Below are 57,671 nucleotides of genomic sequence, written 5' to 3'. Positions count from 1 at the left end.
GCCAGTTGGCATTGTAGAGGTTAATCTGGTGCTCCTCCTCCTGGGACAGCACGTCCGCCTCATCCAGCAGGAAGCCCTCGCTGCGGCTGGTGGACAGGCTGGTATCCAGTCCCACAGACGCAGGGGTGTTGGGTACGGTATCCGTCCGATTCAGGCCAATGAACACCGCCCCGGCCACCATCGCCAGGGTGATGACCACCGCCACCCAGGTTTTCTGAAAAAATTTCATTGCCGGTTCCTTTCTCCGCTGCACATATTCCGGTTTGCATGGGAGGCTATGCTCCGCGTTTCACATTGGCGCGCTGCGGCGCCTCCGCGCTTCTCTTTGTCACGCTGCGGATTGGCCGCGCAGCCGGATCAATAACTCCGCCGTCTCCGCCGCCAAACAGAAGCCCCAGAGGCCTTCTTGGTTTGCCGGCATCCGCTCTGTCGTTATCTCCCCTGCGCGGCTATCCTCCGCGCTTCTTTTAGCCCCGCAGCTCCAGCAGCTTCTGCTTCAGCTCGCCCTCGATGCGGCCCAGCTCAGCCTCGGCCTCTTTCCGCTTCTGGGCGCCCTCGGTCTGAATCTTCATGACCTCGTCCAGGGTGGAAATGAGCTGCTCGTTGGTGTGCTGGAGGGTCTGGATATCCACCACGCTGCGCTCGGCCTCCCGGGCGGTCTCGATGGTGCCCATCTTCAGCATATCCGCGTTCTTCTTCAGCAGGTCGTTGGTCATGTTGGTCACGGCAGTCTGGGCCGCGGTGGCCTGCCGGCCGTGCTCCAGGCCCAGAGCCAGCACCATCTGGCTCTTCCACAGGGGGATGGTGTTCACCAGAGAGGACTGGATCTTCTCCAGCATCTGGGTGTCGTTGTTCTGCAGGAGCCGGGTCTGGGGACCCATCTGGATGGAGATCATCCGGGTCAGCTCCAGGTCATGGAGCTTCTTTTCAAAGCGGGTGCACAGGTTGGCAAAGTCGTTGTAGGCCTGGGCATCCTCCTGGGCTCCGGTCTGGGCGGCCTTCTTTTTCAGCTCCTCCAGGTCGTGGGTGCGCAGGTACTCCAAACGCTTCTTGCCGGCGATGATATACATGGTGAGCTCTTTATAGTACTTGGTGTTGAGCTCATACATCTGGTCGAACATGGCGATGTCCTTCATCAGGACAATCTGGTGGTTCTCCAGCACCTTCACAATCTTGTTGACGTTGGTCTCCGCCTTGGAGTAGCTGGCCTTCAGCGCCTCCAGCTCGTCCTTTTTCTTCTGGAAGAAGCCGAAAATGCCGCCCTTCTTCTCCTCGCCCTGGCCGAAGTTCTTCAGCTCCACCACCAGGGAGGACAGGGCCTCGCCCACTTCGCCCAGATCCTTGGTCTTTACGTTGTTCAGGGCGCTCTCCGAGAAGGCGGCGATGTTCTTCTGGGCCGCCGCGCCGTACTGGAGCACCATGTTGGAATCGGTGACGTCGATCTTCTGGGCAAAGTCGTCCACCATCTTTCGCTCCGCCTCACTGAGCATGGACTCGTCCAGCTTCACGGCGTTGGCGTCCCGCTGGGCCTGGGCAGCCTGGGCCTGAGCCTCGGCGGCATCGGCAGCGGGCTCCAGGGTAAGAGAGGGCGCCTCAGGGGCAGCAGGGGCCTGGGCCGCCGCGGCGGTATCCGGGGTAAGAGTCAGCTCCGGGGTCAGGTTCAGTTCATCGCTCATGTGGATTTCCTCCTAAATTGTTGTTATCGTTCGATTTTTTCCGATTATATGCCAGATAGCGGTACCATTGAAGGGCGCAGCACAGGACTTGAAGCAGAACCAGGATAATCGCATAGCCCAGGCTCCCGCTGTCCAGGCTGCGGCCGGCAGCGAGGAAAAAGCCCAGCTGGATGACCAGCACCAGCGTCCAGAGCAGGGCAGCCGCCAGGCACTCGCCACGGCTGATCCGGTTCCGGTATCCCATCACGGCAGGCCCTCCTTACAGCTCCAGGTTCACGTCTGTGTCCTTCTTCTGCTCCTGTCCCATCTGCATCCCGCCCAGGCCCTCCCGGGCCAGCAGGTTTTCCATGACGGTAATGTCGGTGGAGATATCCAGTGCCTCCTCCCCAAAGAGGGCGTCCAGCTGCTTGTCAAAGGCCTGGACAATGGTATCCATCATGGTCTCCACCTTGCCCTTGGTGGCGTCGATGTTGCTGCCGGAGATGCCCACGGCATCCATCCGGTCATAGGCGTTGAGAATTTTCAGGGTGGTGGGCAGGTAATAGTCCAGGAAGCGGCGGATCTGGGGCAGCTTCTTGGGCTGGGCCACCACCTGGTCGATAATCTTCCCGGTCACTTCCTCCAGATGGTCAATCTGAGCGGAGATCTTTTCGTCCTCAATGCTGTCGTTCAGCCGGCGCATCTCACTCAGGGCCCGCTCCCGCTCCTTCAGAAGGGCATCAATCTCCGGGTTGCCGGTGGACTTGGGTTCCTCCTTTTTGGCGGGCTCCTCCTTCTTGGGAGTCTCCTTCTTCTCCTCTGCCCTTTCCTCCCCGGGAATGGCGTAGACCTTGTCGGGGAAAATGGCCTTTCCAATCACAAAGGCCACCAGCGAAGCCCCGGCACACACCAGGTACTGCACCGGAGTGCGCAGCGGAAACAGCAGGGAATAGCCCAACCAGACCACGCCGATCAGGTAAATGGGCAGAACGGAACGCTTTACGTGCTTTGCCATGACATACCTCCGCACCGGTGGAAGGGGCCCTCCGGCCCTTTTGCCGGCGCAGACCGCTCCTTCTCTTGTGATGAATTATAGCTTGTGTAAACAGGGGTGTCAAGGAGCCTGTCCCCGTCCTGAAAAGTCCCCTTTTCCCGGCTCTGCCGCGCCTGGATTTTCCCTCCGTTCCCCGGCAAACACGGAAAAACTCTCTCCGCTTGCACATTGACTTATGGAAAAAGATTGAGTATGATTAAGAATAGCTTACTTTTTATATGTATAAAGGAGACAAGTTTTATGCTGACCCTCGAACAGTTTAAAAACGCCCGGAATGTCCTCCAAGGCGTTTTGCGGCCCACGCACCTTATCGACTCTCCTTACCTGTCCCGGCTGTGCGGCAACAACGTCTACCTCAAGCCGGAGAACATGCAGGTCACTGGGGCCTACAAAATTCGAGGGGCCTACTTTAAAATCAGCACCCTGACGCCCGAGGAAAAGGAGCGCGGCCTGGTCACCGCCTCCGCCGGAAACCACGCCCAGGGCGTGGCCTACGCCGCCCAGGCGGCCGGGGTAGCTGCCACCATCGTCATGCCCACCACCACTCCCCTGGTGAAGGTGAACAACACCAAGGACTATGGGGCCAAGGTGGTACTCCACGGCGAAGTCTTTGACGACGCGGCCGAGCTGGCTGCCAAGCTCTCTGAGGAGCAGGGGCTGACCTATGTCCACCCCTTCAACGACCTGACTCTGGCCACCGGCCAGGGCACCATTGCCTATGAGATTTTCCAGGACCTGCCCGACGTGGACGTCATCCTGGTGCCTATCGGCGGCGGCGGTCTGGCTGCCGGCGTGTCCACCCTGGCCAAGCTTCTCAACCCCAACGTGGAGGTCATCGGCGTGGAGCCCGTGGGCGCCGCCTCCATGAAGGCCAGTCTGGAGGCCGGCCACGTGGTCACCCTGCCCACCGCCACCACCATCGCTGACGGCGTGGCGGTCAAGACCCCCGGCGATCTGGTCTTCCCCTACGTACAGAAAAATGTGGACCGGGTGCTGGCTCTGGAGGATGCCGAGCTGGTGGAGGCCTTTTTGGATGTGATGGAGCGGCATAAGATGGTGGTGGAAAACGCCGGCCTTCTGACCGTGGCCGCTCTGCGCCACCTGGATTGCCGGGGCAAGAACGTAGTCTCCGTCCTCTCCGGCGGCAATATGGACGTCATCACCATGGCCTCCCTGGTTCAGCACGGCCTCATCTGCCGGGGCCGGATCTTCACCTTCGCGGTGCAGCTGCCTGACCGGCCCGGTGAGCTGCTCCGGGTGGCGGAAGTGCTGGCCAAGAACAACGGCAACATCATCAAGCTGGAGCACAACCAGTTTGTCAACATCAACCGCCAATCCGGCGTGGAGCTGCGGGTCACGCTGGAGGCCTTCGGCCACGACCACAAGGAGCAGATCCTCCAGGCCCTGGGTGAGGCGGGCTATCACGCCGTGGAAACCGATACCGCTGATTTTTATAACTAAGGCGGACGCCCGCAATCGTTCTTCCTCTGCCGCCCGCCGGGGAGATACGCTCCTCCGGCGGGCGGCTATCTGAAAAGCGGCGGACCGGCCGGGATGGGACGGACGGGGTTGGGCCGTGGGCTCGGCCTGGAGCAATCCGTCCTCCCGGAGGCGCCCGGGAAGCGGCCGCTCCCCTTCTCCGCCCTGTATTCTATGCGCCCGGCGTCCGGGCTGCCCCTGCCGCAAGGATTCTGTTATTTTGTTGTATGGAAAGTGAGGCTGTCAGTTATGGTAAAAATTGCCCCCTCGATCCTGTCCGCTGATTTTGCGAATCTGGAGCGCGACATCAAGCGGGTCTCCTCCGCCGAATACCTCCACGTGGATGTAATGGACGGTGCCTTTGTGCCCAACATCACGCTGGGCGTCCCGGTGGTACAGTCCATCCGCAAGTGTACGGACATGTTTCTGGACGTCCATCTGATGGTGGACAAGCCCGTGCGGTACATCGAGGCTTTTGCCAAGGCGGGCGCCGACCTGCTCTCCGTCCACCTGGAGGCCGACCACCCCAAGCACATCGCCCAGGCTCTGGACATCATGGGCCAGTGCGGCGTGAAGAAGGCGGTGGCACTGCGCCCCATCACCTCCCCCAAGGCCATTCTCCCCTACATTGAGCAGCTGGATATGGTGCTGGTCATGACGGTGGAGCCCGGCTTCGGCGGCCAGGCCTTTATGGAGTCCCAGCTGGACACCATCCGTCAGGTGCGTGCCATTATCGACCAGTACAACCCCGCCTGCGAGCTGGAAGTGGACGGCGGCATCGCCCCCAAGACCGCTCCTCTGGTGGTAGAGGCGGGTGCCAATGTGCTGGTGGCCGGCTCTGCCGTGTACGGCGCTCCCGACCCCGCCGCCGCTATCGCCGCCCTGCGGGTATAAGCAGAGCGCACTGACTGCCGGGAAGCGCCGTCTCTCCGGTTTCCAAGCAAATTCGTCATTTCCTGGAGGTTATCACCCATGGAGTATTTCCCCCCCGCCCTTGAAAATCTGGTAGAGCAGTTTGCCAAGCTGCCCGGCATCGGCCTGAAAACTGCCCAGCGTCTGGCCTTTTACGTCCTCTCCCTGCCCCAGGAGGAGACCGACGCCTTTGCCCAGGCCATTGTGGAGGCCAAGCGGTCCATCCACTGCTGTCCGGTGTGCCAGAACCTCACGGAGGGGGACGGCCCCTGCTCCATCTGCGCCAGCCCCCGCCGGGACACCTCCACCATCTGCGTGGTGGCCGACCCCAAGGACGTGGTGGCCATGGAGCGCTCCCGGGAGTACCAGGGGCTCTACCATGTGCTCCACGGGGTCATCTCCCCCATGAACCACGTGGGCCCCGACGATCTCCACATCAAGTCTCTGGTGGAACGGGTGGCTGCCGGTGGCGTTTCCGAAGTCATCATGGCCACCAACCCGGACACGGAGGGGGAGGCCACCGCCATGTACCTCTCCCGGCTTTTGAAGCCCTTCCAGGTGAAGGTCACCCGTCTGGCCTACGGCATCCCCGTGGGCAGCCACCTGGAATACACCGATGACGCCACCCTCATGCGGGCGCTGGAGGGACGGCGGGAGATCTAGCGCCACATCCATCTGAGAGGAGCATCACGGCAATGCCTGCCCTTCCCAAGCTGTCCAAGGTGACCCGCCATTATCTGCGGGATTTTTCCTTCCGCCTGGCGGTCTTTCTCTTTGTGGCGATTCTCTTTCTCCTCTCGCCGGAGTGGCTGGACTTCACCGCCGAAGATCCCAAATTTGTTCCCCTTCTGCTGCTCTGGGTGGCGGTGGCCGGCTCCATGGTGGCTCAGCTCAACCCCAACAGCCTGCTGACCACCGGCTGCCTCAAGCAGTATCCCACCCGGTATGACCCGGTGGAGCACTATAATCCCGAGGATTTGCGGCAGGCGGTCAAGGTACAAAACCGCGGGGCGCTGAAGGTGGCCGTGGTGTGGCTGGCCGTCAACCTGTGCTTCGGTATCCTGTATCACCGGGGCGTACTGTCCGTTCCGGTCCTGGTTCTGCTGTGCGCCCTGTGCTATCTCTGCGACCTCATCTGCGTGCTGTTTTTCTGTCCCTTTCAGACCTTTCTGATGAAAAACCGCTGCTGCGTCAACTGCCGCATCTTCGCCTGGGGCTCCTGGATGATGGCCGCCCCCCTCATGTGCGTCCCCCACTGGTACGCCCAGAGCCTGTTCTGGATTGGCGTGGTGGTGCTGATTTTCTGGGAGGTGCGCTACCGTCGCCACCCGGAACGTTTCTGGTTCGGCTCCAACAAGCTGCTCCAGTGCGCCCACTGTCCGGAACAGCTGTGCCGCTACAAATATCCCCGCTCTCCCCGGTTCCGGAAACCCATGTAACCTTTTCCCCGCCCTGTTCCAGGGCGGGGGTTTTTTGTGCAAAATCCGTATATTTTTCCATTTTTATGTGTGCGGAGGAACCTTTTTCTCTCGTCGCCGTCTAATGAAGTAAAGCACCGGAACTTGCCTTGTTTGGAAAGGAGCGCACCGCCATGAAACGACGCATTCTTGCCGCCGCACTGGCCGCCCTGATGGTTCTGCCCCTGGCCGGCTGCGGCTCTTCCTCCCCCTCCGGCAGCAGTTCTCAGTCCCCCACGCTCACCCGGACCGCCCTGAATCAGCCCGTCTATCCTGACTTTCCCCAGCAGCCCGACTACGAAGAATTTCAGGATGACTGGGAGGCCTATGACAAAGCCTCCACCGAATACTACGAGCAGCTCTCCGCCCTGCGGGGAGACGGCATCTCCCCGGACACGGTGCAGGCTCTGACGGACTTTGCCGGGCGCAGCACCGCTCTGGCCATAGAGGGTATGGAGGGGGAAAACACCGTCTACTCCCCCCTGTCCCTGTGGTCCGCTCTGGCTATGCTGGCCCAGTGCGCCGGGGGCGAGAGCCGCCAGCAGGTGCTCTCCGCCCTGGGCAGCGGCGGGCTGGAATCCCTTCAGGAGCAGGTGGCCCAGGTGTGGCAGGGCCTCTACACCAACGACGGAGTCAGCTCCCTGCTGCTGGCCAACTCCATCTGGCTCAACAGCAGCATGGAGGGCTCCTATGTGGAGGAGACTCTGGAGACGCTGGCCCGGGACTACTACGCCGGGGCCTTTTCCGTCCCCATGGGCACCGCCGAGGCCGACCAGGCGGTCACCGACTGGGTGAGCGAACAGACCCACGGCCTCATCGGTGGGGAGGAACCCGTGGTGGAAACCAAGGAGTATACCGTCGCTCTGCTGGCCTCCTCTCTCTACTACAAGGCCCCCTGGGCGGAGGAGTTCTCGGAATCCCAGACCTGGACCGACACCTTCACCGACGCCGCAGGAAACGCCTCTCAGGTGGACTTCATGCACCAGCAGCACCACGGCACCATGCTCACTGGTCAAGGGTACAAGGCGGCCAGCCTCAGCACCCGGCTGGGCGAGGTGGTCTTTGTCCTGCCCGACGAGGGCGTCACTCCCGAGTCCCTTCTGGAGGACGGAAGCCTTCTGTCCAGTCTGGACTTCAACACCCCCTCGGCCCAGAGCGGCGCCATCGAGTGGTCGGTGCCCAAATTTGACGTGAGCTCGGAGCTGGATCTGCTCCCCGCCCTGGCACAGCTGGGCATCACTGATCTGCTGGATTCGGAGGCCGCCGACCTATCCCCTCTCACCTCCATTGGTGCCTACCTCTCCGGTGCCACCCAGATGGCCCGGGTGAAGGCGGACAAGGAGGGCGTGGAGGCCGCCGCCGTCACCATTCTCACTATGGACGCCACCGCCGCCCTGGAGGATCCCGAGCCCATGGTGATGGATCTGGACCGTCCCTTCCTCTTTGTTATCCGCGCGGAGGGCGTCCCCCTCTTTGTGGGCATTGTAAATCAGGTTGGATAACGGGCTCAAACACAGAAAGGCCTCCGGGAACCGATGTTCCCGGAGGCCTTTTGTCCTTATTCTGCCTCAGCGTCGGCGGATCTCCAACACAATCTGCCGGGTGCAGCCCAGCATCACCAGAATCAGCACCACCACCGCCAGCTCCAGAGGCTCCCAGCGGTCAAACAGCACCTTCAGCGCCAGATAAGCGGCTGCAGCGCCCATAAGCGCCCCAAACACCATTCCGCCCGGATTTGGGCCCCAGAAACGCTGCCGGTGTTCCCGGTCCGGATAGATGAGCTCATCAATGCCCACCTGGAAAAACTCCGCCAGCTTCATCAGATCGTCAATGGAGGGGTTCGTCTGTCCTCGCTCCCAGTTGGAGATGGTCTGCCGGGTGGTGTGCAGCTGGGCGGCCACCGTCTCCTGGCTGATCCCCCGCCGCTCCCGGATGCACTTCAAATTGCGGGCAACATCGTTCATCGTTTGTCCTCCTCGCTCCCTTTTCTGTCTCCAACATGGGGATTTCCGGAGAAAAAGTCAAGCAAAGATTCCTTGCTCCGCCTTAAAGCCGCACAGGGAGCGGGCGGACCACCCGAAGCTCCTCCGGGGTGACGGCACACTCCATGGACAGCACCTCCACCCCCGCCTTGGCCACCCGGCGCAGGGCGTCTCCGAATTGGGGATGGGTGGCGTCGTTGGGCTCCAGGTACCGCATTCCCTCCATCTGGACGATGAAGCACACCGCCGCCTCATAGCCGGCCGCTTTGGCCGCCGCCAGCTCCTCCAGGTGCTTCACGCCCCGTAAGGTGGGGGCATCTGGAAACCGGACTGCGCCCTCCTCCTCCAGGGTGACCCCCTTTACCTCCACAAACCCCCGTGCGGAGGGGGACTCCCAGTAGAAATCAAAGCGGGAGGCGCCATAGGTGGTCTCCGGGCGCAGCAGGGTGAGATCCGGCCGGAAGCCCCCAGAGGAGGCCCACTCTCCAAACACCTTGTTGGGGGCCTGGGAGTCCATGTTGATGAGCAGCGGTCCCCGCTCCGTCTCCTTTTCCACGGCCACCAGGTCAAAGCGGGTCTTTCGGGCGGGGTTGGTGCTCTCCTCCAGATACACCAGGGCTCCGGGCACCAGCAGTTCCCGGCAGCGGCCCGTGTTCTTCACATGGCACACCTCGGTCCGGCCCTCCACTTCCACATGGGCGATAAACCGGTTGGGCCGGGCCAGAAAGCGCCCGGGACAAATTCTCTCATACCGCACTTGCTTTTTGCCTCCCCGCTCTGCTATGATAGGAATCGCGCCTTTATTCGACAATCTGCACCGTTCATTCCAACGGCCCGCCGAATACAGTGCTTTTGAGTATAACCCACCACGAGGAGCGAATCAAGCATCATGGAGAAAAAAGCCTATCTGAGTATCATTGCCGCCGCCTGCCTGTGGGGCGGGATCGGTGTGTTTGTCAAAGTGCTCACCGCCGTGGGCCTGACCTCCCTGCAGGGGGTGGCCGCCCGGAACCTGGTGGCCTCGGTAGCCTTTTTTCTCTACCTGCTCGTCACTGACCCCAAGGCCCTGCGCATCCATCCCCGACACTGGTACTACTTCTTCGGCTCCGGTGTTTGCGGACTGCTGTTCTTCAACTGGTGCTATTTTACCGTCATCGCTCAGAGCTCCATGTCGGTGGCCGCGGTTCTGCTGTATACCTCCCCGGTGTTCGTCATGATTTTATCTACCTTTCTCTTCCGGGAGCGGATTACTCCGGTGAAGCTCATTGCCCTGCTCATCACCTTTGTGGGCTGTACCCTGGCCACCGGCCTGCTCCCGCTGGGCGAGACTAGGCTGTCTGGTCTCACCATCCTCGCCGGACTGGGGGCCGGGTTCGGCTACGCCCTCTACTCCGTGCTGAGCAAGGTTGCCCTGCGGCAATACTCCGCCTCCACGGTCTCCTTCTACACCATCCTCTTCTGCGCCGTATTGGCCATCCCCCTGTCCGGACTGTACCTGAGGGTGGATTTGCTGCCCAATCCCACCTTCTGGGCTGGCTCCCTGGGCATCGGCTTTCTGTGCTGCGCCATTCCCTCCTACCTTTTTACCATGGGACTGGTCCACGCCGAGGCCGGAAAGGCCTCCATCTTGTCCACCGCCGAGCTGCTGGTGGCCACTCTACTGGGCATTTTGCTCTTCCATGAGGAGGTCACCATCTATAAGCTGCTGGGCATGGCCGCCATCTTTGCCGCCATTCTCCTGCTCAACCGCCCGGTAAAAAAAGAGACAAACTGAAAATTGGGGCTTGACAGCCAAACTTCACCTCGCTATAATAACACCAAATTAAATCAGGAAACCGATGAGAAAGAGGAGTAGCAGCGAGTCGGAACCTTACAGAGAGCCGCAGGCGGTGGAATTGCGGCAGGGGACGCCGGTGTGAATGGACTTTTGAGGGCTATGCGAACGGGAAACCTAGTAGCGCGACGGGGACTCCGCCCGTTATCAGGGGAGCATGGGCTGTTTGGCCTGTGAAAGTGAGCGGGCGTATCTTCATACGTCAATCCGGGTGGCACCGCAGAGGCTGATTGCAGTCCTTTGTCCCAGAAAAAAATTTCGGGGACGAAGGGCTTTTTTGTTGCCTTCTCCCCAGACGAAAAGGAGAAATGAACCATGAGCACCATGAACAAAATCCCTCACCGCCTGTATTTGACCGAAGACCAGATGCCCCGCCAGTGGTTCAACCTGCGCTCGGCCATGCCCCAGCAGCCCGACCCCCTCATCCACCCCGGCACCCTGCAGCCCCTGGAGATGCCCGATCTGGCCCCCATCTTCTGCGAGGAGCTGGCCAAGCAGGAGCTGGACGGAACCACCCCCTATGTGGACATTCCCGAGGAGGTACTGGAGGTCTACAAAATGTACCGCCCCTCCCCCCTCATCCGGGCCTATGAGCTGGAGAAGGCCCTGGACACCCCCGCCCGCATCTACTACAAGTTTGAGGGCAACAACACCTCCGGCTCCCACAAGCTCAATTCCGCCGTGGCCCAGGCCTACTACGCCAAGATGCAGGGCCTCACCGGCGTCACCACCGAGACCGGAGCTGGCCAGTGGGGCACTGCCCTCAGCGAGGCCTGCTCTTACTTCGGCCTCACCTGCGACGTCTACATGGTCAAGTGCTCCTATGAGCAGAAGCCCTTCCGCAAGGCGGTGATGGGGGTCTTTGACGCCAGCGTCACCCCCTCCCCCTCCATGACCACGGAGGCCGGGCGGAAGATTCTGGCCGAAAATCCGGGCACCACCGGCAGCCTGGGCTGCGCCATTTCCGAGGCGGTGGAGGCCGCCGTGCAGAGCCGCGGAAAGAAGCGCTATGTGCTGGGCAGCGTTCTCAATCAGGTGCTGCTCCACCAGTCCATCATCGGCCTGGAGAGCAAGCTGGCCATGGAGCAGCTGGGCGAGTACCCCGATGTGGTGGTAGGCTGCGCCGGCGGCGGCTCCAACCTGGGCGGCCTCATTGCCCCCTTCATGGCTGACAAGCTCCGGGGTGTGAAAAATCCCCGCATTGTAGCGGTGGAGCCCGCCTCCTGCCCCTCCTTCACCCGGGGCAAGTACGCCTATGACTTCTGCGACACCGGCAAGGTTACCCCCCTGGCCCGGATGTATACCCTGGGCTCTGGCTTCATCCCTTCCGCCAACCACGCCGGCGGCCTGCGCTACCACGGTATGAGCCCCATTCTCTCCAAGCTGTACCACGACGGGTACATGGAGGCGGTGAGCTACAAACAGTCCCAGGTCTTTGAGGCAGCCGTCCTCTTTGCCAAGCGGGAGACCATCCTCCCTGCCCCCGAGTCCGCCCACGCCATCAAGGGTGCCATCGATGAGGCCCTGAAGTGCAAGGAGACCGGCGAGGCCAAGACCATTCTCTTCGGTCTCACCGGCACCGGCTACTTCGACATGACCGCCTATGAGTCCTACCTCTCCGGTACCATGACCGACTATGTCCCCACCGACGAGGACCTTCAGAAGGGCTTTGACTCTCTCCCCAAGATTCCTCAGAATGAGGGCATTTAAATTTTAATCTTTTGAATTTCTTAATCTTTTCTTTTCCTCTTTTTAATTCCCGGGGTATATCATTCAAGATGCGGCAGGGGCGCTGCTCCTGCCGCATCAAGGCTTTTGTAAGATGGTGATGGTATGTATTCCTCTCAGGATCCAAATGACCTCTATGATACACCCCGGCGCTCCCGCTCCTCTCAACGGAGGAGGAAACGCCGAAGCCCCCTGCCCAAGCTGTTTGCTGCCGGTATTTTGCTGGGACTGGCCATTTTCTTTCTGCCCCGGATCTACGAGGGATTCCATTCCGCGCCTCAGCTTCCCCAGACCCTGACCGATGAATTGAAGGCCCTGGCGGACAGCCAGCCCGAGGCCCAGCCTCTGCTGGACCACCCGGGCCGCTATCCCGAAGCACTGTTGGAGCTGGCTGCCCGCAACCCGGAGGCCCTTGACTTTGTGCTGGACTACCCCCAGAAAAAGGACGAGCCCGCCGCAAAGACGGTGGGTGAGGTACAGCAAGGAACATTTCCTCAGCTCCTGCAGTGGGATGAGCGCTGGGGCTACCAGACCTACGGGGATGGGCTGATGGGCCTCACCGGCTGCGGTCCCACCGTGCTGTCCATGGCGGTGTGCGGCCTGACGGGAGACAACACCATCACCCCCTGGGTGGTGGCCCAATACGCCCAGGAGGCGGGCTGGTACGTGGATGGCTCCGGCTCCAGCTGGGACCTCATGCGGGAGGGCTGCCGCCACTATGGATTGGAGGCGGAGGAGCTCCCGCTGGACGAGGGGATTGTCACCCGGGAACTGAAAAACGGCCATCCTGTCATTTGCAGCATGGGTCCCGGCGACTTCACCACCAGCGGCCACTTCATCCTCCTCACCGGGATGGAGGACGGACAAATTTGCCTCAATGACCCCAACCGCCCCTCCAACAGTGAAAAGCGGTGGGACTTTGATACCCTGGCCCCCCAGATTCGCAATCTGTGGGCCTGTTCCCCGGTGGAGTAAATCCCTCACTCCACCCATAAAAAATCCCCCGTGCTCTCTGCTTTGGCAGAGAGCACGGGGGATTGATTTTTACGGCAGCGCAGTCGGCTTACAGGTCGATAACCTCGCCGGTGAGCACCTCGTGGCTGTCCACCACCAGCTGGCCGTCCCGACAATCCACCGTGAGGGTTTGGCCGCCCTCCACCTGGTCGGCGATGATCTTCTTGCTGATCAGCGTCTCCACGGTGTGCTGCAGGTAACGGCGCAGGGGCCGGGCACCGTAGATGGGGTCGTAGGCCGCGTTGATGATTTCCGCCTTGGCCGCGGGGGTGAGGGTGACGGTGAGCTGCTTATCCTCCAGACGCTTGTTGAGCTCGGCCACCATCAGGTCGATGATGTGGGTCACGTTCTCCTTCGTGAGAGGCTTATAGAAGACAATCTCATCCAGCCGGTTCAGGAACTCCGGGCGGAAGGAGCGCTTGAGCAGCTCGTTCACCTGGTCCCGGGCCTCCTGGCTGATCTCGCCGTTTTCATCGATGCCGTCCAGCAGGAACTGGGAGCCCAGGTTAGAGGTGAGGATGATGATGGTGTTCTTGAAGTCCACCGTGCGGCCCTGGCTGTCGGTAATCCGGCCGTCGTCCAGCACCTGCAGGAGGATGTTGAACACGTCAGGGTGGGCCTTCTCCACCTCATCAAAGAGGATGACGGAGTAGGGGTGACGGCGCACCGCCTCGGTGAGCTGGCCGCCCTCCTCATAGCCCACATATCCCGGAGGGGCACCGATGAGCCGGGAGACGGAGAATTTCTCCATGTACTCGGTCATGTCGATGCGCACCAGGTTCTTCTCGCTGTCAAAGAGGGCCTCGGCCAGGGTCTTGGCCAGCTCCGTCTTACCGACACCGGTGGGACCCAGGAACAGGAAGGATCCAATGGGTTTATTGGGGTCGGCGATGCCGGCGCGGCTTCTCAGAATGGCCTCGGACACCAGGCGCACCGCCTCGTCCTGGCCCACCACACGCTTGTGGAGGATGTCCTCCAGATGCAGCAGCTTCTCCCGCTCGCCCTCCATGAGCCGGGCCACGGGGATACCGGTCCAGCGCTCGATAATGCGGGCGATCTCCTCCTCGGTGACCTTGTCCCGCAGCAGGGAGCGCTGACGGCTCTCATTGGCAATCTGCTCCTCCGCCTCCAGGGCCTTTTTCAGCTCAGGAATCTTGCCGTACTGGAGCTCGGCGGCCTTATTGAGGTCGTACTCCCGCTGGGCCTTCTCCAGCGCGGCGTTGGCGGCTTCCAGGTCCTCACGGAGCTTCTGCACCTTGCCGATGGCGCCCTTCTCGTTGTCCCACTGGGCCTTCTTGGCCTTGAACTCCTCCCGCATGTCAGAGAGCTCCTTCTGGATTTCCGCCAGGTGCTCCTGAGAGAGCTTGTCGGTCTCCTTCTTCAGGGCGGCCTCCTCAATCTCATGCTGGATGATCTTCCGCTGGATGACGTCCAGCTCGGTGGGCATGGAGTCCATCTCCGTGCGGATCATGGCACAGGCCTCATCCACCAGGTCGATAGCCTTGTCGGGCAGGAACCGGTCGGTGATATAGCGGTTACTGAGGGTGGCGGCGGCGATGATGGCGCCGTCGGTGATTTTCACACCGTGGTACACCTCGTAGCGCTCCTTCAGGCCACGGAGGATGGCGATGGCGTCCTCCACCGTGGGCTCGTTCACCATGACGGGCTGGAACCGGCGCTCCAGAGCGGCGTCCTTTTCAATATACTGCCGGTACTCATTGAGGGTGGTGGCACCGATGCAGTGGAGCTCGCCCCGGGCCAGCATGGGTTTGAGCAGGTTGCCTGCGTCCATGGCGCCCTCGGTCTTGCCCGCGCCCACAATGGTATGAAGCTCATCGATGAACAGGATGATCTTGCCCTCGGACTTCTTCACCTCATTCAGGACGGCTTTCAGACGCTCCTCAAACTCGCCGCGGTACTTGGCGCCGGCAATGAGGGAGCCCATATCCAGGGCAAAGATGGTCTTGTCCTTCAGGGAGCTGGGCACGTCCCCCTTTACAATCCGCTGGGCCAGGCCCTCGGCGATGGCGGTCTTGCCCACGCCGGGCTCGCCGATGAGGACGGGGTTATTCTTGCTCTTCCGGGAGAGGATACGGATGACGTTCCGGATTTCATCATCCCGGCCGATGACGGGGTCCAGCTTGTTCTGACGGGCCCGCTCCACCAGATCGGAGCCGTACTTCTTCAAAGCATCATAGGTCTCCTCCGGGTTGTCGCTGGTAACCCGCTGATTGCCCCGGACGGAGGCCAAAGCCTGCATGACCCGCTCCCGGGTGACGTTATAGGTGCGGTAGAGCTGGCTCAGCTCCCGGTTGGCGCTGTCCAGCAGGCCCAGGAAGATGTGCTCCACCGAGATATACTCGTCCTTCATGGACTCTGCCGCCTGCTCGGCGCTCTTCAGTGCCTTGTCCACGTCCTGAGCCACATAGATTTTGTCTGCCTCCCGGCTGCCGCCGGATACCTTGGGCAGCTTTTCCACCTCGGCCTTGATGGCCGCCTCAAAGCTGGGCACCGTCATTCCCATGGCGGTGAGCAGCTGGGGAATAAAGCCCTCCTGGTCGGACACCAGCGCCAGCAGCAGGTGCTGCTGCTCAATCTGCTGCTGCCCGTACTCCTGGGCCAGATCCCTGGCCCCCTGGATGGCAGAAAGGGATTTTTGCGTAAACTGATTCATATTCATATGGAAGAAACCTCCTTTTCGGGTTTCCATTTTTTGTATTAAGTTTTAGCACTCGTATTATCTAAGTGCTAAAATTATGATAGCCTATTTCCTCCCATTTGGCAAGGGGGTTGGGCAAATTTTTTCAAAGAAAAGGCAGGCCCGCAGGCCTGCCTTTTCCGCATATCCATCCTTACTGGATGGCGATCTTCCGGCTCTGGGGCTCGGGCTCACCCTGCTTGGGCAGAGTCAGCTTCAGCACGCCGTTTTCATAGCTGGCGCTGATGGCGTCTTCCTGAATGCCGGAGACATTGAAGGAACGGGTGAAGCTACCCACACGGCGCTCCCGGCAGACATACTTGCCGTTCTCATCCTTGTTCTCCGAGGTCTCATCGTGCTTGGCGGTGATGGTCAGCAGGCCATCCTGCAGGTGCAGGTCAATGTCCTCCTTCCGGAAGCCGGGCAGGTCGGCCTCCAGCAGGAAGTGGTCGCCCTCATCCTTGATGTCGGTACGGAAGGCGGGCATCTGGCTGCGGTCCACGGGGAAGAAGCTGCGCTCAAAATCATCAAACAGGCTGTTCAAACTATTATTGGTGTAACGTCCAAAGGGAAGCAAACTATACATAACTCAAAACTCCTTTCGGGCCGGGTTTCTGCGGCACCTCGCCGTTCCCTGGGCCCTTCTTAACTTTGGCTTTAGTATAGCTCCGGATTATGAACAATTCTCGCAAACTTTATGTCTAAATTGTAAATTCTAGCACTCTCAAATATAGAGTGCTAATTTCATTTTCTCCATTCTCCTCGCTTCTTGCCGGAAGAATGAAAGAATGTTATACTTAATTTTGTCGATTCTATTCCGGGAGGGATTTGTTTGAAGGTACTTATTTTTGGTTCTCAGGCCCGTTACCAGGCCTATCAGCCGGATTTTGTGGCCCAACTGCCCGTGGAGCCAGTGTTTTGCCCCATTGACCAGCCTCTGCACGAGGCCGCTGCCCGGCACCCCGACGCCCAGGCTCTGTTTGTGGACGCCATCACTCCGGTGGAACGGGCCATGATGGAGCTGCTGCCCCAGCTGAAGCTCATCCACTCCGAGGGCGTAGCCTTTAACCGCATTGATCTGGAGGCCGCCCGGGAACGTGGTATTTTTGTGTGCAACAACAAGGGCTGCAACGCCGCCTCTGTGGCCGAGCACACGGTCATGCTCATGCTCATGGCTCTGCGCCACGGCATCACCGGCCACAACGCCGTCAGAGCCGGACAGCAAATCACCATGAAGGAGGCTGTGATGGTCTCCGATTCCCCGGAGCTCGGTCTGTGCACGGTGGGCCTTGTGGGCTTTGGCGACATCGCCCAGGCCACCGCCCGCCGCCTCCAGCCCTTCGGCTGCCCCCTCTACTACTATACTCCCCACCGCCGTCCGGAGGCGGTGGAGCAGGACTTTGGCGTTACCTACCTGCCTCTGGAGGAGTTGGCCGCCCGGTGCGACATTCTCTCCCTCCACTGCGCGGTGACCGATGAGACCCGGGAGATGGTCAATGCAGATCTCCTCTCCAAAATGAAGCCCAACGCCATCCTGGTAAACACCGCCCGGGGTGACCTGCTGGACAACCAGGCAGTACGTCAGGCCCTCATGGAGGGACGTCTGGGCGGCATCGCCGTGGATACTCTGGCACCCGAGCCCACCCCCGCCGACCACCCTCTGGTGGACCTGCCTCCGGAGGTGCAGGACCGGGCCATCTACTCCCCCCACCTGGGCGGCATCACCGGCGGCTCCTTCCGCCGGGCCCACGCCAACATGTGGAACAGCCTGCGCCTGGTATTGGAGGGCAAGCGCCCCAACTTCATCGTCAACGGACTGTAAAGGAGTTTCTATGCCCGCGTTTCTCTTAAAAGTCGTTCTTGTCTGGCTGGCAGTCATCAACCTCATTACCTTCACCCTCATGGGGCTGGACAAGTGGAAGGCCCGGCGGGACGCCTGGCGTATCCCGGAAAAGACGCTGTTTCTCGCCGCCCTGCTGGGAGGCGCCCTGGGCGGTACGGTTGGGATGCATCTCTTCCACCACAAGACCAGGCACTGGTATTTCCGCTTTGGCTTCCCTGTTCTGCTGATTTTACAGCTTCTGCTGGCCGGATTTCTGGCCTACCGATTTTAGTAAAAAATCCCTGCTGCCCATTGGACAGCAGGGATTTTTTCATATTCAGAACCGATGCACCCATCCGGAAGAAAACCAGACGGGAATCAGCCAGGCAATGGAATAAACCAGCAGGTTCAGGGGGGACAGGGAGCTGTAAGCCACAGCGGACACCAAGTAGGCCGCCAGGGCCATACCCAGTACCGCGCCCATACAGCACAACACTGCGCCCACCCGGGCGGCACGGCGCAGACGGCGGGCTGCGGTCACCGCCTCAGCAAAGGGGAAGATGCCCTCCCGGCACAGCAGAGCGGTAAGGGTATCCCCGTGGGGCTGCTCCGGATCGGACAGCTCCCGGCGGCGCTCCACCGGCGGAAAGTCCATCTTGTCTGCCGCCAGCTTAAACCGCTGCTGAAGCATGGCGGGGATGAGGTTAAAGTCCCGGGTGGCCAGCACCAGCCCGATTTTCTCCCGCATCAGCTCCTCCACCGAGGGGAAGACTGTATCGGGCAGGGTGTAATTCAGGGCGAAAATACCTGCCAGTTCTCCGTTGATGGCGCAGAACACGGCGCTTTTTACGTTCAGGCCCGGGGGCAGGGAAATTTCCATCAGGTTCATAAAGGCTGCCGAGCCCACCAAGACCTGGTCGCCCCGGATGTTGGCGGACAGACCGCCGCCCTCATAGCAGCACAGGCGCTCGGCGTTGCGCAGCAGTCCGCCCATGGCCCGCAGCTGCTCATGGAACAGCCGGGCCAGGCCGCTGCCCGCGTCCCGCAGCAGGGTGGCGGTATAGGCCATCACCCGCTCCACGGGGAAATTTCCCATTACCTTATAGCCATTAAACTCCACATAGCCCGGCGGAAACAGGTCGGTGTCGGTAATCAGCACCCGACCGCCCCGGCGGGACCCAACCACTCCCGGCCATCCGGCCAGGGCCGCGCCGCTCTGGCTCAGGCGGCGGGCCAGCTTATGAAAGGACCGGCCGTAGGCCAGACCGCTGCCGAAAGCGGCGGAGGCGCTGAACAGCGCCGACAGGCCCCAGGCCAAATTTTCGGTATGTCCGGCACCCACGGTGGCCAGCATAGCCAGCACCACATCGCCCAGCAGCAGCAGCGGACAGACGCGGTGAAAAATCCGCTGAGCTCCGTCATCCATCTGAATCTGGCTGCCGAAGCCCTCCGCCGTGCCCGACCACTTGGTGTAGGCGTCCCGGCCGTTCCATTTGCCCTCGTCCTGGGTCACCCGGTAGGGGCTGGAGGAGGCCGCCGCCACCCGGCAGGACAACCGCTGGGCGCAGCGCTTATGATATCGGCCGTGGAGCAGCAGAAAGAGGTCGGCCAGCACCACCGCCGTATAGGGAAGGCGCAGTTTCTCTCCTGGCTCCAGAGCCAGCAGGATTCCATCTGCCAGAGTAAAGAGACAGGCCAGGGCGGCTAGAGTATCCATCTCCACCTTGCCCCGGAAGGCCCGGCCAATGCCGGTTCCCAGCACGTCCAGTGACAACAGGGCGCCCGCTCCCAGCAGGCCTACGGCAATCCAGCTTTGCACCTGAGCTCCGTCCAGCGGAGGAAGCCAGACAAGCCCCACAGAGGGCACAATCAGCTGCGCCAGCGCAAGAGCGGCCAGCAAAAACAGCAGCAGCGCTCTTGTCCGCAGGCCCTTCAAGCCCTTCCCATAGGTCCGGGCCAGCTCCTGAGGCGGCGTATCCGGCGGAGGCGGCTCCACCTTGGGCGGGCGGCGGAACCGCCGCACATCCTCCTCCGGCTCCTCCTCCTGGTCAGTGCCGGGAATCAGCCGCTCCAGGCGGCGCACCTCTTCCGGGTCGGTGCGCTCGTCCTCCTCAAACATCCGGTCGGCGTAATTGTCCGCCTTCCGGGTAACATCCTTTAAAAAGGATCCCAGAACACTCTCCTCTTCCGGGAACTGGATGACGGCGTCTTCCCCGTCCTCCTCCTGCTCCTCCTCTGAGGGTTCCTCCGTCTCTTCTTCACACGCGTCCTCAAGCTCCTCCGGCTCATCCTCTTCCTCGGGGGGAACCTGAGGATAGGTACGCTCCTCCTCCGGCTCCTGCTCCGGTTCGTCCTCCTCCGGTTCCTGGGGCCGAATCCTTTTTCCCGGGAAAGACACTACCTTCCCTTGGCGGGAGGCGTGGGACCGGCGGGGCGCCGCAGGCCAGGGCAGGTCTTGCTCCTCCTGGCGGGGCTTCACCGGCACGGCCCCCTGTCCCTCAGAGCGCCCCGACCCAAACTCCGCCAGAATGTCATCCAGAGAGAATCCATCCCCGTCGGCGTCCCCGATGAGCGACTTGACCTGCTGCAGGTCATCGTTATTGTTCAGTTGTTTCTTCTCGCGATCGCCCATGGATCCGTTCCTCGGTCTCTGAATGAAAATTTATGCGGGTCCTCAGCCCTCGCCCATGCGCTGGCGCACTGCCTCATAGAGCAGCACAGCCGCCGCAGCCGAGGCGTTCAGGGAGTTGATCTTGCCAAACATGGGGATGGACACGGTGAAATCGCAGTTCTCCGTCACCAGACGGCCCATGCCCTCTCCCTCGCTGCCGATGACGATGGCGGCAGGGCCCTTCAAATCGGCCTTATAGAGGGAGGTGGTGCCCTCGGCCGCGGTGCCGAAGACCCAGATCCCCTCCTCCTTCAGCTCCTTCAGCAGGGCGGGCAGATTGGGCACCCGGGCTACCGGCACATGGGCCACCGCCCCGGCGGAGGTCTTGGCCACCACGGCGGTGAGGCCGGCGGAGCGGCGCTTGGGGATGATCACCCCGTGGGCTCCGGCGGCGTCGGCGGTACGGATGACCGCACCCAGGTTATGGGGGTCACTGAGCTCGTCGCACACCACGATGAGGGGCGGCTCCCCCTTCTCCCGGGCGATATTCAGAATGTCGTCCACACTGGCGTACTCCCGCACGGCCGCCTGGGCAATGACTCCCTGATGGGAGTGGGTGCGGCTCATATTGTCCAGCTTGCGCCGGTCAGCGTCCACCACCACAATGCCCTTTTCCCGGGCCGTGGAGGCAATATGCCCCAGGGCGGCGTCCCGCTCGCCCTTCAGCAGAAAAATTTTATCAATGGCCACGCCGGCCCGCAGCGCCTCAATGACAGCGTTGCGGCCCTCGATGATTCCGTCGTTCTCCGTCTCCACCGGCGCGGAGCGGCGCAGGGGCGGTCTGTTGTTCATGCCTGCATCCTCCCATTTCAATTCCATTCGACAGGTATTGTTCAGTATAACATATTTGACTGCCGGGTGGAAGTAGCAAATTGCCCAGCAGGCTTTTTTCTTCTTTCACAGAAAGTTTACACCCCGCTTCCTTGTTTTTAAAAAAGGAATGTGCTATGATAAACTCCAATGCAACCTGTTTCAACGGGAAAATTATTGAAATATGCGGAGGTATTCTCCTTTGAAACCAGACAAGGGAAACAACAAAAAAAATACCTTTGGCCTCATCACCCTTATTTTGTGGGCTCTGGTGCTGACGCTGCTGTTCCGCAGCTGCTCGGCCTCCTATGCCAGTGCCAACGAGGTACAGGTGGATTACTCCACCTTTAAACAGTGGGTGCAGGAGGATAAGGTAGAACGCGTCCTCATGCAGTCGGGCAAATACACCATCACCCTTCGCGAGGGTGTTACGGTGGAGCTGCCTGAGGAGGACAAAACAACCAACAGCGCCTTCTCCTGGCTGCCCCAGGGCAATCAGGAGGTGGTCTACGTCACCACGCCCACCTCGGTACCGGACGTGGAGATCTACCAGTTGATGGACGAGCATAACACCGCCTACTATGACGAGCCGGTGGACAGCTCCTCCTACATTCTGTCTCTGGTACTCTCCTACCTGCTGCCTGTGGTCATCATGGTGGGCGCCATGCTCTTCCTCTACCGCGGCATTGGCGGCAAGGGCGGCATCGGCGGCATCGGCAATGTGGGCAAGTCCAACGCTAAGGTCTATGTGGAGAAATCCACCGGCGTCACCTTCCGGGACGTGGCCGGACAGGACGAGGCCAAGGAATCGCTGCAGGAGGTTATAGACATCCTGCATAACCCGCAAAAGTACACGGAAATCGGCGCAAAGCTGCCCAAGGGCGCTCTGCTGGTGGGCCCGCCGGGCACCGGTAAGACCCTGCTGGCCAAGGCCGTGGCCGGAGAGGCGGGCGTTCCCTTCTTCTCCATCAGCGGCTCGGACTTCGTGGAGATGTTCGTGGGCGTGGGCGCCAGCCGTGTCCGTGACCTCTTCAAGGAAGCCAGCAAGATGGCCCCCTGTATCATCTTCATCGACGAGATCGACACCATCGGCAAATCCCGCGACAACCGCATGGGCGGCAACGACGAGCGGGAGCAGACTCTGAACCAGCTGCTGGCTGAGCTGGACGGCTTTGATCCAGGCAAGGGCGTCATTGTGCTGGGCGCTACCAACCGCCCCGAGGTGCTGGACAAGGCCCTGCTCCGTCCCGGCCGCTTCGACCGGCGCATTACCATTGACCGTCCCAACCTGGCCGGCCGTCTGGCCACCCTCCAGGTACACACCCGGAAGATTAAGCTGGCCGAAGACGTGGACCTGAAGAAGATCGCCCTGGCCACCGCCGGCACCGTGGGCGCCGACCTGGCCAACCTGGTGAACGAGGCCGCTCTGCGCGCCGTCCGCCATGGCCGCCATCTGGTCACCCAGGAGGACCTGCTGGCCTCCTTTGAGTTCGTCATCGCCGGCAGTGAGAAGAAGAATTCCGTCCTTACCGAGTTCGAGAAGAAGCTGGTGGCCTACCATGAGGTGGGTCACGCTATGGTGGCCTACAAGCAGAAGAACGCTGAGCCGGTGCAGAAGATTACCATTGTTCCCCATACCGAGGGCTCTCTGGGCTACACTCTGCTGATGCCCGAGGAGGACAAGACCAACCTGCGCACCAAGGAAGAGCTGATGGCCAAGATTGCTGTCTCCATGGGCGGCCGTGCCGCCGAGCAGGTGGTTCTGAACACCATGACCAACGGCGCTTCCCAGGACATTCAGGACGCCACCAACGTGGCCCGGAACATGGTGGCCATGTTCGGCATGAGCGAGGAGTTCGGCATGATGGCTCTGGGCTCTGTCCGCAACCAGTACCTGGACGGCGGCTACGGCTTGGACTGCGCCCAGGATACCGCTGCCGTCATGGACAAGGCCGTGAAGGCCATTCTGGACGTGTGCTACGAAGACGCGGTGAAGGTCATCCAGGAGAACCTGGAGGACATGCACAAGGTGGTTGCCTACCTGCTGGAGAAGGAAACCATCACCGGCGGCGAGATGGTGGCCATCATCGAAGGCCGGGACCCCGCTCTGGTAGAGGACGCCTATGCCTCCACCCGCAAGCAAGAGCAGCCCTCCTTCCGCCCCTCCCAGCCCGATCATATTGAGCCCCCCGCCCGTCATATCCACATGATCAGCGAGGAGATCAAGGCGCCTTCCCTGGAGGAGGACGGCCAGTCCCAGGAAGATGAGACGGCCGAGAAGGACAGCCAGGAGCCTGAGACTTCTGCGCAGCCCTCCGATTCCGCTCCTTCTCAGGACACTTCTTCCGAGGCAGACTCCGCCTCTCCCACGCAGGAGGAAAAGGACGATTCGTCCACTCTGTAAGAGTAAGACCGAACTGCACAAGCGCCGCCCGGAGGCCACAAAGGTCCCGGGCGGCGCTTTTCTTTATAGCTCAGCGTTCCGGCAACTCCTCTCTTGATTTCTCGTCCGTGTGGACTGGTACCTGGGTCTCCTCGTTTTGGGCAAAGGTCAAATTATTGTTGTCATAAAGCAGATTTTCTCGTCTGTCTGAAACAGCACTGTGTATCTCCCACCTTTTATGTTCAAAATTAGCCGCGGCCTCTTTTCCGGAAGTACACCCGGTCCAAACGAACCACAAACAAAAAAGCCCTGTCCCGGGTGTGCGTTCTGCACGCCCGGGACAGGGCCTTTCCATTGCAGTTTCCGAACAGGAGACGTTTCCCGTCACTCCTCTGCGTGACAGCTGCAGGCCGTCTCATGGCCGCTGCAGCCCCCGCAGGAACAGGGAGACGGCTCTCCCTGCTTGTGAGAACAGCATCCGCCCGCCGGACAGCCAATGCATTTGGCTCCGCTGCGCTTGGCTCTGATGATGTACCAGGCCGCAACCAGCACAATGGCTCCGATGACCGCTGCAAGGATGATATCCGTCATGATAACAATCTCCTTTCCAAGGCGTGTCTTACTTGACTGCGCCGCTCAATGCGTATTCCGCCGCCAGATTCCGATCCGTCCGCATCACCAGGTACACCAGCACGGCGGCAAAGACACACACGGCAATCAGGCCAGGGACAAAGGCCGCACCCAGGCTGCCTGTGGTGATAAGGGTACCAATCTGGTAAACCAGGAAAGCCACGGTATAGCCGGTGCCCAGCTGCAGGCCGATACCGGCCCAGAGCCACTTGGCGCTCTTCATCTCGGAGTTCATGGCGCCGATGGCGGCAAAGCAGGGAGGCGTGTAGAGGTTGAACATCAGATAGGCCAGAGCAGCCACCTTGGTGATGGCAATGATCCCAGCCACCTCGGCTCCGCTGCCCTCAATCATGGCCAGCTCATCCACATCAATGAAGTTCTCCAGCCCCACAAAACAGACGGCCAGAGTACCCACCACGTTCTCCTTGGCAATAAAGCCGGTGACGGCGGCGGCAGCCAGCTGCCAGCTGAGGACGCCCACAATGGGCACCAGCAGGTAGGCAAAGGGGCCGGCGATAGAGGCCAGGATGGAGGTATCCGCGCTCTCAGCCACCTGGAAGCTCCAGTCGAAGGTCTGCATCACCTGCACGGCGGTGTTGCACAGCAGGATGATGGTAGCGGCCTTCACAATGTAGGCCCAGCCCCGGCTGCACATGGCCTTGATGGCAAACCACAGAGAGGGCACCTTGTATTCGGGCAGTTCGATAATAAAGAAGGACTTGCGGTTCTTATAGCCCGCAATCTTGTTCACCAGCAGGGCGCCCAGGAAGATAAGCACGATTCCGGTGAAGTACATAGTAAAACTGACCCAGCCGGCATCGTCAAAGAAGGCGCCGGCAAAGAGGGCAATCACAGGGATTTTAGCGCCGCAGGGCATGAAGGGGGTGAGCATAGCGGTGGCCCGGCGCTCCCGCTCGTTGCGGATGGTGCGGCTGGCCATAACGCCGGGAATGGCACAGCCGGTGCCGATGACAAAGGGAATGACCGACTTGCCGGACAGGCCCACCTTCTTGAAAATGGGATCCAGCACCACGGCCACACGGGCCATGTAGCCGCAGTCCTCCAGCAGGGCGATGAGGAAGTACATCACCATCACCAGGGGCAGGAAGCCCACTACGGCGCCCACGCCGCCGATGATGCCGTCAGCCAGCAGCGCAGAGAGCAGGGGATTGGCTCCGGCCAGGGCGTCGGACACCGAACTCTGGAGTCCTTCAATCAGCGTCACCAGTCCGGGAATGGTCGTGCCATTGGCAAATTCATACCCCTCTGCGATCCAGGGACCCACCCACACTTGGGAGATTTGGAACACCAGGAACATCACCACCGCAAAGATGGGAATCCCCAGGAATTTGTTGGTCAGGATAGCGTCAATGGCATCGTCGGAGTTCTTTTCCCGGGTGAGCACCTTGCGCTTTTCCACCTGGGAGACCAGCTGATTGACGAAGGCAAACCGCTGGCGGTCGGCCTCCTCCACCTGCTTTTTGTCGGTGAGATCAATGTCGCCCTCGGTATAGGGAGCCTGCTGTCCTCTCCCCTTCAGGGCAGCCGCCGCCCGGACGGTCTCCGCCAGTCCCTTCCCGTCCCCGGAGGTGGAGACGGTGGCAATCACCGGACACCCCAGCTTCTTGGACAGGTTGTCCACATCAATGGTGGTCCCCTTTTTCTCATTCAGGTCGCTCTTGTTCAGGGCCACCACCACGGGAATGCCCAGCTCCAGCAGCTGCGTGGTGAAAAACAGGCTGCGGCTCAGGTTAGTGGCGTCCACAATGTTGATGATGGCGTCCGGGTTCTCATGCTTGACGTAGCCGCTGGTGATGCTTTCCTCCGAGGTAAAGGGCGACATGGAGTAGGCGCCGGGCAGGTCCACCGCGATGAGCTCCTCGCTGCCCGTCCAGTAGGTCTTCTTAATGGGGCTCTCCTTCTTTTCCACGGTGACGCCAGCCCAGTTACCCACCCGCTCATTCCGCCCGGTCAGGGCGTTAAACATGGTGGTTTTTCCGCTGTTGGGATTGCCTGTGAGAGCAATTCTCATAATTTGATTCCTCCTCTTACTTTTTTGCATTCAGGATGGTAATGGAAACAAGACACACACCAGAAGTTAGCATTAGCTAATCATTGGTCAAAAAAAGCAGCGGCTATCTGCCCTCCCGACCGCTCAGATCAGGATGGCAGATGCCAGCTGGAGATCGATGTTATAGCGTCCGTCCTTGATGGAAACCACGCAGCTGTCCTTCCGGCGGGCAATCACCGTGACAGGCTCCCCACTGTAGCAGCCCAGAGAGAACAAAAAGGCGTTCAGCTCTTCATCATCCGTCTTGATCTGCCGGATCATGTACTCTTTTCCCTCCTGCGCCTGGGTCAGATTCATAAACAACACCTGCCTTTCTTTGGTTAGCAATATCTAACTCTGCATCAATATATCACTCGCCGCCTTCCTTGTCAACCGTTTTTTCTACTGGGTTCCAAACTTTTTCTTTTCTGGAAAAGACATCCTTGAACGGGTAAACTCGAAGATGCCATTCTCTCAGCCTTGACAACCTATACCCCCATAGGTATAATAAGCCTAAAATCCGGACTTACTGGAAAGAAGGGTTGCTATGAAACGCGGCATCCAATTCCTGGAACATCTGCTGGAGCTGGGTGGAACGAAGCGGGATATTCTGTTTCTCATTCTCTCCGGGCTGGCGCTGGCCGTCAGCATATTTGACCTCATCCCCCTCCCCTTCGATGCAGCCTGGGTGGCCATCGTCCTGTGCGGAGTGCCCATTCTCCTGGAGGCAGTCATCGGTCTGGTCACCGCCTTCGACATCAAGGCCGATGTGCTGGTCTCTCTGGCGCTCATTGCCTCGGTTTATATTGGTGAGGACTTCGCCGCCGGCGAGGTAGCCTTCATTATGCAGCTGGGGGCGCTGCTGGAGGACCTCACCGTGGCCCGGGCCCGGGCAGGCATTGAGAAGCTGGTCCATCTCACCCCCCAGACGGCCCGGGTGCTGACCGCCCAGGGCGAGACTGTCATCCCTGCCCAGCAGGTGCGCATCGGGGACCGGCTGCGGGTGCTGCCTGGGGAGACAGTACCGGTGGACGGCGTCATCCGCTCCGGTGAGACCTCCATCAACCAGGCAGTGATGACCGGCGAGTCCATGCCGGTGGACAAGAGCCCCGGTGATCCGGTGTCCAGCGGCACTGTCAACCAGTTCGGAGCCTTTGAGATGGAAGCCGTGAAGGTGGGCGAGGACAGCTCCATCCAGCGCATGATCCGCCTGGTCCAGTCCGCTGACGCAGGCAAAGCCAATATCGTGGGGCTGGCCGACCGCTGGGCCACCTGGATTGTGGTCATCGCCCTCACTGCCGCGGTGCTGACCTGGCTGGCTACCGGAGAGAGCATCCGGGCGGTCACCATTCTGGTGGTGTTCTGCCCCTGCGCTCTGGTGCTGGCTACTCCCACCGCCATCATGGCCGCCATCGGCAACGCCACCAAGCACGGCTTTCTGGTCCGGGAGGGAGACGCCCTGGAACGGCTGGCCACCGTGTCCAAAGTAACCTTCGATAAGACGGGGACACTGACCCAGGGAACGCCTCAGGTCATCGCCGTTCTCTCCTTCTCCGAACATACAGAAGAGGAGCTCTACACCCTGGCTGCCGGAGCGGAACAGCTCTCTGAGCACCCCCTGGGCAAGGCCATTCTCCGCTGCCGGAAAGAGGGCTGCTCAGAACCGCTCCCTCCCGCGGAGCAGTTTCAGATGATTCCCGGCCAAGGGGTCTCCGCCCGGGTGGAGGGCAGAACCGTATTGGCCGGAAACGAAACACTGCTGGCCGCTCACGAACTTTCCCCCTCCCCCGACCAGGCTGCTACCGTCCAGCCCCATCTGGAGCAGGGCCGCACGGTCACCTGGCTGGCGGTGGACGGAAAACTGGCCGGATGCGTGGTTCTGGCCGATACCCTGCGCCCGGACAGCGCTGCCATGGTGGATCGGCTGCTGGCTCTGGGGGTTCAGCCGGTGCTGCTCACCGGGGACCACGAAAATGTGGCCCGCTCCATCGCTGCCCAGCTCCACATTCAGGAGGTTCACGCCAACTGCCTTCCGGAGGATAAGCTCCTGCAAATCGGCACGCTTCAGTCTGCCGGCAACCGGGTGTGCATGATCGGTGACGGCATCAACGATGCCCCCGCCCTGAAAAAGGCCGACGTGGGGATCGCCATGGGCGGTGTGGGCAGCGATGTAGCTGTGGAGGCGGCCGACATTGCACTGGTGAACGATGAAATCAAAGAGCTCCCCCACCTGCTGGCCCTGTCCCGCCGAATGATGACCACCATCAAGCTTAACCTGACCTTCTCCATGACTCTGAACTTCTTGGCCATCATCCTGGCCATTACCAAGGTACTTAACCCAGTCACCGGAGCATTGGTTCACAACGCCGGTTCTGTGCTGGTCATTGTGAATTCCGCCCTGCTCCTTACCTGGAAACATCGGCACTAAACTTTGGCCGAGCCTCATGGCATGAAAGTACTCAACAAAAGGAAAAGACATCTGCTCTCCGCAGATGTCTTTTCCTTTTGGTACGCCCGAAGCCGAAGCGCGGCACGGTGTGCCGGGGGCACGCCGTGCCGCTGCGGGTCCCTTCCCAAGAAGGCAAGTGCAACGCACGAAGCCTGATTGGCGATAGACGCAATAGTTATAAAAACAAAAAAGTCAGGGTAGACCTTATAATCTACCCTGACTTGGTACGCCCGAAGCCGAAGCGCAGCACGGTGTGCCGGGGGCACACCGGGCCGCTGCGGGTCCCTTCCCAAGAAGGCGAGTGCAGCGCACGAAGCCTGATTGGCGATAGACTCAACAGTTATAAAAACAAAAAGTCAGGGTAGACCTTATAATCTACCCTGACTTGGTACGCCCGAAGGGACTCGAACCCCCAACATTCAGAACCGGAATCTGACGCTCTATCCATTGAACTACGGGCGCATCTCTATTGACGCTCCGTTATTATAGCAGGATTTCTTCCACTTGTAAAGAGGAAATTTTCCAGTCCGCTACAACCTTCCCAGCCATTCAATGGTTTCCGGCGGCGGAGCAAAACCGCAGGCCGCACCCCGCCAGCCTGCCCCTTCATAGATCCGAAACCACATGCCATCCAGAGCGTAGAGGCTCACCCCGGCGCGCGGGACAGGTATCCGGATTCCGGACAACCGCTCCCGGATGCCCCGGCCGGTACACTTGACCCGGCTCTCCTTCATCGCCCATAGGGTGGCAAAGGCGGGCCAAAGCTCCCGCTCCCCCTCCAGCCATGCCAGCTCCTCCGGGGAGCACACCCGCGCGGGCAGGCCGGGACGCCACTGTTTCACCACCTGGATATCCACCCCCACCGGCTTTTGGTCCAGGGCACACAGGGCCAGACTGCCGCTGTGACTGAGGTTGAATTCCCGTCCGGGTTTTTGGGGAAAGTAGGGTTTTCCCTCCTCTGCCCTCCTGATTTCCGGCAGAGTGTCCAGCCCCCAGGTGAGACGAACGCTTTGTGCCAGCAGCTCATAGGCCTGCTCCCGCCGCTCCAGGCCCTCCGCTCCATATACCACCACCGGCTCCTCACGCCCCTCTCCGTTGTATCTGCTCCGATTATAGCAGGCGGCCGTGCCCTCTGTCCATCGCTTTCAGCAGGGAATCTGGAACCAGGCGCTGGTGCTGGACAGATCCACAAAGAGGATGTGCTCCGGCGGCCACAGGGTAAATGCGGCAATCAGAATGCCCAGCACCAGCACCGCCCCGACGGGCAGCATCCACTTCACTCCCTGGAAGGGACCGGAAAACTGGGTGGGCAACCAAAAGCCCAGGACCATCACCAGCACATAAATGGCAATATCCACCCACATGGCCTCGCCGCCCAGCGTGATGTGATACAGGTAGCCCAGCAGCAGCATCACAAGACACATCAGCGGCAGAGCCAGCAGCCATGGCCGGATTCCGCCCGGCCTTCCCCGGTTAAGCCACACCGCCGCCAGAAGGTAGGGCCAGAAGATGATTTTCACATGCTCCCACAGGCTCTCATTCACCGGGGAAAACAGGGCAGTCATGGCCCCCGGCACCGAAGAATAGAGAAAATGCAGGGCGCTTCCCACCAGCATGGTGGCCAGACAGGTCAACAGCAGCGTTTTCTTTCCATAATACACCCCAAATCACCTCACATTCAATGTATGCCTCCCCAGTTCCCTTCATTCAAAATGCAGCATAATTTTTTCCGTTTGCGGCAGACTATCAGGCATACATGTGATTTACAAGGAGCGATCGTTCATGACCAACACGGAATACAACAAGCTGGTCAGCCAATATGCCAAGCCCTCCCCCATCCTGAAGGACTGCATCTGGGCCTTTGTGGTGGGGGGCAGCATCTGCACAGTGGGACAGCTGCTCTCCAACCTCTACCGCCAGCGTGGGCTGGATCAGGACCAGGCGGGAACCGCCGTATCCATCACCCTCATTCTGGCCGCTGCACTGCTCACCGGACTGGGTTCCTTTGACAAGCTGGCCAAGCACGCCGGAGCCGGCACACTGGTCCCCATCACCGGCTTTGCCAATGCCATGGTCTCCCCCGCCCTGGAGTTCAAAAGTGAGGGACTTATCACCGGCACGGCAGCTAAGCTCTTTGTGGTGGCCGGCCCGGTGCTGGTCTACGGCATCTCCGCCAGCGTGATATACGGCTTTCTTCTGGTGCTGCTGCAAGCCCTTTAGGCTCGCCCTCCACTGTGCCGTTTGCCTTTCCCTCCGCAGTGTGATATGATGTCAATATTCAGGGCCCGGGCGGAGCCGCCCGGGCCCAAACTTACATTGTGCGAGGTCACCTTTTATGGAAAAGCTATATGAAACAGACTCCTACCTGTGCCGATTTTTTGCCCAGGTGGAGGCCTGTACCCCCTGCAAAAAAGGATTTGAGGTCCTGCTGAATCAAACTGCCTTCTACCCCGAGGGCGGCGGGCAGCCCTCGGACACCGGCACGCTGGGCGGCGTCCAGGTTCTGGAGGTCCATGAGCGTGAGGGCCGGGTGGTACATACCTGCGACGGCCCGCTGACCCCCGGTGAGACGGTGGAGGGTATCATCGACTGGGAACGGCGCTTTGATCTCATGCAGAACCACTCAGGGGAGCACATTGTCTCCGGTATTGCCCACGCCAAGTGGGGCTGTGACAACGTGGGCTTCCACATGGGCACCGAGGTCATTACCATCGACCTCAACACCCTGCTGGACGAGGGGGATCTGGCGGAGCTGGAGGAGGAGGCCAACCGCTACCTCTGGCAGGACCGCCCGGTTCAGGTCTCCTATCCCTCCCGGGAGGAGCTGCAGGCGCTGACCTACCGCAGCAAGAAGGAGCTCACCGGTCAGGTACGTATCGTCACCTTCCCCGGTGCGGACACCTGCGCCTGCTGCGGCACCCACGTCTCCTCCGCCGGACAGATTGGGCTTATCAAGCTTTTGTCGGTGCAGAAGTTCCGGGAGGGCGTGCGCATTGAGCTGGTATGCGGCGGCCGGGCCCTCCGGTACCTCAACCGGATCGCGGAACAAAACCACCGGATTTCCAATCTTCTCTCCGCCAAGCCCTTTGAGACTGCCGCGGCGGCGGAGCGGCTGCTGGAGGAGAACGCCGCGCTGAAGTCCCGTATCCTCACCATGGAGGCCACCCGCTTCGAGGCACTGGCCCAGGCCTATGCCGGCCAGGACAGCCCCGTGGTGTTCGAGCCCGGCCTGTCCCCCGACGGTCTGCGGCGGCTGTGCGACGCCCTGCTCCAGGTGTGTCCGGGCCGGTGCGCCTGCTTCTCCGGGGAGGACGGCAAGGGCTACAAGTACGCCATCGGCTTCCGGGGCGGCGATCTGCGCGCCTTCACCAAGGAGCTGAACCAGACCCTCAGCGGCCGGGGCGGCGGCAAGCCCGACTTTGTGCAGGGCTCGGTTCAGGCGGACCGGAGCACAGTGGAGGCCTTCCTGGCCCAGCAGAGCTGATCAACCCAAGACATACGGATTAAGGAGCATTTATGGATTATACATTTTACCAGCTCGGTTGGTTTTTCCTGGTCTATTCCTTCCTGGGCTGGCTGCTGGAGACCTCTCTGGCCGCAGCAAAAAAGCGTCATCTTCTGAACCGCGGCTTCCTGAACGCCCCCTTCTCCCCTATCTACGGCCTGGGCGGCGTTCTGTTCGCCCTGTTTCTGCCCGAGCTGCGGGATAACCCCTTCTTTCTCTTCCTGTTCGGCGCCATTCTGGCCACCGGCCTGGAGCTGTTGACCGGCGTGCTGCTGGAAAAGATTTTTGGCCAGAAGTGGTGGGACTACTCCGGAGAAAAGTTCCAGTTTGAAGGCCACATCTGCCTGAAATACTCTCTGCTCTGGGGTTTGCTGGCACTGCTGTGCGTCTTTGTGGGCAATCCCCTGCTCGTCTCCCTGGTGGGGCTTCTCCCAAAAACAGTGGGCAACGTTGTGCTTGTATCCATCCTGTGTCTGCTGGGAGCGGACCTGTTCGGATCTGTGGCCGCTATCTTCCAGCTCAACGGAAGCCTGAAGGAGCCCAGCCAAATCTCCCGGCGGTGGGCCCGCCTCACCCGGGCTCTGGACAACGCCGTCACCCGGGCCATCCAGCGCCGTATGGTCCGGGCCTACCCCAACCTGGAGCGGGAGCGTCTGAAGGAATCCACCGCCCGGCGCCGGGAGGCGGCAAGCCAGTCCACCGGCGTCTTTGCCCAGGGCTGCTGCTTCTATAAGCTGCTGTGGCTCTTTTTCATCGGTGCCTTCCTGGGCGATATCATTGAGACCATCTTCTGCCGGGTCACCGCCGGGGTGTGGATGAGTCGGAGCAGCGTGGTCTACGGCCCCTTCTCCATCGTGTGGGGGCTGGGGGCGGTGCTTCTCACCGCCGTGCTCTATAAATACCGCAACCGCAGCGACAGCTACATCTTCCTGGTAGGCACCGTGGTGGGAGGCGCCTACGAGTACATCTGCTCGGTATTTACCGAGCTGGTCTTCGGCACCGTGTTCTGGGATTACAGCCACCTGCCCTTCAACCTGGGCGGACGCATCAACCTGCTCTACTGCTTCTTCTGGGGCATCGCCTCGGTGGTGTGGCTGAAGCTCATCTACCCCAGGCTCTCCGGCTGGATTGAGAAAATTCCTGTCCGGTGGGGCAAGCCGGCCAGCTGGGTCCTCATCGTCTTTATGATTGTCAACATCCTTGTCTCCTGTCTGGCCATGGGCCGTTACGTCCAGCGCCAGACCCAGCCCGACGCGCCCACCTCCGCCCTGGCTCAGATTCTGGACGAGCGCTTCCCCGACAGCCGCATGAAGCACATCTACCCCAACGCCATTTTGGTGGACTAACCCCTGAAACGCTTCTCCCCCAATGGTTTTCGCCCCATGTAAACCGCCGGTTAGCAAAACGCCAAGCGCCGGGCGGTGGTCTGAAATTCCAATATCTGCTAGGCTCAAGCCACAAGGAGGGATGACCCATGACAACCGGACAACGCATCGCCGCCAAACGGAAGGAGCTGGAGCTGTCCCAGGAGGGATTGGGAGAGCGGCTGGGTGTTTCCCGGCAGTCCATCTATAAGTGGGAGTCGGACGCCTCCCTGCCCGAAATTGACAAGCTTGTGGCGTTAAGCCGCCTGTTCAACGTGCCGGTGGGCTGGCTGCTGGGAGTAGAGGAGGAGAGCACCCAGGGAAGCGACCCTCTGAGCGAGGAGCAGCTTCACATGATTGAGGAGATCTTCCGCCGCTATCAGCAACAGGCAGAGCCCAAAGAGCTGAGCGAGGAGCAGCGCCGGCAGGTGGAGGAGATGGTGTCCAAGGGGACATCCGGAAAGGGAAAGTCCCCCTGGGACAAGTGGTCAGTGCGCATCCTGTTCGGCATGTGCGGTGCCATCGTGGCTTCGGTGTTTACTATCAACGCCAAGGTGGACAACTTTCAGAATCAGTACTCCGACCTGTCCTATTCCATTGAGAATATTACCAGTTCCGTGCACGGTCAGATCGGCTCCCTCACTGGCCGGGTGGAAGAGATTCTTAAGGCACAGAACAGCCTCACCGCCGACTACTCCGCCCAACCAGTCTCCGCGGACCTGAAGGACAATACCGTCACCTTTGATTTGAAGGTGGTGCCCAAGACCTATGTGGAGGGAATGACCGTCACCTTCCTGGCTGAGTATGGGGAGGGCAGTCAGGAGGCCGAAGGCCAACTGGGCTCCGGTCAGGCCTTCACCGCCCGGCTCACCTGCCCCCTCACTGACTCCATCACCCTGTCCGCCGTCTTTGTCACCGGGGACACCCGGCAGACCCAGCTGCTGGACAATTTCTCCAGTCTGCATGCTGCCTCCTTCCCCGACGTCACTTTGATGGTAGGGAGCGAACTATGGGGTTTGGAACAAAACAAGGACGGCAGTTTCTCTCTCCCCCCCATTACCGCTACTTTCTCCTCCTGCAGCAACTCCACGCCGGCAGTCTACGCGTTCCTGGACCAGTCGGAGGTAGCCCGCGTCCAGGTGGGCCTGTTCCGGAACAGGAAGCTGGTACGCTGGCTGGAAAAGGCCGAGGATACCACTGGAGGCCACAGTGACTCTTCCATCCAGACGGAGGTGGTTACCGCCGATGAGGTGGGATACTGGTCTGACTACACGCTGTCGGAAATGACGCTGGAGGCCGGAGAAGGGGACGCCATTGAGTTTGCCGCCCTCATTACCGACCAGTATGGCCGTCAGTTTATGTGTCAGGATTTCGGCTTTGTGGTTCAGAATGGGGCGTTGGAATATCCGGAGTACAAGGAGTCCTCCTCCAACCCGGCGGATTGGACTTTTTCCTGAATAACGCCCTGCGGCGGGCCGGACCTATTGGGTCCGGCCCGCCGTTTCCTGTTCCAGCAGGGCCACGTTGCCGCGGAGGCGCTCATTTCCCGGCTCCAGACTGAGGGCAAGCCGGGCTTGCTCCAAGGCCTCCGCCTTCCGCCCGGTGCGGTAAAGGGCGATGGAGCGCAGATCGTGGGGCAGGCTCCCCCAGGGGGCCGCCTCACAGATATAGGTGCGGGGGCGCTCCTGAATCTCCAAAGCACAGCCGGTAAAGTAGAGCACTCCCTCCCATTGCTCCTGCTCATAGAGGAGCATGGCCAGGTCCATATAGGGCTCCCGCAGGTGGGGGGCCTCCGCTATCGCCCGTAGGTACCAGTCCCGGGCCAGCCGCCCCTCCCCCTTCTGAGCATAGGATTTGGCAATATACCGCATGGAGGCCGCCCGCTCATCCCTCCAGACCGCCTTTGGCATGGCCAGGTGGCGCTTCAGGGTGGCGATACAGTCGTCCCAGCGGCCGTGGAACATATATTCCCGGCCAAGATAGTGGGCGTTTCGGTCGTCCTCCGGGTCCTCCGCCACCGACAGCTCCAGCAGAGGCAGATACTGCCCTCTGGACTTGGTGGGGTCCGGATGGTGGTCCAGCTGCACCCCGTCCGCCACCACCATGGGGCCGGGCTTCCCCTCTCCTACCCAGCTGAGCACCTCGTGGACGGGGTGGGTCCAGCGGTAGCCCTGGCGGGCATGGATTTTCTCGTACCAGAAGACCACGCCCTCCGAGCCGTCCGGGTTAAAGGACCAGGTGTAGCGATAGGTGGCCTGACCCGCTCCGGGCTCCCAAGTCTCCTCCAGATGAGTCCGCCAGCCCGGATGAAAGACCTCGTCCAGGTCGGTACACACGCAGATGTCCGTATCCTCCGGCACCAGCTCCAGGGAGCGGTTGCGGGCCGTGTCAAAGCGCCAGGGGCGGATTTGCTCCACGGTTACCTCCGCTCCCCGCGCCCGCAGCTTCTCCACGGTGTCATCTGTGGAGCCGGTGTCCAGTACCACCACCTGGTCGGCCTCCCCCATGGAGTCCATCCAGCGGCCCACAAATTGGCTCTCGTTCTTACAGATGGCATAAACGACTACCTTCAAGCTCTGCTCCTCCCTCACTTTGTGTTTGAAGAAAGGGGCCGCCGCTGTATGCGGCGGCCCCTTTGGCTGTTGGCACTCCATCTTGGAGTGTTTTCCTATCTTCAGGACGGGATATCGCCCAGACGGTTAATGGACAGTCCAATGGTGCTGTAAAGGTAGTTGCCTCCGTCGCCCACCACCTGCAGCTGCACGGGAACGGAAGACACCGCCACCGGTGTACTGAACGAGAGGGCCGCCGTCTGCGCTGAAGTGTGGAAAATATACTGGGATGTGGCTCCGGGTACCACCGCACCGTTCTGCTGCAGGGAAACACCCACACTCTGAGGGAAGTTTGCCCCGCTGACCGGAGAAAAGCTTCCGTGGAAGGAAACTTCGTACACGCCGGGCTGGTTTACTGTGAACGTGCTGCTGCCTTCCGTATGGCTCATGTCCGTGCCGTAGGAAAGACCGTTTTTATCAAACAGCAGCGCCCCACCGCTGGTTCCTGACTGAGCCGGCGTAGAGTAGGCAGACAGCACAGACACAGGCGCGGGAGAACCAGTATCTCCTTTGGGAATGGTGAAGTCAAAAACGGCACTTTCGGGGGTACCCGAATTGGTCACTTGGGCATCTGTGCCCGGTGCGCCTGTGGTCACGGTACCCACAGCCAGGGTGGCTGGTGTTCCAGCGGCACCCGTTTCTCCGCTGGGACCGGCAGGGCCGGTAGGACCTGTTGGTCCGGTGGGGCCAGTGGCTCCTGCGGCTCCAGTCGCTCCAGTGGGGCCGGTAGGACCAGTGGCACCTGCTGCGCCGGTCGCGCCAGTGGGGCCGGTGGGACCAGTAGCACCCGCAGCACCGGTCGCTCCAGTGGGGCCAGTAGGACCAGTGGCACCTGCGGCACCAGTCGCTCCAGTGGGTCCAGTAGGCCCTGTGGCACCTGCTGCGCCAGTTGCTCCGGTGGGGCCGGTGGGACCAATAGCACCCGCGGCACCAGTTGCTCCAGTGGGGCCGGTAGGGCCAGTAGCACCCGCAGCACCAGTTGCTCCAGTGGGGCCGGTAGGGCCAGTAGCACCCGCAGCACCAGTTGCTCCAGTGGGGCCGGTAGGGCCAGTAGCACCTGCTGCACCGGTAGCACCTGCTGCACCAGTCGCTCCAGTGGGACCGGTAACGCCCGCAGGAATGACAAAGTTCAGGATTGCATTTTGTGCAGTTCCTACATTGCTGACCTCAGCAGCCGTGCCTGGCGCCCCGGTCTGAACCGTGCCCACCTCCACGGTGGCGGCGGTGCCGTCCCGTCCGGCAGCACCAGTAGGGCCAGTAGCTCCCGTGGGACCGACAGGACCAGTTGCGCCAGTCGGGCCGGTAGGGCCTGTGGCACCCGCAGCGCCGGTGGCACCGGTAGGACCGGTGGCCCCCACTGGTCCTGGAATCCCCTGGGGACCGGTTGGACCGGTTGCACCATCCGGTCCGGGAATTCCCTGAGGGCCGGTGGGGCCAGTGGGACCCGGCGGAGGCGGACAGGGCGGACAGGGTGGCGGGCAAGGGGGAGGACAGGGAGATGGCGGACAAGGCGGTGGAGGGCAGGACGGCGGACAGCAGGCAGCGTCGGATGGCCGGCGTTCTCCGTTGAGATACGCAACTACGCCGCCCTTGCCCCAACTGTCTCCGTTGGGAACAAAATATTGTTTCATAATCGCTCCTTCGGCATCATGATGTTCCTGATATTTACTGTGGCTGTTCCACATCCCATTCTATGCCGCTCTGTTGTCCTATGTCCCTCCAGGCCTTTACACCGCTCCCGCTTTCTGTCATAATAGGAAAAAAGGGAGGGAATCCCATGAAACAATATGTAATTGCTCTGGATCAAGGTACCACGAGCAGCCGGTGCATTATCTTCGACCGGGAACAAAATATCATCGGCCTGGCCCAGCGGGAATTTGCCCAGCACTACCCCCAGCCGGGCTGGGTGGAACATGACCCTATGGAGATCTGGTCCAGCCAATCCTCCGTGCTGACCGAGGCCCTGGCCCAGTCCGGTGTCACCCCGGAGGAGGTCGCCGCCATTGGAATCACCAACCAGCGTGAGACCACCATTGTCTGGGATAAAACCACCGGCCGTCCGGTCTACAATGCCATCGTATGGCAGTGCCGGCGCACTGCTTCCCTGTGCGAACGGCTCAAGCAGGACCGGGAGCTGACGGACTACATCCGGGAGCACACCGGTCTGCTGATTGACGCCTACTTCTCCGCCACCAAGCTCAAGTGGATTCTGGACCACGTGGAGGGGGCCCGGGAAAAGGCCCAGCGGGGTGAGCTGTTGTTCGGCACGGTGGACTCCTGGCTGGTGTGGAAGCTGACCGGCGGTGCCGTGCACATTACCGACTACACCAACGCCAGCCGCACCATGCTCTACGACATCCAGAACCTATGCTGGGACGAGCGCATCTGTGCCGCTCTGGACATTCCCATGGCCATGCTGCCCCAGGTGGTAGGCTGCAGCCAGGTCTACGGTACGGTGAACCTCCAGGGCGTGGAGGTCCCCATCGCGGGCATCGCCGGCGATCAGCAGGCCGCCCTCTTCGGCCAGACCTGCTTTGCCCCCGGCCAGGCCAAAAACACCTACGGAACCGGCTGTTTCCTGCTGATGAACACCGGCGAGCGGCTGTACCGGAGCCAGAACGGCCTTCTCTCCACCATCGCTGTGGGCTTCGGGGACAAGGTACAGTACGCCCTGGAGGGCTCCGTCTTTGTGGGCGGGGCGGTCATCCAGTGGCTGCGGGACGAGCTGCGCTTCATCACGGAGTCCCGGGACGCGGAGTATTACGCCTCCAAGGTGGAGGACACCGGCGGGGTGTATCTGGTGCCCGCCTTCACCGGTCTGGGGGCTCCCCACTGGGACATGTACGCCCGGGGCGCTCTGGTGGGACTGACCCGGGGAACGACCCGGGAACATATCATCCGGGCCGCCCAGGAGTCCATCGCCTACCAGAGCTATGACCTGGTTCAGGCCATGGAAAAGGACACGGGCATCCCCCTCACCGTCCTCAACGCCGACGGCGGCGCCAGCCGGGACCGCTTTCTGATGCAGTTCCAGGCCGATATTCTCAACCGCCCTGTCCTCCGTCCTGCCATCCGGGAGACCACCGCTCTGGGCGCGGCCTACCTGGCCGGACTGGCTGTGGGGCTCTGGAACAACCTGGAGGAGATCCAGGCCATGCGCACCGTGGAGCAGCGCTACGACCCCCAGATGGAGGAGACCCGGCGTCAGAAGCTGCTGCAGGGCTGGGACAAGGCCGTGGGCCGCAGCCTCAACTGGGCCGAGCCGGAGGACTGATTTTTCCCTATCTTTTTCATTGGAACAGGAGCGACTACATTGAACGACATTCTCATTCCTACCCTTCTTTTCTGGGAAAACGGCAACACCTTTTACGGCAGCAAGGGGCTGGCCCGCTTCTTTATCCGCCCCGTCCAGCCGGAGGAGGGCGACTCCCACCTGGATGTGGAGCTGTGGCGGGGGCCCTTGACCAAGGAGCTGAGTGAAATCCTCACCACCGCCTCCTTCCCCCTCAGCGAGGAGGGGCTGGCCCAGTTGACTGCGTGGCTGGAAGAACGGGCCAAGGAACTGAATCCATAAAAAAGAGCCTGCCGTTGGCAGGCTCTTTTTTTATGTGAAATTAGACCAGCTCCGGTCCTTTGGAGATTGCCGTTTTCAGCAGGACCGGCGTCACCAGGGCGGAGGCAATGACGCTCAGCACAATGGCTGGCAGTATCACCGAGTCAATCATGCCCGCGGCAATTCCCTTCTGGGCCACCATCAGGGCCACCTCGCTGCGGGCCACCATGCCAATGCCCACCACCAGAGACTGGTGGTTGCTCATGCCGCACAGCTTGCCTCCCAGGCCGCAGCCAATGATCTTGGAAATCACCGCAAACACCACCAGCACCAAGGCAAACACCAGAATCTCGGAATTCATGGTCTTCAAATCGGTTTTCATGCCCACGCTGGCAAAGAACACAGGGGTAAAAATCATGTAAGAGGTGACGGTGAACTTTTTGGCCACAAACTGCCGGGACTTGGTCACGTTACAGAGAATCAGGCCCGCAAAGTAAGCACCTGTGATGTCCGCCACGCCGAACAGCTCCTCCGCGCAGTAGGCCATGAGCAGACAGAAGGCCAGCGCCCACACTGCCACCCGGCGGCTGTGCCAATGGTCCTCGGAGACATAGAGGAACACCTTGCGGATGACCGCGCCCACCACAAAGGTAAACACAAAAAACAGCGCGATGCGGACAATCACCATGAGGGGATTGTCTCCGCCGGAGCTCAAGCCGCTGAGGATGGACAGCACGATGATACCCAGAATGTCATCAATGAGGGCGGCACTGAGCAGCGTGGTACCCGTCCGGGTCTTCAGCTTACCCATCTCGTTGAGGGTCTCCACCGTAATGGATACGGAGGTGGCGGAAAACACCGAGCCCACAAAGGCCGCCTTCAGCACATTATAAAAGGAGAACTCATCCATAAAGAAGAAGAAATAGAGTCCTCCGCACAACAGCAGCGGCACTGTCACACCGGCAACCGCAATGACCAGCGCCTGGACGCCGGTGCTCTTTACCTCCTCCAGGTCGGTATCAATACCGGCGGTAAACATGAGCATGATAACGCCGATCTCCGCCGTCTTTACCAGGAAGTCCGTGCTCTGAAGCACGCCGAAGCCGCTGGGGCCCAAAATAATACCCGCCAGCAGGGCGCCCACAACCTGGGGCATATGAATTTTTTCTGTGGCCAGTCCAAGCACCTTTGTAGACAGGAGAATCAGGGCCAACAGCAGCAAATAAGTATAGGATTCCATGAGTCACCTTATCCTTTCACAGACACAGTTGATGGAAGCCCCTTGATTATAGCATTCCCCCTGCCCATGTCAAAGGAAATTTTCAAAAACTTAAAACAACAATTGAAATCCTTCCCTCCGCATTTTATGATAAAGGGAGAATTGGGCTGCGCCAAACCGCGCGCCCATCCATTTTGAAGAAAGACAGGTGACCCTTGTGCAGTCATTTGAGTTTTATGCCCCCACCCGCATCCTGTTCGGTCCGGACACTGAGCTCCAGGCCGGAACGCAGATCCGTTCCCTGGGCGGCTCCCGGGTTCTGCTGGTCTGCGGCGGAAAAAGCGCCGCCGCCAGCGGACTGCTGGGCCGGGTGGAAGAAAGTCTGAAGGAGGCCGGACTGGCCGTTCAGCTCCTGTCCGGCGTACAGCCCAATCCCCGTCTCTCCCTGGCCCGTGAGGGAGTAAAGCAGGCCCTCGCCTTCCGCGCTGACTTCATTCTGGCCCTTGGCGGCGGCAGTGTCATCGACACCGCCAAGGCAATTGCCGACGGAGCGGCCAATCCCGACACCGACGTGTGGCAGTTCTGGCTGCGGGAGGTCCCTCTGACCCGCTCCCTCCCGGTGGGCGTCATCCTCACCATTCCGGCCGCCGGCAGCGAATGCAGCGACTCCGCCGTTTTGACCAATGAAGAGACCCACGAAAAGCGCGGGTTCGGCTCCGACCTGCACCGCCCCCGGTTTGCCATTCTCAATCCCGCCCTCACCGTCACCCTTCCCACCTATCAGGTGGCCTGCGGCGTGGTGGACATCATGATGCACACCATGGACCGCTACTTCAATCCCTCCACCGACAACAACCTGACCGACGAGCTGGCCGAGGGTCTGCTGCGCTGCACCATCCAAAACGGCCGTCTGGCGGTGGAACAGCCCGGAAATCTCCACGCCATGGGGGAGCTGATGTGGGCGGGCAGCCTGTCCCACAACGGGCTCACCGGCCTGGGCGGCGCGAAGGACTTCGCTCCCCACCAGCTGGGGCACGAGCTGAGCGCCATGTTCGACGCCACCCACGGCGCCACACTGTCCGCTGTATGGGGCAGCTGGGCACGCTACTGTCTGGACACCAACCCCGCCCGCTTTGTGCGCTTCGGCGAGCGGGTATGGGGGCTGAGCGCTGCGGGCAAGACGCCTGAGCAGGCCGCCCTGGAGGCCATCGAGGCCACCGAGCAATTCTTCCGCACCCTGCACATGCCCACCAGCCTGCCCGAGCTGGGCTGTGGCGTGCTGGACGAGGGGACCCTGCGGACGCTGGCCTACCGCTGTACGTACTACCACACCCGAACCATCGGCACATTCCGTGTTTTGGATGAGGAAGACATTCTGGCTATCTACCGCCTGGCCAATCAGTAACCTCTGCCCTATAAAAAAACGACCGCCTGAGCGGTCGTTTTTTTATTCTCACAGATTGGGTTCCAGGGGGTGGACGGAGAAACGAATCTCCGCCGGAGAGTGGGGATACTGCCGGGCAAAGGCCTTACAGATGCGCTGGCACACCATACAGCTGTTCTCATAATTTGCCTGGGGCAGCATCAGAATAAACTGGGATACGCTGCACTGGGAGGCCACATCGCCCCGGCGCAGATTCATGCGGATCTGCTCCCGCAGGTTCTCCATGGCCCGGTCCAGACTGCGCTTGGCCAGCTCCTTGCCGTTCTCCCCGGTCAGCGTCAGCAGCCCGATGTGGACCGCATCGCCTGTACGCGCCACAGCTCGGGCCTGCATCTGGTAAATGACCTTGAAAAAGTCATAGTCACAGATCAGCGCTCCCGGTATGGCATCCTGCTCCTTCAGCTGCTCCTGTACCAGCCCCATGGGAATGGCCCGATCGTTAACCGTGCGCAGCGCCTCCCGATAGATGGCCCGGCTCTCATCACTGGGCATAACACCGAAGTTGTCAAAGAGCAGTTCGCTCATTTCCTCGTACACCTGCACTGCGCCCTTCTGATCGCCAGTTTCCATCAGGCTGCGCATCAAGTGCCGGTAAATTTCCTCGTGATAGGGCTCCACCTTCAGCGCCGTCCGGCACAGCTGGACCACCTGCTGCCACTGCCCCCGCTCCTCCAGCAGAGGAAGGATATCCAGCAGCGACTGGATGTAAATATTATGGTAATAAGCGGAGATAGGCACAACCCATGGCTCCGTGGACAACTTGCTGAGAAAATCGCCCTGGTAGAGCGACAGAGCCTGCAGCGTATGGGCCACTCGCTTGCTCTCCTGGGCATCGGCTGAGGCACGGCGGCACAGCTCGTCAAATTGCTCTACGTCAAATTCAATGGGTACCTCCGTATTCCAGGCGTAATTGCCGCCCTTACGGATAATCAGGTTGTGTCCAGCCCCGGGTGCCAACTGGTTCAGCGTACTCCGAACCCGGTGGAGCATGGTTTTCAGCGCATTAAACGGATTGGCACTGCTTTCCTCGGTACCCCACAGGAGCTCAACCAACTCCTCCTGGGGAATCACCCGCGTCCGGTTGTAAATCATGTACGCCAGCAAGAGCCATACTTTGCGGGAGCGATTTCCTCCATCATCAATCCGATTTTCTCCCATGGTAATGGAGAATTCACCCAGCATCCATACCTTCAGTGGGGTGGCATCCATTCCGATGCACCTCCTCCCATTCAATCCTCTTCTTCACAAAACAGCCTCAACACTAAACCGTTTCATGGTTAACATACCACAAAAGCACCATGAATGCAACGGAAATTCCGGGCCCGTTACATGTTTTGCCGAAAATTGCGTCTTCTTTAAAAAAAACTTTCTTTTCTTCTTTCCCTCTGCTATAATAGCATTGTAAATATGCTGTGGGATTCTGCCCACACCGCTTTCCATAATAAGGAAGAATTACTGAGAAAGAAGTGAATGTTATGCGTCAACTGCTCCGTCGTCTGCTTCCCGGCCTGCTGGCTGCTGTGCTGCTGGTAGGCTGCGGGCAGAATGCCGCCCCCGCCGTTTCCTCCGGCAGTACCTCCGGAAGCCAGTCCGCTTCCAGTTCCGTCTCCAGCTCCTCCTCGGAGGAGGAAGCTCCTGCCTATGTGGACGTTACCCCTGTGGAAGAAGTTAATCTGGAGGACGAAATCGTCGCCCTGTCGGAGGCTCCCGTTGCCCTCTCCACCAATCTCCAGGCCGTTGCCTCCGGTACTCTGGTCAAGCAGAACAGCAAGGCTGTCATCGACTACTCCAACACCAAGGACGGCTATGTGATGGTGAAGTATTCTGCCTCCACCACCAAGCGCCTGAAGGCCCAGGTCAAGGGCCCCACCACCACCTACACCTATAACCTCACCGCCGGAAAGTGGGAGACCTTCCCCCTGTCCGACGGCAACGGCAGCTATCAGATTGTGGTCTACGAGAACATCTCCGGTACCAAGTACTCCTCGGTGCTCTCCCTGACCACCACCGTCACGCTCACCGACGAGTTTGCGCCCTTCCTGCGTCCCAATCAGTACGTGGACTACTCCGCGGCGCCCAAGACCGTCGCCAAGGCGGCTGAGCTGGTAAAGGGTATCACCGATCCCCTGAAGAAGGTGGAGGCCGTCTACAACTTCGTGGTAAAGAACCTCACCTATGACCGTCAGAAGGCCGCCACTGTGCAGAGCGGCTACCTGCCTGTTCTGGACACCGTCCTGGAGACCAAGACCGGCATCTGTTTCGACTACGCCGCCCTGATGGCCGGTATGCTGCGCAGCCAGGGCATCCCCTGCAAGCTGGTCGTGGGCTACGCCGGAACGGTATATCACGCCTGGATCAGCGTCTGGTCCGAGAAGACCGGCTGGGTGGACGGCGTCATCTACTTCGATGGCACCTCCTGGCAGCGTATGGACCCCACCTTTGCCTCCTCCGGCAAGCAGAGCGCGTCCATCATGCAGTACATCGGTGACGGCAAAAACTACACCACCAAGTATCTCTACTAATCCCTTTGTCTTTACAAATCGAGAAAATCATTTTAAAATGGGCTTGCAGATTTCCTGCAAGCCCATTTTTATTCGCTGTCCCGGCCTGCTGTCCAGGGACGGATGGGAGCATATATGAAAAAACACAATTTGACCAACGATGAAATTTCCACCCTGTGTCTGGAGCTTGCCCTGCTCCTTCACTCAGGTGTGGATGCCGGAAGCGGCCTGTTCCTTCTGGCGGAGGAGGAGGGCAGTTCCTCCCTCGGTACCCTGCTGACCAGCATGGCCCGGCAGGTGGACGAAGGCGGCAGCCTGGCCGGTGCCTTTCAGGACTGCGGCGCCTTCCCGGAATACGTGTGCGGCCTGGTTCAGGTGGGCGAGCAGACCGGACGGACGGAGGAGGCCCTCCGCTCCCTGGCCCGCTACTATGAGGACCGCGCCCAGCTGGACCGTCAGCTGCGCTCCTCCCTGCTGTATCCGGCGGTGCTGCTGTTGGTGATGCTGGCTGTGATCGTGGTGCTGCTCACCCAGGTGCTGCCCGTATTCAACGACGTGTACGCCAATCTGGGCGGACAGCTTACCGGTGTGGCCGGCAGCCTGCTGGCCCTGGGACAGGCGCTGGACCGTCTGATGCCCCTGCTTTGCCTGCTGCTGGGGCTGGCGGTGGTGCTGCTGGCCGCCTTTGCCGGCTCCTTCTCCTTCCGCAGCCGGATCCTTGCCTTCTGGCGCAGCCGCATGGGAGACAAGGGCGTATCCAAAAAGCTCAACAATGCCCGCTTTGCTCAGGCCCTCTCCATGGGCATGAGCAGCGGTCTGACCATGGAGGAATCCCTGGATTTGGCCGCCTCCCTTCTCTCTGACCTGCCCGCCGCCCAGCGCCGCTGCCAGGACTGCCGCAGCCGTCTGGATGAGGGCACGCCCCTGGCCAAGGCCATGGGCGAATCAGGTGTTCTGCCCCGGGCCGATTGCCGGCTTCTGGATCTGGGCATGCGCAGCGGCTCGGGCGACAGCGTTATGATTCAAATTGCCCAGCGTCTGTCCCGTGAGGGAGAAGACGCTCTGGAGGCCCGCATGGGCCAGATCGAGCCCACTCTGGTGGTCATTTCCTCCATTCTGGTGGGGATGATTCTCCTGGCGGTCATGCTGCCCCTTATGAACATCATGACCGCCATTGGGTGAACGCCATGGGACACAGACAGAAGAGGCTGCCCGCCCTGCTCCGCGGGCTGTTGATTCCTGCCCTGGCCGTGGCGGTACTGCTCTGCTTCCTCACCGCGCTGTCCAATCTCACCCAGGGGCAGGGAGATGAGGGCCGCCGACAGCTGGAGGATTCTCTCCGGCGGGCGGCGGTAGCCTGCTACGCTGCGGAGGGAATCTATCCGCCCACGCTGAGCTACCTGGAGGAGCATTACGGCATTCAAATTGACCGGGACCGCTATGCCGTGTTCTACGATATCTTTGCGGAAAATCTGATGCCCGGCATTACGGTGGTGGAGCTGGAGTCATGAGGAAGACAGGAACCAAACATCATCTGGACGGCCTGCTGGCCCTGCTGCTCTTCGGCGTATTTGCCGCCAGCATTCTCTCTGTACTGCTGACGGGGGCCGGAGTATACAGCCGTCTGACCCAGCGGGATCAGAACGCCTACGACCGGCGCACCTCCGTTCAGTATCTGGCCACTAAGGTGCGGCAGGCTCCCTCCGGCGCCCAGGTGTCCGTGGGTACCTTTGGCGAGGGCGATGCGCTCCTTCTATCCGAGGAGATTGACGGAGAGCCCTACCTCACCCGCATCTACTGCTACGACGGCTGGCTGCGGGAGCTGTTTGCTGCGGCGGAGAACCCCTTTGCGCCGGAAGACGGAGAGAAAGTTCTTCCTGCCCAGGCGCTTGCTCTGCATACGGAATCCAATCTTCTGCAGGTAGAGCTGACCGACAGCAGCGGCCAGACCATCTCCCTGACCCTGTCCCTTCGGGGCGGAGAGGAGGCGCAGACATGAGAAGCAAAGCGCCTTTGGCTCTGATGGAACAAATGATTATGGTGCTGGTCTTTGCGCTGGCCGCCGCGCTGTGCCTGCAGGTCTTTGTTTCTGCCGACTCCTCCTCCCAACAGCGGGAGCTCCGGGACCGTGCGCTCACCGAGGGGCAGAGCATGGCGGAGCTGACAAAGGCAAGCAGTGGAAACCTGGCGCAGGCCGCCTCGGTATACGGCGGAAGCCTGGAGGACGGCGTATGGCAGTGCCTTTTTGACCAGGACTGGCAGCAGACAGAGAACGCCTCCGCCGCTTACTGCCGTTTGGAGGTCGCCCCTTCGGAGGGAGAACCTGGTCTGGGCTCCGCCCAGGTCAGCGGCTATTCCGTGGACAGCGGCACTCAGCTTTTTTCCTTCTCCATCGCTTGGCAGGAGGAGGTGGCGAAGCCTTGACAGAGAAACGAAAACTTTCCTTCCCTGCCGTGGGCGGCAGCTCCCTGCTGGTTATCTTCGCGGTGCTGTGTCTGACGGTCTTCGCCCTGCTGACCCTGTCCACCGTCCAGGCCAACGGCCGGCTGAGCGACCGCTCGGCGCAGGCTGTGCTGGACTACTACCAGGCAGACACCCAGGCAGAGCGTATTCTTGCCCAGCTGCGGCAGGGCACAGTCCCCCAGGGTGTGACGGACGAGGGAGACGGCCGGTACTCCTATGCCTGTCCCATCTCCGACACCCAGGCTCTGGACGTACAGGTACAGATCATCGGCAGCGAATATACAGTCCTGCGCTGGCAGGCCGTCTCCACTACGGACTGGGAAACCGATGACAGCCTGGCGGTTTGGGACGGCCAGTGACTTGTTTTCCCTTTGATTCTAGATTTTAAAAGGTAAGGAGAGATCGCCATATGGCGGAACTAATTGACTATTTGACCCGTGCCGTACAGGACGGAGCTTCTGATCTGTTTCTGGTGGCCGGCGGCGTGGTAAGTGAAAAGCTGGACGGCCGCATCCGTTCCATTGCCGAAGAAAAGCTTCTTCCTCCCGAAACCCGCCGCCTCATCTCCGACCTTTACCGTATGGCCCAGCGCCCCATGGAAACCTATCTGCAGCGGGGAGATGACGACTTCTCCTTTGCCGTGCCTGGCCTTGCCCGGTTCCGGGTCAACGCCTACTTCCAGCGCGGCTCTCTGGCAGCCGTGGTCCGGGTGGTGGCCTTTGACATCCCCGACTGGCAAACCCTGCGAATCCCCGAGGAGGTTATGAAGCTGGCCGACGTCTCCCACGGCATGGTGCTGGTCACCGGCACAGCCGGCAGCGGCAAGTCCACCACCCAGGCCTGCATCATTGACCGAATCAATCGTACCCGGGAATGCCACATCATTACGCTGGAGGACCCCATCGAGTTCCTCCACCGGGACCAGAAGAGCATCATCAGCCAGCGAGAGATTGCCATTGATACTGCGGACTACCTATCAGCTTTGCGGGCCTGCCTGCGCCAGGCCCCGGACGTCATCCTTCTGGGCGAAATGCGGGATGCGGAAACCATCCGCACCGCCATGACCGCCGCTGAGACGGGCCATATGGTGATGGCTACCCTGCACACCAAGGGGACCGCCAACACCATCGACCGCGTCATCGACTCCTTCCCCAGCACCCAGCAGGCCCAGGTGCGGGTCCAGCTGTCCATGGTGCTCCGTACCGTGGTGTCCCAGCAGCTGCTGCCCGACAAAAACGGCGGTCTGGTGCCCGCCTATGAGATCATGCACATGAACGCCGCCATCCGCAGCCTCATCCGGGACGGAAAAACCCATCAGATCGACAACGCCCTGAATGCGGGAAGCAACGAGGGCATGATTTCCATGGACCAGTCCATTCTGGCCCTGTACCGTGCTGGACACATTTCTCTGGAAACGGCGCTGGATTACTCCGACAACCCCGACCAGCTGCGTCGGCGGCTGGGGGCTTGAACCAGGCTTTGTTTCTGGCTATCCATTCCGCTTTCTCAAGAACCGGGAGGCCATTTTTATGGCCTCCCGGCTCTTTTATGAAGACACGCTGTTTTTTGCTTTTTTCGTCAAAAATCTCCTTTAGTTTTTGTGCATTATTTTTTTCTATCCTGAAGCAAAAGTGCAGGGATGTAACCAGTCTTGTAACCGGAGTATGCTATACTGCATTACGTAAGATGTGGTAAAAGGGGGTGAACTCTGGATGCAGAGCAGGTTATGCGGAAATGAGTACAGGACCACGATTGTCTGCGTTGACAGTTACGAAAACTCCGTACCCAAAGGACGCTTTTATAATCCCTACCTCCCGGAGGGAACGAGTTTTTCCAGCCTGACCCAATTTTTAAAGTCTATGGAGGACACGCTGGATCACATGCAGCTTCCTCAGTCCTTTACTGCGGTCCGTGCGTTTGCTTCGCCGCCGGAGCAGAAAACCGGAGGCCCTCCCTCCCCCGAAGTTCAGGAGGGCAGGCTGGCCACCTTCGCGGTGCGGATCCTCTTCCGCCAGAATGCCAGTTGGCAAGGCTCCGTTGCCTGGCTGGAGGGAGATCTGGAACAGAGCTTCCGCAGCGCGCTGGAGTTAATCCTGCTGATGGACAGCGCAATCACCGGAACCGAGCAACCCTCGAAGAAACGGACGTCCGTTTCTTCCGCCTAGCCTGGGCTAGGCACAGCACTTCCCTGTACGGTGCGGAGCGCGCACCGAAGAAATCACTGAAACAAGGCAAACCGGCGGAAACGCCGGGACGCAAAGCCAGGGGGCTAAAGCGGAAACGCCATGCCAGCCCGGCCGCCAGGATTTCGATCTTCCGAATACATAATGTTGAAAGGAGAACGAAAGAATGGTTAGAAAAATGAAGAAGTCGCTGTCTCTATTTATGGCAGCAGTCCTGCTGTTCAGCCTGCTGCCCGTCAGCGCGCTGGCCAGTGAAATGGGCTCTCAGAAGGACGAGATTATAGAGCTCAATATCCCTGTTGGGGACGAGAGCCTCGAACCTGTCAAGGACGAAGAGCCTGTTAAGGACGAAGAGCCTGTCAAGGACGAGGAGCCTGTCAAGGACGAGGAGCCTGTCAAGGCCGAGGAGCCCGTCAAGGACGAGGAGCCCGTCAAGGACGAGGAGCCCGTCAAGGACGAGGAGCCCGTCAAGGACGAGGAGCCCGTCAAGGACGAGGAGCCCATCGAGAGCGAGGAGTTCACTGAGGACAGCATTCAGGCTGAGGCCGAGGACGGCGCAGTCATCACTGTGTCCGGCCTGCTGCCTGAGGGCGCGAAGGTCACCGCCGAGCCGGTAAAGCTGACTCTGGACGATCTGAATGTCCTAATCGCCTATGATATCACCATCTATGACGGCGAGGGCAATGTGTGGCAGCCCGAGGAGCATGGACAGTCGGTCACCGTGGACATCCAGAGCCCTGTGCTTGAAGCGGTGGAGGAAGTGGAGATCTACCACATGGAGGACGCCGATGCTGAGCCCGAGTTTGTGGAGACCATCACTGCCGACAGCGATGTAGCCACCTTCTCCGCCGAAAGTTTCTCCATCTATGTTATAACGGTCAGCCAGAATGGTCACCAAATTGGACATCTGACTATTACAGACGGACAAAGTTTCTCCATTCAGGGTCACAGCGGCGACTTTAATGAGCACCGCTGGACCGTGATCAACGGGAAAAACGTGATTCAAATTTCTGGGAATTCTGAGCGCCGTACCGTGCAGCTGAAGGCTATTAGCAGCGGCACTGCTACTGTGAAGCACAACTACTACGATTGGTTCTGGGGTTGGTTGACTGAATATTACACCGTTCAGGTTCAGGCACAGCAGTTGGAGCCCACAGACACTACGGTTCCTGTTAAGTTCTATGTGCTGGATCCGACCAGAGGTGCGCCCGCCGACGGTGCGGACCAGGGCGCAAAAAACTACTTCCCCAATGCGGAGTTCGGCACCTATAATGTCTATGACGGCATACCCGGAACTATGGGCGATGAGGCTTGGAACCTCCTCCGCGGTGAGGATGGACGACTGACCGTCGGTGATGAGTACACCAATCCCAATGGCACTGCCCTCGGCTTGGAGAAAACCTGGTTTGCGCTGAATAACGAAAACAAAGCTTTGAAGGCTATGTATCAGTATTTTGGCATTTCCGAACAGGATGCCGAGGACTATGAACTGGTCTGGTATGTCATCAAGTGCCAGGACGCGCAGGGCAGCGAATACGAACAAGACGACAATAAGGATAATGCCGATGTCCACGTGGACGGCTACCTGAAGAATGTGGCCGTGTACGTTACCTATCATTCCAATTTCGACACCGAACAGACAGAGGTGGACAACACCGCCAAGACTGGCGAATATACCACATGGACCTATACTGAAACCAAGCTGCCCCCGCGTGAAGGTTACACCTTCCTGGGCTGGAGTGAGGACAGCAAGGCGACAGAACCCCAGTATGAGGCCGGTCAGCCCATCACCCTGATGTCCTCCCTCCACCTCTACGCAGTCTGGGCCAAGAACCCCACCAAAGCTTCCTTTACCCTGAATAAGGCAGATGCGGATAACACAAGCACCCTGCTGTCCGGTGCCGAGTTCAGAATTGTGGATGCGAATGGCCAACCGGTGAAGTTTTCCGTCAGCAACGACACCTACACCTATGATGTTGCTGGTACGGTTACCACTCTGATTACTGGAACGAGTGGTTCCCTGAACATCAAGGACCTCCCGGTGGGTACTTATTACATGGAAGAGACCGAGGCGCCTCAGGGCTATGTTGCTTCCAACAAGGTCTACAAGCTCAATGTGGGCGTGCAGGACTCCGGAAGCGGCCTGCCCAGCTGGTTTGAGAGCCTGTTCGGCAGTGGTGCTACCGCCGCCGGCGCGACCTTCGAGAACGGCGAGCTCACCATCACCAACAAGGCCATTACCCCTGCTACCACTGTGATCTCCGGCACCAAGGTGCTGGATGGCCGTACCCTTAACGCCGGTGAGTTTACCTTTGTCCTGACCGGACAGGACGGCGCTCCCATGCCCACTACCACTACCACTACCAATGATGCCAATGGTAACTTCTCCTTTGATAGCATTACCTACACTGCTGCCGGCACTTACACCTACACCGTGACCGAGCGGAAGGGCGACCTGGGCGGCGTGACCTATGATGAAAGCGTCTACACCGTCACTGTAACGGTTGCCGACAATGGCGACGGCACTCTGACGGCTACGAAGACCTATGCCAAGGGCAACGCTGCTGCGAACAGCATTCAGTTCAACAACAGCTATTCCAGCCAGCTTCCCGCCGACGAGAAGGTCAGCGTGGTGCTGACCGCCAATAAGAATCTGAACGGCAAGGCCCTGACCGCCGACGCCTTTACCTTCCAAATTAAGGGCGCTGATGGCAGCGTGGTTAAGACCGCCTCCAACGCCGCCGACGGAACCATCACCTTTGGTGCTCTGGAGTTCACCGCCGCCGGCACCTACAACTACACCGTCAGCGAGGAAGTCGGCACCGACACCAAGATTTCCTATGATACCACCAGCTATAACGTGGCCATCACCGTCAGCGAGAGCGACAATGGCGATGGCACTAAGAACCTGAACGTCTCCTCCGTGAAGGTGAATGAGCAGGAAGTCCAGCCCAGCAGCGGCAAGTATGCCGTGGGTTCCTTTACCAACACCTATACCCCTGATGGGGCCAGCGTGTCCATCCAGGCCACTAAGACCCTCACCGGCCGCAGCATCAACGCCGGGGAGTTCAGCTTCCGCCTGGAGACCTGCGATGCAACCGGTACTTGGGACCACAACGTTGCCATCGAGGCGCAGAATGACGCCAGCGGCGCGGTGGCTTTTCCCAATCTGATGTTCAACTCCAGCAATGACCTCTATTCCGGTGTGGGGACCCACTACTACAAGGTCAGCGAGGTTGCTGGCAACGTGTCCGGCGTGACCTACGATACTACCTGGTATCTGGTGAAGGTGGATGTGTCCTACGACTCTGCCGCTGGTACTCTCAATGTTGCAAAGACCATTTACAAGAACGGCGATATCCAGCAGCCGGTAGAGAACGTGACCTTTGCCAACTCCTACGAGAGCAGCCTGCCTCAGGATGCCAGCGTAACACTGAATCTTACTGCCACCAAGGTGCTGACCAACAGCACTTTGACCAACGGACAGTTCAATTTCGTGGTCAAGGAGGGCAATACCCAGGTAGCTACCGGTACCAATAAAGCCGACGGCGCCATTGACTTCTCCGCCATTGAGATTACCAGCGCCGGCGAGCACACCTACATTGTCAGTGAGATTGCCGGCAACTCCAGCAATATCACCTATGACAACACCACTTATACGGTGACTGTTGCTGTGTCCGAGCAGGACAACGGTGACGGCACCAAGAGCCTGGTTATTGACTCCGTAAAGGTGGATACTACTGAAATTGCCAATGCGGATGGCAAGTACGCCGTTGGTACCTTCACTAACGTATACAGCAGCGGAGGTGGCGGCGGTAGCAGTTCCACCTACTACACAGTGACCGTCAACTACTTTGATCAGGACACCGGCGACAAGATTGCCACCAGCTACAGCGACCGGATCCGCGAGGGCCGCACCTACGATGTCAGCGCCTACGACGCCATTGATATCGAGGGCTACACCTATGTGGAGACCACCGGCGATGCGCTCTCCGGAACCATGAACAGCAACAAGGTCATCAATGTCTACTACTCCTCCAGCACCGACATTGAAGATCCTGACGTTCCCGGCGGCGAGCTGCCTGACACCGGCGACGGCACCGATCCCGGTGACGGCACTGACCCCGGCATTGATATCACCGACCCCGAGGTTCCCGGCGGCGAGCTGCCTGATGTCCCCGAGACCGGCGACAACCTGATGTATTGGGTCATGGCCGCGGCCGTGTCCGGTCTGGGCGTTGTCTGGCTGGCTATCACCGGCAAGAAGCGCAAGGATGAAACGGAAGGCTAATTTTCCTTCTTTCCCATCCACAATAACGCTCACACTTTAAAAGCAAATCTAAATCTGAATTCCTAAGCTAGGCAAAGCCCCTTAAAATAGCCTGGATGAATTGTATTGCAATTCCTCTCCCGGCTTTTTAAGGGGCTTTGTTCATGCTTATTTTCCTCTTGTTGATTATGCATAAAAACTGTCAAAGATTTTTGGATGATATTTTTTCTCTTTCTGAATGCAAAATTGTAATATGTAACGAATTTTGTAACCAGCGTATGTTATACTCCCCAACAGTAAAGCAAGCGTTTCACCTCATTCAGAAACGCAATCCATGTTAGACGGACTGCTCTGTACGAGGCCAGAGGAAACACAGACCGTCTCCCGAAAGACTGCAAATGGCAAACCGGTGGAAACGCCGGGACGCAAAGCCAGGGGGCTAAAGCAAACACGCCACGCCAGCCCAGCCGCCAGGATTTCGATTTTCCGAAGTTGAAAGGAGAACGAAATGATGGCAACCGCAAAGAAGAAAGTTCTATCTGTTATCCTGGCACTGGTTTTGTGTCTGGGACTGCTGCCTGTCAGCGCCTTTGCTGAGGAAGGCACTCTGACCTGCACCATGGACGAGCACACACACTCTGATGCGTGCTACGCTCTGGTAGAAGGCCACACGCACGACGATTCCTGTTACACCATGACAGAAGGGCATCAGCACACTGACTCCTGCTACCAGGAGACTGAAGGCAGCAGCGTTCTCACCTGTGAGAATACCGATGCTGAGCACGTACACGATGCTTCTTGCTACACGGTGTCCGAAAGCAGCCGTCAGCTGATTTGCGGACAGGATGAATCCGCTTCCGAACTTGTTCTTGCATGCGGTCTTGAAGAGTCTGAGTCTTCCATGGCTCTCACCTGCACGCTCCCTGAGCATACTCATGACAGCAGCTGTTATACCAGCACCCCACTCGACATTCCCGCCCCTGTCTCTGAGCCCGAGATCCAGCAGTTCCATTTCATGAATCGCAACGAAATGGATGCCTACTTCATGAGCAAGAGCAGCTATGAGGAGGATATGGGCAAGCTGCTCTCCTATTATCCGGAGCGAATCCAGATTTTGTCCGAAAACGGTGGTTCTCCCGATGCCATTGGTATTGATGCAGCCAACTACGACATGTATAACCAGAGCACGTTCCTCATCGGAAGTTTGGGGGACTATATTCAGCCTGCCGAAGCAACTGGGATCAAGGTTGCCTTTGCATATTGGTATTTGAAAGATAACTTCTGGCTGACTTGTCAGCGCGAAGAGATTGTAATCCCCTATTCCGAGTTCGATGTTCAGAGCTATGAGGGTGAAAACTACATTGAGCTCTATGTTCCCGGCAGCTCTTCCATTCCCAAGACCTACACAGTAACCTTCGACAGCCAGGGCGGCACCGATGTGGAGCCCAAGGTTCTGAAGGTTCTGGATGGCTCTCTGATCTCCGCTCCCGAGGCTCCCAGCAAGACCAATTGTGACTTTGGTGGCTGGTATCAGGATGAAGACTGCACTACCCCCTGGAATTTTAGCGAGGACACCGTTACCGATGATATTACCCTGTATGCCAAGTGGACCCTCAAAGAAGACGACTCCAACAATTCCAGCTTTGTTCGCTTCTATATTGAGGGCCTGAATACAGCCTCTTACACGGTTTCCGGCCCTCTGCCCGGACTGACCGGTTCTCTGTCCGTAAAAGCCGGATACGTTTACCTGGAAAGCCAGGAAATTGCAGACGTAAAGAGCGGCAAGACTGATATCACGCTGAGTGAATTGGCAGATGCCAAGCTCACTGGAAACTTTGACAGCGTTGAGGAACTGGTTGCGGCGGCCAATACACAGCTTTCCGACAACAATAAGCTTAATGCCACGGATTATACCGGCTTCACCTATGACAATGTGAAATGGGAAGACAGCGACAATGCCTATCACATTCACATTAAGCTGACGGAAAAGGATGTTACTCCCCCCGCCACTCAGTATACCGTAACTTATCAGTATACGGGAACTGTACCCACCGACGCTCCCGCCCTTCCTGAAGTGTCTTCTTACAGCAAGGGCCAGACTGTCTCTGTGGCCGCCGCCCCCACCCTGTCTGGCTACACATTCTCCGGCTGGACCTCTTCCGACGTGACTATCTCCAATGGTTCCTTTACCATGCCTGAGAAAACCGTGACTCTGACCGGCTCCTGGACCAAAAACAGCTCCGGCGGCGGGACCACTTATTACACTGTCACTGTCAACTACCTGGATCAGGACGGCAACACCATCGCCTCCAGCCACAATGAACAACTCAGAAGCGGCAGTCACTACGATGTATCCGCCTACGACGCCATGGAGATTGAAGGCTACACCTACGATCGCACCACCGGTGATAGCCTCACTGGTACCATGAATGGCAACAAGGTCATCAATGTCTACTATACCGCGGAAGAGACTGACCTCGAAGATGAGGACGTGCCTCAGGGTGGCCTGCCCGAGGATATTGAGGACCCCGATGTACCCACTGGCGAACTGCCCGATGGTACGGAAGGTTCCGACGGTTCCGACATCGATCTTTCCGATGAGGATGTACCCCTGGCCAATGTGCCCGAGACCGGCGATATCTCCCCCCTGTGGATCTGCGCCGCCGCCGTCTCCGGTCTCAGCGTTATCTGCCTGGTTACTGCCGGAAAGAAGCGCAAGGACGAGGAAGTCTGATTGTATTGGCAACCTTCTTTTCTGCTTCGCAAGAGCCCGGACAGGCAGTCCGGGCTCTTGCTTTCCCCTGAAAAACTCAGTATAATCGTGTCAGAATATTCATGTTTTGTTTGTGAGGAGGCGTCTTGTGAAAAAGAAAATACGTACGGCGGTCATTGTTGTTCTCCTCCTGGTCTTTCTTGGAAGCTCTGCCCGCGTTCTTTACCAGTTCTTTCAATACGAGGAGGGCGATAAAACCTATTCCGAAGCCGCCGACCTGGTCGATCTCCCAGATTTTTCTGATTTTCCATCCCTTTCTCTCCCTGAGACATCCGATGGGAGCAGCAGCGCTGAACAGCCTCAAGAAGAAACTCCGGTCTATGTAGACCCCTACGCCGATGCCCTGCGGAATATGGACTTTTCTGCTCTCCGCGAGGTCAACAGCGATGTGTTGGGCTGGATTCTGATTCCCGGTTCCAACGTCTCCTACCCGGTTGTCCAGGGCAGCGACAACAGTTACTATCTGAACCACACCTGGAAAAAGACCCGGAACTCTGTGGGTGCTATTTTCATGGAATGCCGGAACAGCCGTGACCTCAGCGACTTTAATACAATTATCTATGGACACCGCATGAATAATCGCTCCATGTTCGGCACACTAAGCCAATACAAGAGCCAAAGCTATTGGGCCAAGCATCCCTATATTTACATCACAGATGACAACGGCAGCCATAAATACGAGGTTTTTGCGGCCTATGAGGTCAGTGTGGAAGGCAGCACCTACCAGCTTGGCTTCTCCAGTGACCAGTCCAAGCAGGCTTTCCTGGATTTCTGCACGTCTCAGTCTGTTATTGATACCGGCGTCGTCCCTACGGTCTATGACCGTATCCTTACGCTCTCCACCTGTACTGGGAATGGCCACGCTACCCGCTGGGTAGTTCAGGGTGTCCTGAAGGGAGAAGCGCCTGCCGACCCGCCGGAAGAGGAACAGCCCACCGTGGAAACACCTGCTCCAGACAGCGGCGATGTCTCTTCCAACTCCACGGATGGGGCATCTTCTACCGACACCTCCACTGGCAGCACTTCTTCCGCCGGCGATGTATCTGGGGAGCTTTCGGGAAATGCCTCACAAGGTTCTGATTCTTCTCAGGATCCTTCCGCCTCCACTGATATCTCTTCCGGCTCTTCTGGTACCCCGGAATCCTCTGCAAACGGT

General features: G+C 59.7%; 50 protein-coding genes, 1 tRNA gene and 2 riboswitches (1 of these 53 running past the window's edge). Of the genes, 31 read left to right on the top strand and 20 right to left on the bottom strand.

Annotated features, from left to right (window positions below; genetic code table 11):
- From AC3YUO_RS09370 to AC3YUO_RS09355, 4 genes are all read right to left on the bottom strand, one after another.
- Positions 1–229 carry the start of a TPM domain-containing protein gene (locus AC3YUO_RS09370; RefSeq protein WP_489962773.1) on the bottom strand. It extends 842 nt beyond the left edge of the window, so the window shows 229 of its 1,071 coding nt (coding positions 1–229); it begins with the start codon at positions 227–229; its stop codon lies beyond the left edge, outside the window.
- A gap of 238 nt (positions 230–467) precedes the next feature.
- Positions 468–1,676 carry a toxic anion resistance protein gene (locus AC3YUO_RS09365; protein WP_489962772.1) on the bottom strand — a complete coding sequence of 403 codons (1,209 nt, stop codon included), beginning with the start codon at positions 1,674–1,676 and terminating at the stop codon, positions 468–470.
- Complete coding sequence (locus AC3YUO_RS09360) at positions 1,666–1,923, bottom strand: hypothetical protein (RefSeq protein ID WP_489962771.1); 258 nt, start codon at positions 1,921–1,923, stop codon at positions 1,666–1,668. Before AC3YUO_RS09360 ends, AC3YUO_RS09365 begins: the two co-directional genes overlap by 11 nt.
- A 12-nt stretch (positions 1,924–1,935) precedes the next feature.
- On the bottom strand, positions 1,936–2,670 hold the full coding sequence (locus AC3YUO_RS09355; protein ID WP_489962770.1) for a 5-bromo-4-chloroindolyl phosphate hydrolysis family protein: 735 nt from the start codon (positions 2,668–2,670) through the stop codon (positions 1,936–1,938).
- 279 nt (positions 2,671–2,949) lie between these two features.
- On the opposite strand from AC3YUO_RS09355, the gene ilvA reads away from it, so the two are divergent.
- The 5 genes from ilvA to AC3YUO_RS09330 all read left to right on the top strand — a co-directional run bounded on the left by ilvA (position 2,950) and on the right by AC3YUO_RS09330 (position 8,059).
- A complete protein-coding gene (ilvA, locus tag AC3YUO_RS09350; RefSeq protein WP_489962769.1) occupies positions 2,950–4,170 on the top strand; it encodes a threonine ammonia-lyase in 1,221 nt (406 codons plus the stop codon).
- Positions 4,171–4,437: 267 nt separating this feature from the next.
- Positions 4,438–5,082, top strand: a complete 645-nt coding sequence (rpe, locus tag AC3YUO_RS09345; RefSeq protein ID WP_489962768.1) for a ribulose-phosphate 3-epimerase — start codon at positions 4,438–4,440, stop codon at positions 5,080–5,082.
- Between the two features lie 78 nt (positions 5,083–5,160).
- Entirely contained in the window at positions 5,161–5,763 is a 603-nt protein-coding gene (gene recR / locus AC3YUO_RS09340) for a recombination mediator RecR (RefSeq protein WP_489962767.1), read from the top strand.
- Between the two features lie 32 nt (positions 5,764–5,795).
- Positions 5,796–6,539, top strand: a complete 744-nt coding sequence (locus tag AC3YUO_RS09335) for a hypothetical protein (protein WP_489962766.1) — start codon at positions 5,796–5,798, stop codon at positions 6,537–6,539.
- Between the two features lie 152 nt (positions 6,540–6,691).
- Positions 6,692–8,059 carry a serpin family protein gene (locus AC3YUO_RS09330; RefSeq protein WP_489962765.1) on the top strand — a complete coding sequence of 456 codons (1,368 nt, stop codon included), beginning with the start codon at positions 6,692–6,694 and terminating at the stop codon, positions 8,057–8,059.
- A gap of 66 nt (positions 8,060–8,125) precedes the next feature.
- On the opposite strand, the gene AC3YUO_RS09325 is transcribed toward AC3YUO_RS09330, so the two are convergent.
- On the bottom strand, positions 8,126–8,521 hold the full coding sequence (locus AC3YUO_RS09325) for a helix-turn-helix transcriptional regulator (RefSeq protein ID WP_489962764.1): 396 nt from the start codon (positions 8,519–8,521) through the stop codon (positions 8,126–8,128).
- Between the two features lie 82 nt (positions 8,522–8,603).
- Complete coding sequence (gene sfsA / locus AC3YUO_RS09320) at positions 8,604–9,296, bottom strand: DNA/RNA nuclease SfsA (protein WP_489962763.1); 693 nt, start codon at positions 9,294–9,296, stop codon at positions 8,604–8,606.
- Between the two features lie 132 nt (positions 9,297–9,428).
- Between sfsA and AC3YUO_RS09315 the strand changes: the two genes are divergently transcribed.
- From AC3YUO_RS09315 to AC3YUO_RS09305, 3 genes are all read left to right on the top strand, one after another.
- Positions 9,429–10,313, top strand: a complete 885-nt coding sequence (locus AC3YUO_RS09315) for a DMT family transporter (RefSeq protein ID WP_489962762.1) — start codon at positions 9,429–9,431, stop codon at positions 10,311–10,313.
- Between the two features lie 384 nt (positions 10,314–10,697).
- Positions 10,698–12,083 carry a TrpB-like pyridoxal phosphate-dependent enzyme gene (locus AC3YUO_RS09310; protein ID WP_489962822.1) on the top strand — a complete coding sequence of 462 codons (1,386 nt, stop codon included), beginning with the start codon at positions 10,698–10,700 and terminating at the stop codon, positions 12,081–12,083.
- Between the two features lie 123 nt (positions 12,084–12,206).
- Positions 12,207–13,076: a C39 family peptidase gene (locus AC3YUO_RS09305; RefSeq protein ID WP_489962761.1), complete on the top strand. Its 870-nt coding sequence runs from the start codon at positions 12,207–12,209 to the stop codon at positions 13,074–13,076.
- Between the two features lie 88 nt (positions 13,077–13,164).
- Here the strand turns inward: AC3YUO_RS09305 and clpB are convergent, their stop codons facing one another.
- Both clpB and AC3YUO_RS09295 read right to left on the bottom strand, forming a co-directional pair.
- A complete protein-coding gene (clpB, locus tag AC3YUO_RS09300; protein ID WP_489962760.1) occupies positions 13,165–15,795 on the bottom strand; it encodes an ATP-dependent chaperone ClpB in 2,631 nt (876 codons plus the stop codon).
- A 172-nt stretch (positions 15,796–15,967) separates the two neighbouring features.
- A complete protein-coding gene (locus AC3YUO_RS09295; protein WP_489962759.1) occupies positions 15,968–16,399 on the bottom strand; it encodes an Hsp20/alpha crystallin family protein in 432 nt (143 codons plus the stop codon).
- A gap of 246 nt (positions 16,400–16,645) precedes the next feature.
- On the opposite strand from AC3YUO_RS09295, the gene AC3YUO_RS09290 reads away from it, so the two are divergent.
- Positions 16,646–17,635, top strand: coding sequence for a 2-hydroxyacid dehydrogenase (locus AC3YUO_RS09290; protein WP_489962758.1), 990 nt, complete (start codon positions 16,646–16,648; stop codon positions 17,633–17,635).
- A gap of 10 nt (positions 17,636–17,645) precedes the next feature.
- Positions 17,646–17,927 carry a DUF1294 domain-containing protein gene (locus tag AC3YUO_RS09285; RefSeq protein WP_489962757.1) on the top strand — a complete coding sequence of 94 codons (282 nt, stop codon included), beginning with the start codon at positions 17,646–17,648 and terminating at the stop codon, positions 17,925–17,927.
- A gap of 45 nt (positions 17,928–17,972) precedes the next feature.
- Here the strand turns inward: AC3YUO_RS09285 and AC3YUO_RS09280 are convergent, their stop codons facing one another.
- Together AC3YUO_RS09280 and rlmB are read right to left on the bottom strand one after the other, a co-directional pair.
- Positions 17,973–20,267: a hypothetical protein gene (locus tag AC3YUO_RS09280; protein WP_489962756.1), complete on the bottom strand. Its 2,295-nt coding sequence runs from the start codon at positions 20,265–20,267 to the stop codon at positions 17,973–17,975.
- Between the two features lie 42 nt (positions 20,268–20,309).
- Positions 20,310–21,098 carry a 23S rRNA (guanosine(2251)-2'-O)-methyltransferase RlmB gene (gene rlmB / locus AC3YUO_RS09275; protein ID WP_489962755.1) on the bottom strand — a complete coding sequence of 263 codons (789 nt, stop codon included), beginning with the start codon at positions 21,096–21,098 and terminating at the stop codon, positions 20,310–20,312.
- 220 nt (positions 21,099–21,318) lie between these two features.
- Between rlmB and ftsH the strand changes: the two genes are divergently transcribed.
- Positions 21,319–23,520, top strand: a complete 2,202-nt coding sequence (ftsH, locus tag AC3YUO_RS09270; protein WP_489962754.1) for an ATP-dependent zinc metalloprotease FtsH — start codon at positions 21,319–21,321, stop codon at positions 23,518–23,520.
- 363 nt (positions 23,521–23,883) lie between these two features.
- Here ftsH and AC3YUO_RS09265 read toward each other — a convergent pair whose 3' ends face one another.
- The 3 genes from AC3YUO_RS09265 to AC3YUO_RS09255 form a co-directional block, all read right to left on the bottom strand.
- On the bottom strand, positions 23,884–24,090 hold the full coding sequence (locus tag AC3YUO_RS09265) for a hypothetical protein (RefSeq protein ID WP_489962753.1): 207 nt from the start codon (positions 24,088–24,090) through the stop codon (positions 23,884–23,886).
- 28 nt (positions 24,091–24,118) lie between these two features.
- The gene (gene feoB, locus AC3YUO_RS09260) at positions 24,119–26,161 is read right to left on the bottom strand and encodes a ferrous iron transporter B (protein WP_489962752.1); all 2,043 of its coding nucleotides are present in this window, start codon (positions 26,159–26,161) and stop codon (positions 24,119–24,121) included.
- A gap of 123 nt (positions 26,162–26,284) precedes the next feature.
- Positions 26,285–26,497, bottom strand: coding sequence for a FeoA family protein (locus tag AC3YUO_RS09255; RefSeq protein ID WP_489962751.1), 213 nt, complete (start codon positions 26,495–26,497; stop codon positions 26,285–26,287).
- 229 nt (positions 26,498–26,726) lie between these two features.
- Between AC3YUO_RS09255 and AC3YUO_RS09250 the strand changes: the two genes are divergently transcribed.
- Positions 26,727–28,607 (top strand): heavy metal translocating P-type ATPase, encoded by a 1,881-nt coding sequence (locus AC3YUO_RS09250; RefSeq protein ID WP_489962750.1) that lies wholly within the window; start codon positions 26,727–26,729, stop codon positions 28,605–28,607.
- Positions 28,608–29,014: 407 nt separating this feature from the next.
- On the opposite strand, the gene AC3YUO_RS09245 is transcribed toward AC3YUO_RS09250, so the two are convergent.
- The 3 genes from AC3YUO_RS09245 to AC3YUO_RS09235 all read right to left on the bottom strand — a co-directional run bounded on the left by AC3YUO_RS09245 (position 29,015) and on the right by AC3YUO_RS09235 (position 30,289).
- Positions 29,015–29,090, bottom strand: a tRNA-Arg gene (locus tag AC3YUO_RS09245).
- Positions 29,091–29,158: 68 nt separating this feature from the next.
- The gene (locus tag AC3YUO_RS09240; protein WP_489962749.1) at positions 29,159–29,701 is read right to left on the bottom strand and encodes a 4'-phosphopantetheinyl transferase family protein; all 543 of its coding nucleotides are present in this window, start codon (positions 29,699–29,701) and stop codon (positions 29,159–29,161) included.
- A gap of 72 nt (positions 29,702–29,773) precedes the next feature.
- Positions 29,774–30,289, bottom strand: a complete 516-nt coding sequence (locus tag AC3YUO_RS09235) for a DUF6512 family protein (protein WP_489962748.1) — start codon at positions 30,287–30,289, stop codon at positions 29,774–29,776.
- Positions 30,290–30,410: 121 nt separating this feature from the next.
- On the opposite strand from AC3YUO_RS09235, the gene spoVAC reads away from it, so the two are divergent.
- The 4 genes from spoVAC (at position 30,411) to AC3YUO_RS09215 (ending at position 34,954) form a co-directional block, all read left to right on the top strand.
- The gene (gene spoVAC, locus AC3YUO_RS09230; protein ID WP_489962747.1) at positions 30,411–30,848 is read left to right on the top strand and encodes a stage V sporulation protein AC; all 438 of its coding nucleotides are present in this window, start codon (positions 30,411–30,413) and stop codon (positions 30,846–30,848) included.
- Positions 30,849–30,963: 115 nt separating this feature from the next.
- Positions 30,964–32,112 (top strand): alanyl-tRNA editing protein, encoded by a 1,149-nt coding sequence (locus AC3YUO_RS09225; protein ID WP_489962746.1) that lies wholly within the window; start codon positions 30,964–30,966, stop codon positions 32,110–32,112.
- A 32-nt stretch (positions 32,113–32,144) separates the two neighbouring features.
- The gene (locus tag AC3YUO_RS09220) at positions 32,145–33,479 is read left to right on the top strand and encodes a putative ABC transporter permease (protein ID WP_489962745.1); all 1,335 of its coding nucleotides are present in this window, start codon (positions 32,145–32,147) and stop codon (positions 33,477–33,479) included.
- Between the two features lie 128 nt (positions 33,480–33,607).
- Complete coding sequence (locus AC3YUO_RS09215; protein WP_489962744.1) at positions 33,608–34,954, top strand: helix-turn-helix domain-containing protein; 1,347 nt, start codon at positions 33,608–33,610, stop codon at positions 34,952–34,954.
- Between the two features lie 24 nt (positions 34,955–34,978).
- Here the strand turns inward: AC3YUO_RS09215 and AC3YUO_RS09210 are convergent, their stop codons facing one another.
- Both AC3YUO_RS09210 and AC3YUO_RS09205 read right to left on the bottom strand, forming a co-directional pair.
- Positions 34,979–36,070, bottom strand: coding sequence for a tetratricopeptide repeat-containing glycosyltransferase (locus tag AC3YUO_RS09210; RefSeq protein ID WP_489962743.1), 1,092 nt, complete (start codon positions 36,068–36,070; stop codon positions 34,979–34,981).
- 101 nt (positions 36,071–36,171) lie between these two features.
- Positions 36,172–37,467, bottom strand: coding sequence for a collagen-like domain-containing protein (locus AC3YUO_RS09205; protein WP_489962742.1), 1,296 nt, complete (start codon positions 37,465–37,467; stop codon positions 36,172–36,174).
- Positions 37,468–37,493: 26 nt separating this feature from the next.
- Here AC3YUO_RS09205 and AC3YUO_RS09200 point away from each other — a divergent pair, with 26 nt between their 5' ends.
- From AC3YUO_RS09200 to AC3YUO_RS09190, 3 genes are all read left to right on the top strand, one after another.
- Positions 37,494–37,679: a hypothetical protein gene (locus tag AC3YUO_RS09200; protein ID WP_489962741.1), complete on the top strand. Its 186-nt coding sequence runs from the start codon at positions 37,494–37,496 to the stop codon at positions 37,677–37,679.
- 207 nt (positions 37,680–37,886) lie between these two features.
- Positions 37,887–39,383, top strand: a complete 1,497-nt coding sequence (gene glpK, locus AC3YUO_RS09195; protein ID WP_489962740.1) for a glycerol kinase GlpK — start codon at positions 37,887–37,889, stop codon at positions 39,381–39,383.
- Between the two features lie 39 nt (positions 39,384–39,422).
- A complete protein-coding gene (locus AC3YUO_RS09190) occupies positions 39,423–39,683 on the top strand; it encodes a hypothetical protein (RefSeq protein ID WP_489962739.1) in 261 nt (86 codons plus the stop codon).
- A gap of 40 nt (positions 39,684–39,723) precedes the next feature.
- Here the strand turns inward: AC3YUO_RS09190 and AC3YUO_RS09185 are convergent, their stop codons facing one another.
- Entirely contained in the window at positions 39,724–40,902 is a 1,179-nt protein-coding gene (locus tag AC3YUO_RS09185; RefSeq protein ID WP_489962738.1) for a cation:proton antiporter, read from the bottom strand.
- 196 nt (positions 40,903–41,098) lie between these two features.
- Between AC3YUO_RS09185 and AC3YUO_RS09180 the strand changes: the two genes are divergently transcribed.
- The gene (locus AC3YUO_RS09180) at positions 41,099–42,286 is read left to right on the top strand and encodes an iron-containing alcohol dehydrogenase (protein WP_489962737.1); all 1,188 of its coding nucleotides are present in this window, start codon (positions 41,099–41,101) and stop codon (positions 42,284–42,286) included.
- A gap of 48 nt (positions 42,287–42,334) precedes the next feature.
- On the opposite strand, the gene AC3YUO_RS09175 is transcribed toward AC3YUO_RS09180, so the two are convergent.
- The gene (locus AC3YUO_RS09175; RefSeq protein ID WP_489962736.1) at positions 42,335–43,534 is read right to left on the bottom strand and encodes an AfsR/SARP family transcriptional regulator; all 1,200 of its coding nucleotides are present in this window, start codon (positions 43,532–43,534) and stop codon (positions 42,335–42,337) included.
- A 266-nt stretch (positions 43,535–43,800) separates the two neighbouring features.
- Here AC3YUO_RS09175 and AC3YUO_RS09170 point away from each other — a divergent pair, with 266 nt between their 5' ends.
- From AC3YUO_RS09170 to srtB, 11 genes are all read left to right on the top strand, one after another.
- Positions 43,801–44,847, top strand: coding sequence for a transglutaminase-like domain-containing protein (locus AC3YUO_RS09170; RefSeq protein WP_489962735.1), 1,047 nt, complete (start codon positions 43,801–43,803; stop codon positions 44,845–44,847).
- A gap of 114 nt (positions 44,848–44,961) precedes the next feature.
- Positions 44,962–46,008: a type II secretion system F family protein gene (locus AC3YUO_RS09165; protein WP_489962734.1), complete on the top strand. Its 1,047-nt coding sequence runs from the start codon at positions 44,962–44,964 to the stop codon at positions 46,006–46,008.
- A gap of 5 nt (positions 46,009–46,013) precedes the next feature.
- Positions 46,014–46,337: a hypothetical protein gene (locus AC3YUO_RS09160; RefSeq protein WP_489962733.1), complete on the top strand. Its 324-nt coding sequence runs from the start codon at positions 46,014–46,016 to the stop codon at positions 46,335–46,337.
- Complete coding sequence (locus AC3YUO_RS09155) at positions 46,334–46,825, top strand: DUF4860 domain-containing protein (protein ID WP_489962732.1); 492 nt, start codon at positions 46,334–46,336, stop codon at positions 46,823–46,825. Before AC3YUO_RS09160 ends, AC3YUO_RS09155 begins: the two co-directional genes overlap by 4 nt.
- Positions 46,822–47,250: a hypothetical protein gene (locus AC3YUO_RS09150; protein WP_489962731.1), complete on the top strand. Its 429-nt coding sequence runs from the start codon at positions 46,822–46,824 to the stop codon at positions 47,248–47,250. The genes AC3YUO_RS09155 and AC3YUO_RS09150 overlap by 4 nt, the downstream gene beginning before the upstream one ends.
- Entirely contained in the window at positions 47,247–47,648 is a 402-nt protein-coding gene (locus AC3YUO_RS09145) for a hypothetical protein (RefSeq protein ID WP_489962730.1), read from the top strand. The genes AC3YUO_RS09150 and AC3YUO_RS09145 overlap by 4 nt, the downstream gene beginning before the upstream one ends.
- Positions 47,649–47,698: 50 nt before the next feature.
- Complete coding sequence (locus AC3YUO_RS09140; RefSeq protein WP_489962729.1) at positions 47,699–48,760, top strand: type IV pilus twitching motility protein PilT; 1,062 nt, start codon at positions 47,699–47,701, stop codon at positions 48,758–48,760.
- A 388-nt stretch (positions 48,761–49,148) separates the two neighbouring features.
- Positions 49,149–49,454 (top strand): hypothetical protein, encoded by a 306-nt coding sequence (locus AC3YUO_RS09135; RefSeq protein ID WP_489962728.1) that lies wholly within the window; start codon positions 49,149–49,151, stop codon positions 49,452–49,454.
- A 55-nt stretch (positions 49,455–49,509) separates the two neighbouring features.
- Positions 49,510–49,594, top strand: a riboswitch (cyclic di-GMP riboswitch).
- 80 nt (positions 49,595–49,674) lie between these two features.
- Positions 49,675–53,763 carry a Spy0128 family protein gene (locus tag AC3YUO_RS09130; RefSeq protein ID WP_489962727.1) on the top strand — a complete coding sequence of 1,363 codons (4,089 nt, stop codon included), beginning with the start codon at positions 49,675–49,677 and terminating at the stop codon, positions 53,761–53,763.
- 369 nt (positions 53,764–54,132) lie between these two features.
- Positions 54,133–54,217, top strand: a riboswitch (cyclic di-GMP riboswitch).
- A gap of 33 nt (positions 54,218–54,250) precedes the next feature.
- Positions 54,251–56,476, top strand: a complete 2,226-nt coding sequence (locus tag AC3YUO_RS09125; protein WP_489962726.1) for an InlB B-repeat-containing protein — start codon at positions 54,251–54,253, stop codon at positions 56,474–56,476.
- Positions 56,477–56,603: 127 nt separating this feature from the next.
- Positions 56,604–57,671: class B sortase (gene srtB, locus AC3YUO_RS09120; RefSeq protein WP_489962725.1), on the top strand; the 1,068-nt coding region annotated here is incomplete at its 3' end.

The sequence above is a fragment of the Pseudoflavonifractor sp. HNCC25GI2 genome (assembly GCF_058136395.1).
Note: the sequence above shows the minus strand (reverse complement) of the source record. Positions and strands in the feature narration are given on the sequence as shown.

Bases quoted from the DNA above. Each gene is read 5' to 3' on its own strand.
- AC3YUO_RS09365 (WP_489962772.1), bottom strand. From the start codon at position 1,676: ATGAGCGATGAACTGAACCTGACCCCGGAGCTGACTCTTACCCCGGAT.
- AC3YUO_RS09355 (WP_489962770.1), bottom strand. From the start codon at position 2,670: ATGGCAAAGCACGTAAAGCGTTCCGTTCTGCCCATTTACCTGATCGGC.
- ilvA (WP_489962769.1), top strand. From the start codon at position 2,950: ATGCTGACCCTCGAACAGTTTAAAAACGCCCGGAATGTCCTCCAAGGC.
- rpe (WP_489962768.1), top strand. From the start codon at position 4,438: ATGGTAAAAATTGCCCCCTCGATCCTGTCCGCTGATTTTGCGAATCTG.
- recR (WP_489962767.1), top strand. From the start codon at position 5,161: ATGGAGTATTTCCCCCCCGCCCTTGAAAATCTGGTAGAGCAGTTTGCC.
- AC3YUO_RS09335 (WP_489962766.1), top strand. From the start codon at position 5,796: ATGCCTGCCCTTCCCAAGCTGTCCAAGGTGACCCGCCATTATCTGCGG.
- AC3YUO_RS09330 (WP_489962765.1), top strand. From the start codon at position 6,692: ATGAAACGACGCATTCTTGCCGCCGCACTGGCCGCCCTGATGGTTCTG.
- AC3YUO_RS09325 (WP_489962764.1), bottom strand. From the start codon at position 8,521: ATGAACGATGTTGCCCGCAATTTGAAGTGCATCCGGGAGCGGCGGGGG.
- AC3YUO_RS09315 (WP_489962762.1), top strand. From the start codon at position 9,429: ATGGAGAAAAAAGCCTATCTGAGTATCATTGCCGCCGCCTGCCTGTGG.
- AC3YUO_RS09310 (WP_489962822.1), top strand. From the start codon at position 10,698: ATGAACAAAATCCCTCACCGCCTGTATTTGACCGAAGACCAGATGCCC.
- AC3YUO_RS09305 (WP_489962761.1), top strand. From the start codon at position 12,207: ATGTATTCCTCTCAGGATCCAAATGACCTCTATGATACACCCCGGCGC.
- clpB (WP_489962760.1), bottom strand. From the start codon at position 15,795: ATGAATATGAATCAGTTTACGCAAAAATCCCTTTCTGCCATCCAGGGG.
- AC3YUO_RS09295 (WP_489962759.1), bottom strand. From the start codon at position 16,399: ATGTATAGTTTGCTTCCCTTTGGACGTTACACCAATAATAGTTTGAAC.
- AC3YUO_RS09285 (WP_489962757.1), top strand. From the start codon at position 17,646: ATGCCCGCGTTTCTCTTAAAAGTCGTTCTTGTCTGGCTGGCAGTCATC.
- AC3YUO_RS09280 (WP_489962756.1), bottom strand. From the start codon at position 20,267: ATGGGCGATCGCGAGAAGAAACAACTGAACAATAACGATGACCTGCAG.
- rlmB (WP_489962755.1), bottom strand. From the start codon at position 21,098: ATGAACAACAGACCGCCCCTGCGCCGCTCCGCGCCGGTGGAGACGGAG.
- AC3YUO_RS09265 (WP_489962753.1), bottom strand. From the start codon at position 24,090: ATGACGGATATCATCCTTGCAGCGGTCATCGGAGCCATTGTGCTGGTT.
- feoB (WP_489962752.1), bottom strand. From the start codon at position 26,161: ATGAGAATTGCTCTCACAGGCAATCCCAACAGCGGAAAAACCACCATG.
- AC3YUO_RS09255 (WP_489962751.1), bottom strand. From the start codon at position 26,497: ATGAATCTGACCCAGGCGCAGGAGGGAAAAGAGTACATGATCCGGCAG.
- AC3YUO_RS09250 (WP_489962750.1), top strand. From the start codon at position 26,727: ATGAAACGCGGCATCCAATTCCTGGAACATCTGCTGGAGCTGGGTGGA.
- spoVAC (WP_489962747.1), top strand. From the start codon at position 30,411: ATGACCAACACGGAATACAACAAGCTGGTCAGCCAATATGCCAAGCCC.
- AC3YUO_RS09225 (WP_489962746.1), top strand. From the start codon at position 30,964: ATGGAAAAGCTATATGAAACAGACTCCTACCTGTGCCGATTTTTTGCC.
- AC3YUO_RS09220 (WP_489962745.1), top strand. From the start codon at position 32,145: ATGGATTATACATTTTACCAGCTCGGTTGGTTTTTCCTGGTCTATTCC.
- AC3YUO_RS09215 (WP_489962744.1), top strand. From the start codon at position 33,608: ATGACAACCGGACAACGCATCGCCGCCAAACGGAAGGAGCTGGAGCTG.
- glpK (WP_489962740.1), top strand. From the start codon at position 37,887: ATGAAACAATATGTAATTGCTCTGGATCAAGGTACCACGAGCAGCCGG.
- AC3YUO_RS09185 (WP_489962738.1), bottom strand. From the start codon at position 40,902: ATGGAATCCTATACTTATTTGCTGCTGTTGGCCCTGATTCTCCTGTCT.
- AC3YUO_RS09175 (WP_489962736.1), bottom strand. From the start codon at position 43,534: ATGGATGCCACCCCACTGAAGGTATGGATGCTGGGTGAATTCTCCATT.
- AC3YUO_RS09170 (WP_489962735.1), top strand. From the start codon at position 43,801: ATGCGTCAACTGCTCCGTCGTCTGCTTCCCGGCCTGCTGGCTGCTGTG.
- AC3YUO_RS09165 (WP_489962734.1), top strand. From the start codon at position 44,962: ATGAAAAAACACAATTTGACCAACGATGAAATTTCCACCCTGTGTCTG.
- AC3YUO_RS09160 (WP_489962733.1), top strand. From the start codon at position 46,014: ATGGGACACAGACAGAAGAGGCTGCCCGCCCTGCTCCGCGGGCTGTTG.
- AC3YUO_RS09155 (WP_489962732.1), top strand. From the start codon at position 46,334: ATGAGGAAGACAGGAACCAAACATCATCTGGACGGCCTGCTGGCCCTG.
- AC3YUO_RS09150 (WP_489962731.1), top strand. From the start codon at position 46,822: ATGAGAAGCAAAGCGCCTTTGGCTCTGATGGAACAAATGATTATGGTG.
- AC3YUO_RS09140 (WP_489962729.1), top strand. From the start codon at position 47,699: ATGGCGGAACTAATTGACTATTTGACCCGTGCCGTACAGGACGGAGCT.
- AC3YUO_RS09135 (WP_489962728.1), top strand. From the start codon at position 49,149: ATGGAGGACACGCTGGATCACATGCAGCTTCCTCAGTCCTTTACTGCG.
- AC3YUO_RS09130 (WP_489962727.1), top strand. From the start codon at position 49,675: ATGGCAGCAGTCCTGCTGTTCAGCCTGCTGCCCGTCAGCGCGCTGGCC.
- AC3YUO_RS09125 (WP_489962726.1), top strand. From the start codon at position 54,251: ATGATGGCAACCGCAAAGAAGAAAGTTCTATCTGTTATCCTGGCACTG.